This is a genomic window from Bradyrhizobium sp. WSM4874, assembly GCF_055811835.1.
The window spans coordinates 115,071-171,779 of sequence record NZ_JBVVPR010000010.1 but is presented as its reverse complement, the minus strand read 5'-3'; the positions used below and the strand labels follow the sequence as shown (position 1 = coordinate 171,779).

The window sequence follows — 56,709 nt, the reverse complement described above, 5'->3', positions numbered from 1 at the left end:
TATTCCAGAGGCGGCGCTTGAGCCGAGGGGCTGCGGCGTACTGGATGCCCCGGTCGAGCCGGGGCATGACAGTGTGTTTTGCGGCGACGGCTAAGATCATCCGCGATTTCTTAACCCCCCGGTAACCAACCTCGGCGACCAATGGACCGACCTCTGTCCGAAAGCGGCCGCCATGCTCTCCCGTGAAGAACGCACCCCCTTTTCCGAGTGGTGGTGGACCGTCGACAAGCCGCTGATGGGGGCCATCCTGGCGCTGATGCTGACGGGCGTGATCCTGTCGCTGGCGGCGAGCCCGCCGGTTGCGACCCGCATCGGGCTCGATCCCTTCCATTTCTTCAGCCGCCACGTGATGTTCCTGGCGCCGTCCGGCCTGGTGCTGCTCGGGGTGTCCTTCCTGTCGCCGCGGGCGATTCGTCGCTCGGCGCTGATCATCTTCGCGGCCAGCATCGTTCTGATCGTGCTGACGCTCGCGATCGGCCCCGAGGTGAAGGGCTCGCGGCGCTGGATCACGCTGATCGGCGTCAACATCCAGGCCTCGGAAATCGCAAAGCCGTCGTTCGTCGTCATTGCCGCCTGGCTCTTCGCGGAATCGACCAGGCGGCCGGAGATGCCGGCGACCTCGATGGCGCTGGCGCTGCTCTTGATGCTGGTCTCGCTGCTGGTGATGGAGCCCGACTTCGGCCAGACCATGCTGATCCTGATGGTGTGGGGCTCGCTGTTCTTCATCGCGGGCATGCGGATGATCTGGGTGTTCGGGCTCGCCGGCCTCGGCGCCGCCGGGCTGTTCAGCGCCTACCTTTTTGTTCCCCACGTCGCCGGCCGTATCAAGCGCTTCATGAATCCGGCCTCGGGCGACACCTTCCAGGTGGATACAGCCATGGAGGCTTTCTACAACGGCGGCTGGTTCGGGCTCGGACCGGGCGAGGGGATCGCCAAGCGCAGCCTGCCGGACAGCCACACCGACTTCGTGTTCGCGGTTGCCGCCGAAGAGTTCGGCATCATCCTGTGCCTCGCGATGCTGGCACTGTTTGCCTTCGTCGTCATCCGCACGCTGTCGCGCGCCTACGCCAACGAAGACATGTTCTCGCGCTTCGCTGCTTCGGGTCTTGCGATCCTGTTCGGCGTGCAGGCCGCGATCAACATGTCGGTCAATCTCCAGCTCATCCCCGCCAAGGGCATGACGCTGCCCTTCATCTCCTATGGCGGCTCCTCGATCGTGTCGCTGGCCTATGGCGTCGGCATGATGCTGGCGCTGACGCGGCTGCGCCCGCGCACCGAAGTCGAGGCGAGCGGCCACGCCGAGGCGATGCGCAGCTACGCGTAGTTTTTCGTCATTGCGAGCGAAGCGAAGCAATCCAGAATCCCTCCGCGGAGGCAGTCTGGATTGCTTCGCTTCGCTCGCAATGACGGGCAAGACACTGTAAAACTCGTCGCCATGGACACCTCCCCCCTGATTCTTCTCGCCGCGGGCGGCACCGGCGGCCATTTGTTTCCGGCCGAGGCGCTCGGCGTCGAGCTGATCCGGCGCGGATTCCGCGTCCGCCTCGTCACCGACGAGCGCGCGCTGCGCTACAGCGGGCTGTTCACCAAGGACATGATCGACGTCGTCTCGAGCGAGACTGCGCGTGGACGCAATCCGCTGCAACTCGCCTATGCCGGCCTGACGCTGGCGGCCGGCACGCTGTCCGCCTACAGCCTGATCAAGCGACTGAAGCCGGTCGCCGTCGTCGGCTTCGGTGGCTATCCGACGCTGCCGCCGCTGGTCGCCGCAAAATTCGCCGGCGTGCCCGGCATCATCCATGACGCCAATGCCGTGCTCGGCCGAGCCAACCGGTTTCTGTCGAGCCGCGTCCGCGCCATTGCGACGTCATTGCCCGGCGTGCTCGATCGCGATCCGGCGCTATCAGGCAAGACCACGACGGTCGGCACGCCGATGCGTCCGGCGATTCTCGCCGCAGCTGGCGTGCCATATGCTGCGCCTGAAGCGAACGGTCCGCTGCGCCTGCTCGTCGTCGGCGGCAGCCAGGGCGCGCGCATCATGGCCGACATCGTGCCGGGCGCGATCGAGCGCCTCGAGCCTGCACTGTGGAGCCGGCTTGTGCTCACCCAGCAGGTGCGCGACGAGGACATGGCGCGTGTGCGCGCGGTCTACGACAGACTGAAGATCAAGGCCGAGCTCGCGCCGTTTTTCACCGATCTGCCGGCTCGGCTCGCCTCCAACCATCTCGTGGTGTCGCGCTCAGGTGCCGGCACCGTGGCCGAACTCGCCGCGATCGGGCGGCCCTCGATCCTGGTGCCGCTGCCGGGCGCGATCGACCAGGACCAGTTCGCCAATGCCGGCGTGCTGGCCAAGGTCGACGGTGCGATCCGAATTCCGCAGACCGAGTTTTCCTCCGATCGCCTCGCCGCCGAGATCTCCGCCTTCGCCGCCGAGCCCGCGCGTCTTGCCGCCATGGCGCAGGCCGCCCGTGGCGCCGGCCGGCTCGACGCAGCGGAGCGGCTGGCCGATCTGGTAGCCAGAATCGCGGGAATCTGACGCCAAACGTGGAATTTCCATAGTTTTACCGTCATGGCCGGGCTTGTCCCGGCCATCCACGTCTTGCAAGAAAGACGCTAGGATTCGTGGATGCCCGGGACAAGCCCGGGCATGACGAAGGGAACTGCGGGATACGCCATGAGACTGCCGCGCGAGATCGGACCCATCCACTTCGTCGGGATCGGCGGGATCGGCATGAGCGGCATCGCCGAGGTGCTGCTCAATCTCGGCTATACCGTGCAGGGCTCGGACGCCTCCGACAATTACAATCTCGACCGTCTGCGCAAGAACGGCGCGAGCGTCTCGGTCGGCCACAAGGCGGAGAACGTCGACGGCGCCGAGGTCGTCGTGGTCTCCACCGCCATCAAGCGTGACAATCCGGAACTGACGGCGGCGCGCGAACGGCGCATTCCGGTGGTGCGCCGCGCCGAGATGCTGGCCGAGCTGATGCGGCTGAAGAGCTGCGTCGCCATCGCCGGCACCCACGGCAAGACCACCACGACCACGATGGTCGCGACGCTGCTGGATGCCGGCGGCCTCGATCCCACCGTTATCAACGGCGGCATCATCAATGCCTACGGCTCCAACGCGCGGCTTGGTGCGGGCGAGTGGATGGTGGTCGAAGCGGACGAGAGCGACGGCACGTTCCTGAAGCTGCCGACCGAGGTCGCGATCGTCACCAATGTCGATCCCGAGCATCTCGATCACTTCAAGACCTTCGAGGCGGTGCAGGACGCCTTCCGAAACTTCGTCGAGAACCTGCCGTTCTACGGCTTCGCCGTGATGTGTATCGATCACCCCGTGGTGCAAACCCTCGTCGGCAAGATCGAGGATCGGCGCATCATCACCTATGGCGAGAATCCGCAGGCCGATGTGCGCTTCGTCGACCTCACCCCTGGGGGCGGCGGATCAAAATTCAAGGTTGCGTTCCGCGATCGCAAAACGGGCGCCGTGCACGAGATTCCCGATCTGATGCTGCCGATGCCGGGACGGCACAATGCTTCGAATGCGACCGCCGCGATTGCGGTCGCGCGCGAGCTCGGCGTGTCGGACGAGGCGATCCGCAAGGCGATCGCCGGCTTCGGCGGCGTCAAGCGCCGCTTCACCAAGACCGGCGAGTGGAACGGCGTTACCGTCATCGACGATTACGGCCATCATCCGGTCGAGATCGCGGCGGTGCTGAAGGCGGCGCGTGAATCCACCAACGGCAAGGTCGTCGCCGTGGTGCAGCCGCATCGCTACACCCGCCTGCAGTCGCTGTTCGAGGAATTCTGCACCTGTTTCAACGACGCGGATGCGGTGATCGTCGCTGAGGTCTACGCCGCAGGCGAGACGCCGATCGAGGGCATCGACCGCGACCATTTCGCCGCGGGCCTGCGTGCCCACGGCCACCGCGAGGTGATCCCGCTGCCGGCGGCGTCCGATCTCGCCGGCATCGTCAAGGGCGTGGCGATGTCGGGCGATCTCGTCGTGTGCCTTGGCGCCGGCAACATCACGCAATGGGCGTATGCCTTGCCGGGCGAATTGAAGGCGCTGGGATAGGGCAGTGGGCTTCCCCGACATCACACCCTCGCTCAAAGCCGCGATGCCCGACCTTCGCGGCCGGCTGCTGGCGAACCAGTCGCTGGCCGAACTCACCTGGTTTCGCGTCGGCGGTCCGGCGCAGGTGCTGTTCACGCCGGCGGACGAGGACGATCTCGCCTACTTCCTCGCGCATCTCGCAAGCGACATTCCGGTCTATGTCGTCGGCGTCGGCTCCAACCTGATCGTGCGCGACGGCGGCATTGCGGGCGTGGTGGTCCGTCTGGCGCCGCGCGCCTTCGGCGAGGCGAGCGCGAGTGGCGATGTCGTCACCGCGGGCGCGGCCGCGCTCGACAAGCGCGTGGCGGAAGTCGCCGCGTCAGCCAATATCGGCGGGCTCGAATTCTATTTCGGCATTCCCGGCACGGTCGGCGGCGCGCTGCGCATGAATGCAGGCGCCAATGGCGGCGAGACCAAGGACGTGTTGATCGAGGCGCGAGGCGTCGGGCGCGACGGCACGAAGCACGTCTTCTCCAATGCCGACATGAAGTTCGTGTACCGCAACAGCGGCGTCGATCCCTCTATCATCTTCACCTCCGCGCGTTTCCGCGGCGCGATCAGGGATGCCGACGCGATCCGCGCGCGCATGGCGGAGGTGCAGACCCATCGCGAGACCGCGCAGCCGATCCGCGAAAAGACCGGCGGCTCGACCTTCAAGAATCCGCCCGGCCATTCCGCCTGGAAGCTGGTTGATGCCGCCGGCTGCCGTGGTTTGCGCGTCGGCGGCGCCGAGGTGTCCGAGATGCACTGCAATTTCCTGATCAACACGGGCAATGCCACCGCGCACGACATCGAGACGCTGGGCGAGACCGTGCGTGAACGGGTGAAGACGAATTCCGGAATTGAGCTACACTGGGAAATCAAGCGGATCGGAATTCCCGCGTGAGTGTCATTCCGGGGCTCGCGAAGCGAGAGCCCGGAATCTCGAGATTCCGGGTTTGATGCTTCGCATCGCCCCGGAACGACGAACACAGACAGGTGACGGACCAAAGAACATGCGCATCACCATCCTCTTCGGCGGCTCCAACCGCGAACGTCTGGTTTCGGTCGCCTCAGCCCAGGCGCTGCATCAGGCGCTGCCCGAGGCCGATCTCTGGTGGTGGGACGTCGAGGACAAGGTGCATGTCGTGCAGTCCAGACAGCTGCTCGAACATGCCCGCCCGTTCGAGGATGAGTTCAAGCCGGGCACGTCAGGCATTCCGTTGGCGCAGGCGCTCGACCAGGCCAGGGCGGAGAACCGCGTGCTGGTGCTCGGCCTGCATGGCGGGCGTGCCGAGAACGGCGAATTGCAGGTGATGTGCGAGGCGCGTGGCGTGCCTTTCACCGGATCGGGCTCGGCCTCCTCGCATCTCGCGTTCGACAAGATCGCAGCCAAGCATTTCGCTGCGCTTGGCGGCGTGTCGCCGCCGGCCAACGTTGCGCTGGACCAAATCGACGAGGCCTTCGCCGAATACGGCCGGCTGATCGCAAAGCCCGCCAGGGATGGCTCGAGCTACGGCCTGATCTTCGTCAACGCCAGGCAGGATCTCGTCGCCGTCCGCAATGCGGCGAAGTACGAAGAGTATGTCATCGAGCCCTACATCGCCGGCGTCGAGGCGACCTGCGGCGTGCTGGAGCGGCCGGATGGCTCGATCATCTCGCTGCCGCCGATCGAGATCATTCCGGGCGAGGGCAGTTTCGACTACGCGGCAAAATATCTTTTGAAGTCGACTCAGGAGATCTGTCCAGGCCGCTTCACGGCGGAGATCACCGCGGCGCTGAAGCAGCAGGCGATGCTGGCGCACCGGGCGATGTCGTGCACCGGCTATTCCCGTTCGGACTTCATCGTCTCGGACAAGGGGCTGGTCTATCTCGAAACCAACACGCTGCCCGGCTTGACCAAGTCCTCGCTCTACCCCAAGGCGCTGAAGGCCGAGGGCATCGAGTTCGTCGAATTCCTGCGCGGCCTGATCGAGCTCGCCGTGGCCGGTGTGCGAAAATAATTAGGACTGGTTAACGGCCGTATCGGCGAAACGGCCGGTTTTGGAACCCAAAACCGGTAAAATGCCGGATATTGCGGCATAAATGCCTCACAGGCCTGGGCAAAAAGCTCACGTCGTTAACGAACTTTACCTTTTGTTTACCAGGACGTCCGAAGGTTAACGCTGGCGGCGCATATGACGCTTTGGCTGCCGGCGCGTGGACCGTTGCGGGTGTTGTCACCTCCAGCGAACGCTCTGAAGGGGAGAGGTTTTCTTCTGCTGAAGACCAGCACCCGGCCCGGCAAGTCCGAGACGTCATGTTCGCCAGGACCCGCGCGATGTCGCGGGCAAACTGTTGACGAGCTCGTGCAATGGATGGAGCAGGAAGCCTCACTCGGTCGCTTTTCAGATCGCTGAGGCCCCAAGCTGACCTGAAGGCGGCCGCTATCGGAGCGGTCGTGCTTCTGCGCGAGTGGGTGCAGGACAAGCGCCAGGAAAGAGTTCACGGCGCGCGTGCTGCAGCCAAGGAAAAGATCAGGGCCAAAGCCGTCATCGAGCGCGAGCCGCCGCCGCGGCTGGTCGCGCTGGTCGAGCGCTATCTGCCGCGCCGCGTAGGGATAAGCATGACGGTGCTGCTCCTGATCGGAAGCTGCGGCTTCGGTATCGTCAAGGGCGGCCATCTCCAGGATTTCATCACGGCGGTCAACGACACCCGCAACGCGCTGGCCAATTCCGCCGGTTTCCGCATCACCTCCGTCGTGATCAACGGCCGCAAGCAGCTCAGCCAGGACGAGATCCTCGCGATCGGCGGCGTCAGCGGCCGATCCTCACTGCTTTTCCTCGACGCCGACGCCGTGCGCGACAAGCTCAAGGCCAATCCCTGGATCGCGGATGCGACCGTGCTGAAGCTCTATCCGGGCCAGCTCATGATCGAGCTCACCGAGCGCAAGGCGTTCGCGCTGTGGCAGGAGGCCGGCCGCCTCTCAGTCATCGCCGATGACGGCGCCGTGCTCGAGCCCTATGTCTCGCGCCGGTTCCTGTCGCTGCCGCTCGTGGTCGGCAAGGGCGCCGATACCCAGGCCCGCGATTTCCTCGCTTTGCTGGCGCGCTATCCGCAGGTCAATTCGATCACCAAGGCCGCGATCTTCGTCGGTGAGCGGCGCTGGAACCTGAGGCTCAAGGACGGCCTCGACATCCGGCTGCCCGAGCAGGACGTCGGCAACGCGCTTGCGATGCTGTCCAGGCTCGACAAGGAGGACAGGCTGTTCTCCCGCGACATCGTCGCCATCGACCTGCGCCTGCCCAATCGGCTGGTGGTGCAGCTGTCCGAGGACGCCGCCAAGGCGCGCGACGATTTGTTCAAGGACAAGAAGAAGAAAAAGGCCGGGGACGCTGCATGACCGGTCTTGATCGCACCCAGACACCGAAGACACGCCCGATCCCGCACAAGCGCGGCGGCCTCGTCGCCTGCCTCGACATCGGCACCAGCAAGATCGCCTGCATGATCGCGCGGCTGAAGCCATCGGCGCCGAGCGAAGCCCTGCGCGACCGGACCCATGCGGTGGAGCTGATCGGCTACAGCCAGATCCAGTCGCGCGGTATGAAAGCGGGCGCCGTAATCGATCTCGGCGAATGCGAGCAGGCGGTGCGACAGGCCGTCGGGCTTGCAGAGAAAATGGCCAAGGTGCGGGTCGAGTCCGTGCTGCTGTCGGTCTCCGGCGGCCGGCTCTCCGGTCAGCTGGTCGAAGCTGCGGCCGACATCCGCGGCGGCGCCGTGACGCCGGCCGATGTCAGCCGCGTCACCTCCACCGGCATGCGCCACGCCACCGGCGAAGGCCGCACCGTGCTGCACGCGCTCCCGGTCGGCTACACGCTCGACGGCGTCAAGGGCATCCGCGACCCCCGCGGCATGGTCGCGCATCAGTTCGGCATCGACATGAACGTCGTCACCTGCGACGCCACGGTGGCGCGGAACCTGATGCTGGCGGTCGAGCGCTGCCACATCAACGTCGAAGCCATGGCGGCGAGCCCCTATGTGGCAGGCCTGTCGGTGCTGACCGACGACGAGGCCGATCTCGGCGCTGCCGTGGTCGAGATGGGCGCGGGCACCACCACGATCGCGGTCTTTTCGGGCGGCCGCTTCGTGCATGCCGCGGGTTTTGCGGTCGGCGGGCAACACATCACGATGGATCTGGCGCGCGGACTCTCCGCGACCATTGCCGATGCCGAGCGAATCAAGACGTTATACGGGACCGTCATCACCGGCGGATCGGACTCGCGTGAGCTGATGTCTGTACCGACAGCCGGTGACGAGCAGGATCTGCCGCAGATCGTCTCTCGCGCTACCATCGCCAACATCGTCAAGCATCGTGCCGAGGAAGTCTTCGAAATGGTTCGGGACAAGCTGAAGGATTCGCCCTTCGCCTCAGAGCCCAACGGCCGCGTCGTGCTCTCGGGCGGGGCCTCGCAGCTCACCGGTCTCGTTGAGCTCGGAACGCAGATTCTCGGCCGGCCCGTGCGGGTCGGACGTCCGCTCGGTTTCGGCCGGCTGCCCAACGAGGCGAAGAACGCCGCCTTCGCGGTGCCGGCCGGACTGCTCGTCTACCCGCAATATGTTCACCACGAACATGTCGAACCGCGGCATACGCGGCAGCAGGTCAGGACGGGGACCGGCGGGTATTTCGGAAAGGTCGGACGATGGCTACGCGAGGGCTTCTGATGACTCCTTCCCGCAATATTCGATTTTCACCAACTCCCGCGGCCGCCGGCCGGGGCGAACCCACGCGCGCGTGATCGAGAGGCAAACATGACCATCAGCATCAATGTTCCTGATATTCACGAACTGAAGCCCCGCATCACCGTGTTCGGCGTCGGCGGCGCCGGTGGTAACGCCGTCAACAACATGATCACGGCGGGCCTGCAGGGCGTCGACTTCGTGGTCGCCAACACCGACGCGCAGGCGCTGACGATGTCGAAGGCGCAGCGCATCGTCCAGATGGGCACGGCCGCCACGCAAGGGTTGGGCGCAGGTTCGCAGCCGGTCGTCGGCGCCGCCGCGGCCGAAGAGGTGATGGACGAACTGCGCGATCATCTCTCGGGCGCCAACATGGTGTTCGTCACCGCCGGCATGGGCGGCGGCACCGGCACCGGTGCGGCTCCCGTGATCGCCAAGATCGCGCGCGAGATGGGCATCCTCACCGTCGGCGTCGTGACCAAGCCGTTCCACTTCGAGGGCGGCCGCCGCATGCGCACCGCGGAAGCAGGCATCAACGAGCTGCACAAGGTCGTCGACACCCTGCTGATCATCCCGAACCAGAACCTGTTCCGGGTCGCCAACGAAAAGACCACCTTCGCCGACGCCTTCGCGATGGCCGACCAGGTGCTCTATTCCGGCGTTGCCTGCATCACCGACCTGATGGTCAAGGAAGGCCTGATCAATCTCGACTTCGCCGACGTCCGCGCCGTCATGCGCGAGATGGGCAAGGCGATGATGGGCACGGGCGAAGCCTCCGGCGACAAGCGCGCGCTGACCGCCGCCGAAGCCGCGATCGCCAACCCGCTGATCGACGATAGCTCGATGAAGGGCGCCAAGGGCCTCCTGATCTCCATCACCGGCGGCAAGGATCTCACCCTGTTCGAGGTCGACGAAGCTGCGACCCGCATCCGCGAGGAAGTCGACCAGGACGCCAACATCATCGTCGGCGCCACCTTCGACGAAGCCCTCGACGGCCTGATCCGTGTCTCGGTCGTCGCCACCGGCATCGAACAGGCCGCGATCGCGCGCAACAGCCAGGCCACCAGCGCTCCCGTGGCGAATCCTGCTCCGCAGGCGCAGCAGGCTCCCGCTGCTCCGGCCGCGGCTGCCGAGAGCCGTCTTGCCGATCTGACCGCACGGTTGCGCGCCGACAATCAGCGCATGGCCGAGCGCGCCCAGAAGTTCGAAGCGCAGACCCCGGCCTCCGGATCGGGCCAGTTTGCCGCCGCTCCCACGGCTCCGCGTCCGAACGTCGAGCGCGCTGCGCTCGCCGCCATCGCCGCCGCCGTTGCGGACGTCCCGCAGGCTCCCGCGCCGATGCAGACCTATGGCGACGTCACCGTGCGTCCGATCGCGCAGAAGCCCACGCTGTTCCCGGAGCCCGAGCAGGCGCCGATGGCCATGCATGAGCCGATGACGCCGGAAACCTTCATCCCGCCGCAGGCCGAGCGTGCGCCGGTCCGCACACCGCGGATGCCGCGGATCGAGGAACTTCCGATGCCCGCCCAGGCCGAGCTTCGCCAGGCCCGCGGCGAGGTCGAGGAGGAGACTCCGCAGAAGACCCGGCTGTCGCTGCTCCAGCGCCTCGCCAATGTCGGCCTCGGCCGTCGTGACGAGGAGAGCGAGGCGCCGATCGCGGCCCGCACCGCCGGTCCCGCGATGCCGCCGCTGCCCGATCGCCGCCCCCAGAAGACCGTGGCGCAGCAAATCGCGTCCGCCGAGCCGGTGTCCGAGTATGCCCGTCGTCCCGCGCCGCAGGGCCTGGACATGCATGGCCGTCCCGCGCCTGTTGCCCCGGCGCCACAGGGAGACGACCATCTTGATATCCCGGCCTTCCTGCGGCGGCAGGCGACCTGAGGATTGTTACAATAAGGCAGACGAAAAAAGGTCCCGGCGGGAAGCTTGCCGGGACCTTTTCTTTTGCCCCGTGCATATCCGGATTGCGTGGCCAAGCAACTGATTTTAAATCATTAATTACGTATTCGATGGTTCAGTAAAACTGCCGAAAACGGCTCCGAACTCCGGTCCAATTTGGTTAAGCCTTGGCGCGAATACGGCGGGTTTGGGGTAACAATCGGTAAAAAAGCGTGAGTTGGCGCTGTTTGAGGCAGTGACTATGGTTTGCCGTGACTTGGGGATACGGATTCGGAACGAGCGGTCTAGGCCGCTCAGTCGGGTTCAGTATAAGTCGCGATGGTCGTAGTGGGGCGGTTCCTGATGAAATTTAGCCGGCAAACAACGCTTCGTGCGCAAGCCAGTGTGGCAGGCGTCGGCGTTCATTCCGGTCTTCCCGTCACGCTTACGCTTGGACCCGCGCCTGTCGACGCGGGCTTTGTTTTTGTCCGTACCGGGCTTGAGGGAAGCGACCGCGAAGTTCAGGCCACCGCCGAGCAGGTGATCGCGACCGATTTCGCCACCGTCCTCGGCGATCGCAACGGTCCGCTGGTTTCCACCGCCGAGCATGTGCTTGCTGCGCTGCGGGGCATGGGCGTCGACAACGCCATCATCGAGATCGACGGGCCGGAAGTGCCGATCATGGACGGCAGCGCCGCAGCCTTCGTTGCGGCGATCGACCAGGCCGGCATCGTAACCCAGCCGGCACAGCGCCGCTTCATCCAGGTTTTGAAGCCGATCTCGGTCAAGATCGGCGACTCCTTCGGTGAGATCAGGCCCTATGCCGACGGGTTCCGCGCCGAGGTCGAGATCGACTTCACCAATCCTGTCATCGGCCAGCAGAGCTACGCCTTCGACCTCAACCCGGAGCGTTTCCGCCGCGAAGTCGGCCGGGCCCGGACTTTCGGTCTGATGTGCGACGTTGCGCGGCTCTGGAGCGCCGGCTATGCGCTCGGCGCCTCGTTCGACAACACCGTCGTGTTCGACGAGGAGCGGCTGCTCAACACCGAAGGCCTGCGCTACGCCGACGAATGCGCCCGCCACAAGGTGCTGGATGTGATCGGCGACCTCGCGCTGGCCGGTCTGCCGTTGCTCGGCGCCTACCGCTCGGTACGTGGCGGCCACAAGCTCAACCACGCCGTCCTGACCGCGCTGCTCGCCGACCGCACCGCCTGGCGGGTGGTCGAGGGCGAGGCAGCCCGCCGCACCACGCGTCCGGTGGCCGAAACCGGTCGTGGCATCGTCGGTGGCCGGATCGCCGCGGTCTACGGGCCAGACGTTTCCTGAAGACAGACGTTTCCTGAAGCGGGCGTTTCCTAAGAGAGAGACGGGTCCTGAAGAGACCCGTTGCAATAGGCGTTTGGCGGCGGCTTTCCCCGGGAAACTCCTGGTAACGATGATCGGCTAGGATTGCGGCGCGTTCGCCTTAATCCGGGCGGAATGCCTGCCTATCCGGTTGGTTGAAGATCGTTTTTCGGTTACACCGGCGTGGCTGCATGGCAGGCACCACGGCTATATTTCGCGCCCAGGACGGGGTTCATGGGCTGGCGGACACCGCACCACAGGGCGTCAGGGCAATACTCATGTCGGCACAGCGTATGACGCGCGGATATCTTCAAGTCCTGTCTCGAGAAGTCTCGTCTCGAACCCGTGGGCTGATTCAGGCTGTCGCCCTCTTCGTGCTCGCGCTGCCGCTGGCGGGCTGCGGCACCGGTGCGCTTTGGGACAAGTTCACCGCCAAGGACGACACCTTCGTCGAGGAGCCCGCCGACAAGATCTACAATGAGGGCCTGTACCTCATGAACGAGAAGAAGGACATGAAGGCGGCGAACAAGAAGTTCGAAGAGGTCGACCGCCAGCATCCTTATTCCGACTGGGCCCGCAAATCGTTGCTGATGTCGGCCTACGCGTCGTACCAGGGCGGCGATTATGACAATTGCATCGGCGCGGCCACCCGCTACGTCACGCTGCATCCCGGCAGCCCGGATGCGGCCTACGCGCAATATCTGATTGCCGCCTCGCATTACGACCAGATTCCGGACATCAGCCGCGACCAGACCCGCACCGAGAAGGCGATCGCCTCGCTGGAAGAGGTGGTGCGCAAATATCCGACGTCCGAATATGCGACCTCGGCCAAGGCCAAGATCGAAGGTGCGCGCGACCAGCTCGCCGGCAAGGAAATGAACGTCGGCCGCTATTACGCGCAGAAGCGCGACTACACGGCGGCGATCAACCGCTACAAGGCCGTGGTGACGCAGTATCAGACCACCCGCCATGTCGAGGAGGCGCTGTACCGCCTGACCGAGGCCTATATGGCCATCGGCATCGTCGGCGAGGCCCAGACGGCCGCCGCCGTGCTCGGGCACAATTTTCCTGACAGTCGCTGGTACAAGGACGCCTATAATCTTGTAAAATCAGGCGGTCTCGAACCGAGCGAGAATCAGGGGTCCTGGATTAGCAAGACCTTCAAGAAAATGGGTCTCGGCTAGGAAATAGAGTTCCATGCTGGCGCGTCTGTCGATCCGTGACATCGTCCTGATCGAACGGCTCGATATCGAATTCGCAACGGGCCTCGCGGTTTTGACCGGCGAGACCGGTGCGGGCAAATCCATCCTGCTCGATGCCTTTGCACTGGCGCTCGGCGGCCGCGGCGATGCCGGCCTCGTGCGCCACGGCGCGGAGCAGGGGCAGGTCACTGCCGTATTCGACATCCCAAAAAACCATCCCGCGGCCAAAATCCTCGCGGAGAACGGGCTGGAGGATACTGGCGAGATGATTCTCCGCCGGGTCCAGCTCGCCGACGGCCGCACCCGCGCCTTCATCAACGACCAGGCGATCAGCGTGCAGACGCTGAAGGCGGTCGGTGCTGCCCTGGTCGAGATCCACGGCCAGCACGACGAGCGTGCGCTGGTCGATGCCGCCACCCACCGCCGCCTGCTCGACGCCTTCGCCGGTCTCGAAAAGGATGTCTCGGCGGTCGAAGCGCTCTGGGACGCCCGCCGCACCGCCAACACCGCGCTGGAGGAGCATCGCGCCGGCATGGAGCGCGCTGCGCGCGAAGCGGATTACCTCCGCCACGCCTCGGACGAATTGAAGCAGCTCGCTCCCAAGGACGGCGAGGAGACCTCGCTGGCGTCCCGTCGAACCACCATGATGCAGGGCGAGAAGATCGCCTCCGACCTGCGCGAGGCGCAGGAGGCGGTCGGCGGTCACCATTCGCCGGTCGCCTCGCTGTCGGCCGCCGTGCGCCGGCTCGAGCGCCGCGGCGTCAACTCGCCGGCGCTGGTCGAGCCCGCGGTGAGGGCGATCGACACCGCGATCAACGCGCTGGAGGAAGCCGACCAGCATCTGCAGGCGGCGCTTGCCGCGACCGATTTCGACCCCTCAGAGCTCGAACGCATCGAGGAGCGACTGTTCGCGTTGCGCGCCGCCTCGCGCAAATATTCCACACCGGTCGATGGGCTCGCCGCGCTTGCTGCCAGATACGCCGCCGATGTCGTCCTGATCGATGCCGGCGCCTCACGGCTGAAGAAGCTGGAGCAGGCCGCGATCGAGGCCGATGTGCGCTATGCCGCGGCCGCCAAGAAGCTGTCGATGGCGCGGCAGAAATCGGCGGAGAAGCTCAACAAGGCGGTCAATGCCGAGCTCGCGCCGCTCAAACTCGAACGCGCCAAGTTCATGACCCAGGTCCAGACCGACGAGGCCACGCCGGGTCCGCAAGGGTTCGACCGCGTCGAGTTCTGGGTGCAGACCAACCCGGGCACCAAGCCGGGGCCGATGATGAAGGTCGCCTCCGGCGGCGAGCTGTCGCGTTTCCTGCTGGCGCTGAAGGTCGTGCTGTCCGACCGCGGCTCGGCGCCAACCCTGGTCTTCGACGAGATCGACACCGGCGTCGGCGGCGCGGTCGCGGACGCCATCGGCGGACGGCTGGCGCGGCTCGCCGGCAAGGTCCAGGTGATGGCCGTCACCCACGCCCCGCAGGTCGCCGCCCGTGCCGACCAGCATTTGCTGATCTCCAAGGACGCCCTGGACAAGGGCAAGCGCGTCGCCACTCGTGTCAATGCGCTCGCCGCCGACCACCGCCGCGAGGAGATCGCGCGGATGCTCGCCGGCGCCGAGATCACCGCCGAGGCCAGGGCTGCCGCGGACCGGCTGCTCAAGGCAGCGACGGCTTGATTTCGTGTCCCGGACGCGCGTAGCGCGAGCCGGGACCCCAGAATGTCGCCCCCGATGGGCCCCGGCTCTGCAGCGCACCGCTAAAGAAGCGCTGCGCTGAGTCCGGGGCGCGAGACTTCAACCTGCCTTTACCCTCCCGTCCGCTCCGTCGTATTCAAGCACCATGGCCAGAGCAGTAAAATCCAAAGCAACACCGCTTCGCGACGTCGCCGACCTCACCAAGGCGCAGGCCAAGGTCGAGCACATGCGGCTCGCGCTCGAAATCGAAGGGCATAACGAACGCTACTATCAGGAGGACGCGCCCACCGTCACGGATGCCGAGTATGACGCGCTGCGCCAGCGCTTTAACGCGATCGAGAAGCGCTTTCCGGAATTCGTCAGCGCGGACTCGCCGTCGCAGAAAGTCGGCGCTGCGCCATCGGGCCGCTTCAAGAAGGTGCGGCATTCGGTCCCCATGCTGTCGCTCGACAACGCCTTTGCGGAAGAGGATTTGCGCGACTTCGTCGGCCGCATCGTGCGCTTCTTGAAGCTCGAGGACGACAGGATCGATTTCTCCGCCGAGCCGAAGATCGACGGCCTCTCGATGTCGCTGCGCTATGAGGGTGGCGAGCTCGTCACCGCCGCGACGCGCGGCGACGGCGCTGAAGGCGAGGACGTCACCGCCAACATCCGCACGCTCGAAGACGTGCCGCAAAAGCTTAGGGGACGCAACGTCCCCGATATCTGCGAGGTGCGCGGCGAGGTCTACATGACCAAGAAGGCCTTCCTCGCGCTCAACGAGCGGCAGAAGGCGGAAGGCAGCACCATCTTCGCCAATCCGCGCAACTCGGCCGCGGGCTCGCTCCGGCAGAAGGATCCGACCATCACCGCCTCGCGCCCCCTCGGCTTCTTCGCCTATGCCTGGGGCGAGATGAGCGCGATGCCCGAGGGTACGCAGAGCGGCATGATCGGCTGGTTCGAGCGCTGCGGCTTCAAGACCAATCCACTGACCCAACTCTGTCACTCCGTCGAGGAACTGCTGGCGTTTCATCGTTCGATCGAGGAGCAGCGCGCAAAGCTCGACTACGACATCGACGGCGTCGTCTACAAGGTCGACCGCATCGACTGGCAGGAACGGCTCGGCTTCGTCTCGCGCACGCCGCGCTGGGGCATCGCCCACAAATTCCCCGCCGAACGCGCCATGACGGTGTTGCGCGACATCGAGATCCAGGTCGGCCGCACCGGCTCGTTCACGCCGGTGGGCAAGCTCGAGCCGGTCGGCGTTGGCGGCGTGATCGTGCAGAACGTCACGCTGCACAACGAGGACTACATCAAGGGCATCGGCAACAAGGGCGAGGTGCTGCGCGAGGGCCGCGACATCAGGATCGGCGACACCGTCGTGATCCAGCGCGCCGGCGACGTCATCCCGCAGGTGGTCGACGTCGTCCTCGATAAGCGGCCGAAGGCTGCCAAGGAATTCCAGTTTCCGAAGAAGTGCCCGTGCCCGCTGCACACCGATGTCACGCGCGAGGAAACGGCGGCGGGAGAGGAGGGCTCACGCGCCCGCTGCACCGGCGAGTTCGCCTGCCCCTATCAGAAGATCGAACATCTGAAGCTGTTCGTGTCGCGGCGCGCCTTCGACATCGACGGCCTTGGCGAGAAGCAGCTCCAGTATTTCTTCGACGAGGGTTTTGTGAAGGAGCCAGCGGACATCTTCACGCTGGAAAAGCGCAATTCGAAACTCAAGCTCGAGGACATCGAGGGTTACGGCGCAACGTCGGTGCGCAATTTGTTCAGCGCGATCGAGAGCCGTCGCAAGATTGCACTGGAGCGCTTTATCTACGCGCTCGGCATGCGCCATATCGGCGAGACCACGGGGCTGGCACTGGCACGCGGCTATGGCTCCTGGGACGCCTTCCACGACGCCAGCCTCAAGGTCGCCAGGGGCGACGAGGAGGCGATGGCCGAGATGGATGCGCTCGACCAGATCGGCGAGACCGTGATCAAGAGCATCGCCGATTATTTCGGCGAGAGTCACAATCGCGGCATCGTCGAGCGGCTGACCAAGGAGGTCGAGATCATCGACGCCGAGAAGCCGAAGAGCAATTCCGCCGTCGCCGGCAAGACCGTGGTGTTCACGGGCTCGCTGGAGAAGATGACGCGTGACGAGGCCAAGGCCACCGCTGAGCGGTTAGGCGCAAAAGTGTCCGGATCGGTGTCCAAGAAAACCGATCTCGTCGTCGCCGGCCCCGGCGCGGGTTCGAAGCTCGCGGAAGCCAACAAGCATGGCGTCAAGGTGCTGACCGAGGACGAGTGGCTGGCGCTGATCGGGGAGTGAGGAGGGCGCGCTGGCGCGTCTCGCTCCGCTGTCATTCCCCGCGAAGGCGGGGAATCCAGTATTCCAGAGACAGTGCGAGGATACGGAAAAGCCGCGGCGTACTGGATCCCCCGCTTTCGCGGGGGATGACACCGAGGTCGTGGCGATCGCCATCCCTTACATCATCCCGCTCTCTTCCTCTTCCGCCTGCCCGATCAGCGTCTCGCTCACCATGATCTCGCGGCGGGGGACGACGAAGATCATCGTGCAGGCGCAGAGCAGGGAGATCGCCAGCACCGCGGCGGTAAGCGGCAGCGTGGTCGCGGAATGGCCGCCGAGATAGGCGCCGAATTGCGACATCAGCGCGCCGATGCCTTGCTGGAGGAAGCCCATCGCACCTGACGCCGTGCCGGCGGCCTCGGGACGGATGCTGATCGCGCCGGCGGCCGAGTTCGCCATTACGAAGGCATTGCCGACCATCACGATCATCTGCGTGCCGAACAGCCAGGCGGGTGCCTCGTTCCAGCCGGCGAAGCTCCAGAGCAGGTTCAACAGGCTGCCGCAAAGCTGGAGCGCGAGGCCGAACCAGATCAACTTCTCCAGCGAGTGCCTGGGCGCAAAGCGCACACAAAGCAGATTGCCGACGAGATACGCAAAACCCGTCGTCGCGAACCACGCGCCGTATTCGGCGCTGGTCCTGCCCATCTGCGTCACCACGATATAGGGTCCGCCGCCGGCGAAGGTGAAGATGATCTGCGAGGCCAGCACCTGGCACATCACGTAGCCGACGAAGGCGCGGTTGCGGATCAGGATGCCGACGTCGCCGCAAAAGCCGCTGCCGGCGGCGCGGTCTCGGCGGGTCTCGGGCAGCGCGATCGCGATGCCGACGGCGACGATGATCGCGGCGACGGTGATGGCGTAGAAGATCGCGCGCCAGCCGAATGCGGTCTCGATCAGGCCGCCGGTGAGCGGGGAGACCATCTGCCCGATCATCAGCGCCGCGACGACGAGGCTGATCATCGAGGCGACGCGGTCGCGCTCGTAGATGTCGCGGATGATGGCGCGGCTCACCACCATGCCGGCGGCGCCGCCCAATGCCTGGAAGAAGCGCGCGGCGATCAGCTGCGGCAGCGTTTCCGCGAAGATGCAGGCGACGCTGGCGACGACCATCAGCGCCAGTCCTCCGAGCAGCACCGGGCGTCGCCCGAAACGGTCCGATAGCGGGCCCATGATGAGTTGCGACAGCGCGATGCCGACCATGTACAGCGACACCGTCATCTGCGCGACCGAGATGTCGCTGCCAAATGTCGTCGCCAGCACCGGCAGCGCCGGAACCAGCATGTAAAGCGAGATCGGCGCGATCCCGGTCATGACGACGAGCAGCAGCAACACCACGCGCGGGGTCGCGAGGTTCTTCGCCGTTTCCGGCGGTTTGCTCATCATGCCGTGCATGCGTGTCCGTCTGGTAGAAATTCGAACCGGACTGTAGCGTGCTGGCACATGACGCATATCGGCGTTTCGGAATGCGGCTATACGGATTCCGGGACGGTTACGATGGCGGTGAAATGATGATGAATTGGGCGCGGTTTGCGTGCCCCGTGACAGGTGTCATTCCCCGCGAAGGCGGGGAATCCAGTATTCCAGAGGCTGCAATTCTATACGGAGAGGCCGCGGCGTACTGGATGCCCCGCTTTCGCGGAGCATGACAGCTGTGGTGGAGAAGCAGCCTTGCGCAAATCGCGTGGTGCTATGCGTCGAGCCCGTGAACGGCGAACTTACGCCTTCAACTCCGCCGTGGCCTGGTCGAGCCAGGCCTTTGTCGTCGCGTCCAGCGCCGGCCGCACCTCGGCCCTGACGCGCGCGTGGTAGGCGTTGAGCCAGTCGAGCTCGTCATTGCTGAGCATGCCGACATCGATCAGCCGGCGGTCGATCGGCGCCAGGGTCAGCGTCTCGAACGCGTTCATCGATTTTTCCGCGCCCTTGATGTCGGCTTCGACCACCAGTTCGAGGTTCTCGATGCGGATGCCGAAACCGTCGGTCTTGTAGTAGCCGGGCTCGTTGGACAGGATCATGCCGCGCTTCAGCGGCGTGGTGCCGAGCTTCGATATCCGCGCCGGTCCTTCGTGCACCGAGAGATAGCTGCCGACGCCGTGGCCGGTGCCATGCTCGAAATCGACGCCGGCGGCCCAGAGATATTGCCGTGCGAGTGTGTCGAGCTGCGCGCCGGTGGCGCCGTCGGGAAAGACCGCCCGCGCGATCGCGATGTGGCCGCGCAGCACACGCGTGAAGCGGTCGCGCATCTCGTCGGTCGGCTCGCCCACGGCCATGGTGCGGGTGACGTCGGTGGTGCCGTCTTCATATTGTGCACCTGAATCGATCAGCAGCAGATCGCCGGGCACGATCCGCCGGTTGCTCTTGCGGGTGACGCGGTAGTGCACGATCGCGCCATTCGGGCCGGTGCCCGATATGGTCGGGAACGACACGTCCTTGAGCGCGCCGGTGTCGCGGCGGAACGTCTCCAGTGCCTCGACCGCGTCGATCTCGGTGAGCTTGCCGCTTGCCGCCTCGCGGTCGATGAAGGCGAGGAAGCGTGCCAGCGCCACGGCGTCGCGCCGGTGCGCCGTTTGCGTGCCCTTGATCTCGGTCGTGTTCTTGACCGCCTTGAGCAGCGCGATCGGATCGCTGCCGCGCACCGGCTTGCCGCCGGCACCCGTGATCAGCCGGCTGAGGGCGTCGGCCGCGGTCGCATTGTCGAGCGCAATCGATCCACCGCTCTTGGCGAGCGCCATCAGCGTCGGCGCCATCGCATCGGGCTCGCGCACGTCGGCGGACTGCTCGAGATGGTCGCGAGTCAGATTTGAGAGCTTGCGGTGATCGATGAAGATGGTGGGGCGGCCGTCCTTCGGCACCAGCGCATATGACAGCGGCAGCGGCGTATGCGCGACGTCGGCGCCGCGGATGTTGAAGGTCCAGGCCACGGCATGGCTGTCCGACAGCACCAAGGCATCGACCCCGAGCTTGCCGATCTCGCTCCTGATCTGCGTCAGCTTCTCGGCTTCAGTCACGCCGGCATGTTGCATCCCGTGCACCGTGACCGGCGCAATCGGCGGCTGTGGCCGGTCCTGCCAGATCGCATCGACCGGATTGCTGTCGACCGCGACCAACTCGGCACCGGCCTTGGTGCAGGCGGCGGCCAAACGCTCGGCTGCCGAAAAAGTGTGCAACCACGGATCAAATCCGAGGCGGTCGCCGGCCTTCAGGTGTGCCGATATCCAGCTTTCCGGCGGGGGATCGATCAGAGATTCCACGGCCCAGGCCCTTGAATCGACCTGCTTGGCCGCCTGGATCGTGTAGCGTCCATCGACGAAGACCGCAGCCTCGTGCGTCAGCACCACCGCTAGCCCCGCCGAGCCGGTAAAACCGGTTAGCCAGGCCAGACGCTCTTCCGACGGCGGCACATACTCATTCTGCTGCTGATCGGCGCGTGGAATCACGAAACCGGTCAGCTTGCGGCGGGCGAGTTCTTCACGGAGCGCGGCCAGCCGGGCGATCAGTGCGACGCCGGCCTCGGGCTCCTCGAATGTCTGGAAGTGCGCTTCGAACATGGTGGATCACTTTAGGATCATGCGGATCAGTCCGCAATGTAGACGCATTTGAGGTCGCATCTGGCATGGACTGTGCTTGAACAAGTTCCATTCGAATTGAATGGAGTACAGGATGCGGCAGTTGCGCTTCGTCCGGATAACAGGGAAATTCGAGCAAGTTGTTCATCTCAACGACGAGGGGACACTCGATGCCAGCGTTCACGTTTGAGAAGATTACGCCGCCGGTGCGCCGCGTTCCGGCTGCGGCGACAACACCGAAGAAACCGCGCGGCCTCATCAGCCAGATGATCGACCGTTTCGCCGAACGCCGTGCGAGGCGCGCCTCGCAGGCCGAGCGCGCGATGCGCCGGGACGAGAAGGCCGCAAAGTAGCGGCATCTACTGCAGCACCCGTACTCACCCCATCTTCCGCAGCAGCAGGCTGCTCCACCCTTCGATCCGCAGGTGCTTCAGAGGCACGAGGCAGCGCGCGCGGTAGGCGGCGATCACGGCGGGGACCTGGGGCGTCAACAGGCCGGAGAGGATGACGCGCCCGCCAGGGGCGAGGTGCCGCGTCAACGGGCCCGCCAATTGCCGTAACGGATTGGCAAGGATGTTGGCCAGCACCAGGTCGAACGGGCCGCATCTGCCGAAATCAGCCGCAGCGAAGCCGGTGGCGCGGATCACTCGCACATGGTGACCGACCTCGTTCAACAAGGCGTTCTCGGCTGCCACCTTGACCGAGGCCGGGTCGATGTCGGAGGCCAGCACCGCGTGATGCAGCGCCTTCGCCGCCGCTATCCCGAGCACGCCGGTCCCGGTGCCGAGGTCGAGCACGCGGCCGGGCCGGGTGCTTTTCAGGACATGGTCAAGCAGGAGTAAACAGCCGCGTGTGGTGCCGTGATGGCCGGTGCCGAAGGCGAGAGCGGCCTCGATCTCGATGGCGAGCTTGTTTGGCGGCACGCGGTCGCGGTCATGGCTGCCGTGGACGACGAAGCGCCCGGCCGGCACCGGGATGAGATCTTCCAGGCTTGATTTGACCCAGTCCCTGGCTTCGACGGTGTCGAAGGCCAGCGTGTCCGCGATCTCATTTCCTGCTGAGGTTGCAACAAGTTCGCGAAGCCACGCCCGGTCCGGCGCGTTCGCGAAATGCAGCGCGACGTCCCACTGTCCGTTAGGCTGCTCGAAGGCGGCGACCGCCGCATCGTCCTCGAAGAACATTTCGGTGAGGACGTCGACAATGCGCCTGGCGGCGATCTCGCTGCCGATCGAAAAACTGGCGCGATGGGTGGAGGGCTGCATTCTCAGGGTTCCGTCCGGTTCAATTTTTGGAACTTTTGTTCCCAATTTTTCGCATAACTTGCATTCTTGAGATTAACCCGACCGCAGGTTGTAGGACGTAAATTTGCGGATGTTGGGCAAACCACACAGCTCGAAATGGAATAGGAGGCGAGACTTGAAGCGCATGATTTTGAAGTTCTGGACCGACGATTCAGGTGCAACCGCAATCGAATACGGCCTGATCGCAGCAGGTATCGCGCTGGCGATCATCACCGTGGTGAACGGCCTGGGCACCACGATGAACGAGAAGTTCACCTCGATTAGCACCTCCTTGAAGTAATTTCCGCCTCCCTTTTCCGGCGGGGCCATTTCTCCATACGACTGCTTTCGACCAGCGCCCGCCGGGGGGAATTGCCCCCTGGCGGGCGACGTCGTTTTTGGGGGGCTTTCACAGAATGCCCACAGGCTATCCGCTCGCTTGTCCGGACATTGGCCACAGATTGTCCCGCCGCTCATCCCCGGATTTTCCACCAACTTGTACCAGGCATGGACGAGCGTAACCCACAGCTCTTCCACAGCTCTGCCAACAACCTGTCCACAGCTTATCCCCGGGCTTATCCACGCCTTCCGAACAGCGACCTGTGATCTCTCAGGATCGCCTGCGCGGCGTTGTGGCCGGGGGCGCCGGTGACGCCGCCGCCGGGGTGGGCGCCGGAGCCGCAGTGATAGAGGCCCCTCACGGGTCCGCGATAATCGGCGTGGCCCAGCATCGGCCGCGCCGAGAACAGCTGGTTCAGCGTCAGCGCGCCGTGGAAGATGTCGCCGCCGAGCAGGCCGAATTGCCGTTCGAGATCGAGCGGTGACAGGATCTGGCGGCCGAGCACGCTTGCCGCAAAACCCGGCGCGTATTTGTCCACCGTCGCGATCATGAGGTCGGCGACCTCGTCGCGATGGTCGTCCCACGACTTTCCATCGGGAAGCTCCGGCGCGACATGCTGGCAGAACAGGCTCGCGACATGTTGTCCTGCGGGCGCGAGGGTATCGTCGAGCGTCGAGGGGATCAGCATTTCCACGACCGGCTCTCGACTCCAGCCGTGCGCGCGGGCATCGAGAAAAGCGCGGTCCATGTAGCCGAGATCAGGGGCCAGGATGATGCCGGAGGTGAGATGATCGCCGTCGCCCGGCAGCGCCGTGAAGGAGGGCAGGCGGTCCAGCGCCACGTTCATGCGGAAGGTGCCGGAGCCGTTCTTCCAGTGCCGGATGCGGGCGAGGAAGTCGGCCGGCAGCGCATCGGCGGCGACCAGCCGCGTATAGAGCAGCTTCGGATTGACGTTGGCCGCGACATATTTCGCGCGGATGGTTGTGCCGTCCTCCAGCGCCACGCCGACCGCGCGGTCGCGCTCGACGATGACCTCGCGCACGCCCGCATCGGTGTCGATCACAACGCCGCGGTCGCGTGCGGCGCGCGCCATGGCTTGCGTGATCGCGCCCATGCCGCCGATGGCGTGCCCCCAGACGCCCTTCTTGCCGTTCACCTCGCCGAAGGCGTGATGCAGCATCACATAGGCCGAGCCCGCGGCGTAAGGGCTGGCATAATTGCCGACGATGGCATCGAAGCCGAACAGCGCCTTGACCAGATCATGCTCGAAACGTTCATCCAGCATCTCGCCGGCCGAGCGGGTGAAGAGATCGAGCAGGCTGCGGTTCTGCTCCAGCGATAGCCCACGAAGGATGTTGGCGCTCTGGAACGCGTTCACGGCTTCGCGGATCGAGGCCGTGCCGAAACCGTCGAGCAGGTTTGGCGGCGCGCGCAGCACGAACTGCCGGAGCACGTCGGCGATCTCTTCGAGCTCGCGCGAAAACCCATCGAGCGCGTTTGCATCATGCGCGCTCAGCCGTGCGACGGACGCCTGCGTCCGCCCCTGGCCGGTGAGGAGATAGCTGCCGTCGGGCGCGGGCAGAAAATTCTGCGCGCGCCGTTCGACGATCCGCAGGCCCTGCTCGGCCAGCTTGAGGTCCCGGATCACCTGCGGATTGAGCAGGCTCACGGTGTAGGCCGCGACCGAATTGCGGAAGCCGGGATGAAACTCCTCTGTGACCGCGGCCCCGCCGACCACCTTGCGGCGCTCGACCACGCGCACGCGCAAGCCGGCCATCGCGAGATAGGCCGCGCAGGTGAGGCCGTTATGGCCAGCGCCGATGATGACGACGTCGGTTTCGATCATGCGTCCCTGGTGGTGTCATTCCGGCGTGCGCGAAGCGCGAACTGTGGTGCGGGCTCCGCACCGGAGAATGTGGAGGTTCCGGGTTCGATGCTCCGGGCCGCGCTTCGCGGTCCCGTCGCATCGCCCCGGAACGACCGTCTTATATCAAGCATTCCCCGCTGCAACATCACGAGACCCTTTATTGCTCGTTCAGGCGCCTTGTGCTCCATTGCGCGCGCCCGGCGCCCGCCGGGATTATGCCGGAGCTTCCATGGATTCGATCGTGCAACCCGCCGCCACGGAGCAGCCGTCCTCGTCGCGCAACCGGCTGCTGCTGACGGTCTACACCGCCGCGATCTTCGTCAGCGCGCTGTTGCTGTTCTCGGTGCAGCCGCTGTTCACGAAGATGGTCCTGCCGCGGCTCGGCGGCTCGCCGGCGGTGTGGTCGGTGGCGATGGTGTTCTTCCAGTCGCTGCTGCTGGCGGGCTACGCCTATGCGCATGTGTTGATGCAGGTGAGGAACCGCATCGTTCCGGTGGTGGTGCATCTCCTGCTGCTGATCGCAGCCTTCGTCACGTTGCCGCTCGGCATCGCCTCGGCCTATGGCGAGCCGCCCGGCTCGGGCTACGCGATCTGGCTGCTCGGCCTGTTCGTGATCTCGATCGGGCTGCCGTTTTTCGCGCTCGCCGCCAACAATCCGTTGCTGCAGGCCTGGTTCGTCCGCACCGGGCATCCTGCCGGACATGATCCCTATTTCCTCTATGCGTCCTCCAACGTCGGCAGCTTTCTCGCCCTGCTGTCCTATCCGTTCCTGCTGGAGCCGATGTTCACGCTGCACACGCAGAACCGGCTCTGGACCGGCGGTTACGGCATTCTGATCCTCCTGATCGCGGCATGTGGCGTGCTGCTGTTGCGCTCGCCGAAGCTGGCCATGGTCGATGCGCGCACCGAGGATATCAACGCGCCGGCGCCCGGTTTCATGACGCGGCTGCGCTGGATATTCCTCGCCGGGGTGCCGTCCGGCCTGCTCATCGCCGTCACCGCGCACATCTCGACCGACGTTGCGGCCGCGCCGCTGCTGTGGGTGCTGCCGCTGTCGCTGTACCTCTTGACCTGGGTGGTGGTGTTCCAGTCGCGGCCGCTGCTGCCGCACAAATGGATGCTGATGCTCCAGCCGGTCGCGATTGCGGGCGTCGTCTTCCTGCTGGCGTTCGGCGGCGAGCAGAACCTGCTGCTGACGCTCGGTGGCCATCAATTGTGCTTCTTCGTCATCGCCATGGCCTGCCACGGCGAATTGGCGCGGACCCGGCCTGCCGCCAAATATCTCACCGGTTTCTATGTCGCGCTGTCGTTCGGCGGCATGGTCGGCGGCCTGTTCGCAGGGCTCGTCGCGCCGTTCACATTCTCCTGGATCGCCGAATACCCGATCCTGGTTGCGCTTGCCGCGCTGTGCCGTCCGCCCGCGAACGAGCGGCTGGCGGGCATCGTCAAATGGTACTGGCTGGCGCTTGCCGCGCTCGCCGTGGTGCTCGTTGCGCCGTCCATCATGACGGGCGGGCTGTCGACCTGGTTCGAGGATCACCGGGTCTGGGCGGCTGGCGGCGTCGGCGTCCTCGCCGCGCTGCTGGCACTGGCGGTCAACGCCGACCGCTGGAAGATTTTCGCCACCGTCGTGCTCGCGCTGGCGTTGATCCGGGTTTATCCGGCGGACGAAGGCCGCGTCACCACGGTGCGCAGCTTCTTCGGCGTGCACAAGATCGTGGTGACGCCCGGCGGCTATTTCCACGTGCTGATGCACGGCACCACGATCCACGGCGCCGAGCGTTTCCTCAACAATGACGGCACGCCCGTCACCGGCCGGCCCGAGCCGATCACCTACTATCACAGGGATGGCGGCATCGGTCAGGCCGTCACCGCGATCCGCGAGCGCAAGGGCGCGCCGCTGAAGGTTGCCGCAATCGGCGTCGGATCGGGCACGCTCGCCTGCGCTGCCGAGCCCGGCGAAAGCTGGACCTTCTTCGAGATCGACCAGTCGATGGTCGACGCGGCAAGCGATCCGAAGAATTTCCGCTACATTTCGAGCTGCATGCCGGGCCTGAAGCCGGTGATCGGCGATGCCCGCCTCACCTTCGCGAAGGAGCCGGACGGCGCCTATGATCTCATCATCGTCGACGCCTATTCGTCGGATGCGATCCCGATCCATCTTGCCACCGAAGAGGCGATGAAGATCTACAAGGACAAGCTCGCTCCGCACGGTGCCGTGGTGATGCACGTCTCCAACCGCCACCTCGATCTCGAGACTGTCGTGGTCGGCATCGCCGATGCCAACGATCTCAAGAGCTGGGTCTACAACGAGGATTCGGGGCGCGATGGCGACTACATCTTCTCGACCGACGTCGTCATCTCCGCCCGCGAGGATGCCGACGTCGGCAGGCTCGCATCGTCGAAATCATGGGAGCAGACCGAAGCCGACGACAGGGTGCGGGTCTGGACCGACGATTACTCCAACATTTTGGGCGCGCTGTACCGGCGCTTGCGGGACGGGGAGTAGGCTTCGCGCCACTCATGGTCTCGTGCCCCCGACGCTGCGCAGCACGAAGTGATGCGCAGCAGAGCCGGGGCCCATCGCAACTTCTGGGTCCCCGGCTCTGCGGAGCAGCGTTGCACGCTGCACCGCGTCCGGGACACGAGCCCTGGTCTTAAGGCTCCACCGCTGTCCCCGCCGGCAACGCAATTCCCTTCTCCCCCGCGACCTGTCGCAGCAAATCGGGCCTGTCGGAGATGATGCCGTCGACGCCGATCTCGATCATGCGCGCCATGTCTTCGGGTTTGTTGACCGTCCAGACCACGACACGCAGCCCGAGCGCATGGGCCTCGGCGATCAGTGCCGCGGTCACATCGCCGAAATAGGGCGACCAGACCGCGCCGCCCGCAGCCTTGATGGTTCGGGGAAGCGACCCGCCATGGTCGGCCGGGCTGAATCCCGCCGTCCAATTGGTCGCCTTGTCCAGCGCCACCGTCTGGCCCGAGCCGCGCTGGAGCGTCAGGTACACCGTCGGCATCTTCGGTGCCCGCTGCTGGACCAGCAGCAGGGTTCGCCAGTCGAACGACTGGATCATGACGCGGTCGGAGAATTTTGCGGCTTCGACCACGCCGAGCAGCCTGGTAACGAAAGCTTGCGGATCGAGCGTCTCGTTCGGATGGTTGGGATCGATCTTGGTCTCGATGTTGAAGCGCACGCGCGTGTTGCCGGATTTGCGCACCAGCGCGAACAGCTCGCTCAGGGTCGGAATGCGGGTCCCGGGCATGGCGCGCTGGTCGGGGAATTGTTTCGCGTAAGGGCTGTCTGGCCGGATCTCGCCGACGTCATAGGTCCTGACGTCGGCGAGCCGCAGTTTCACGAACGGCGTGCCGGGAGGCGCGATGTAGGCGCCGCTCGCATCCCGCGCGAGATCAGGATTGAGCCCGCGCTCATGCGAGACGACGACTTCGCCGTCGGCGGTGATGCCGACGTCGAGCTCCAGCGTGTCCACGCCCATCGACAGCGCGTTGGCGAAGGCCGGAAGCGTGTTTTCCGGCAGCAGTGCCCGCCCGCCGCGATGGGCCTCGATGTCGAAGGCCGAATCAGATCCCGAATCGAATCCCATGGCCGGTCCCGCAATGAGAAGTGACAGTACGGTCAAGATCGTCGCAGCACGTGACGGCATGGCGGCTCGAGGGGCAAGCGGAAAGGGTGATATTTCAACGCATTTGGGCGTGTCCGGCCCATAGTATAGGCTTTCGTGGCTGTTGAAAGCTTGGGCGGTGGCTTGGGTTGCGGCCGCCGCAGGGGTATGTACTCATAGTCGGCGCCCTGGAAATCCGCCCGTGCAGCAGCAACGCGATCATCGAATTATCCGCAGCCGGCATTTTCGCCGGATGCAGCGGCGGCATTTCATCATCTTCGACGTTTTGCCCTTCCTCGGCACGCTGCTGGCACTGGCCCTTCTGCTCTATCGCCCGATCGGCGCGATGGAGCTTGGCCTGTTCGTTGGCTTCTGGCTGGTCACCGGCATCGGCCTTACCGTCGGTTATCACCGGCTCTTCACCCACCGCGCCTTCGCGACTTCCACGGCGATGAGTGCGATCCTGGTCGTGATGGGATCGATGGCCGGCCGCGGTCCCATGCTGTCCTGGGCGGCAATGCACCGCCGGCACCACGAATTGTCCGATCACGACGGCGATCTGCATTCGCCGCGGCTGCACGGCGAGGGCGCATTCGGCCGCCTGCGCGGCTTCCTGCACGCGCATTTGACCTGGATGATCGAGCACGATTATCCCAACGTTGCGCACTATGTCCCGGATCTGATGGCGGATCGCAGGCTCGTTGCCGTCAACAGCTACTATTACACTTGGGTCGGTCTCGGCCTGGTGCTGCCGGCCGCGATCGGCGGCCTCGCCACCATGAGCCTGTGGGGCGCACTGACCGGCTTACTGTGGGGCGGCGTGGTGCGCATGTTCGTGGTCGAACAGACCATGTCGGCCATCAACTCCGTGATGCACAGCTTTGGCGCGCAGCCCTTCGTCACCCGCGACGACAACAGCCGCAATCTCGGCGTGATGGCCTGGCTTGCCTGGGGCGAGGGCTGGCACAACAACCACCACGCCTTTCCCTATTCCGCGGCGTTCGGCCTGCGCTGGTTCGAGTTCGATCCCGGCTTCATCTTCATCCGGGCTCTGGAAGCGCTCGGACTGGCCTGGGACGTCAAGGTGCCCAGCGAGGAGAAGATTGCGCGACGCATGCTGCGGCAGCCGGGCGACGCCGCGCCCGACCTCGAAACGGGCTGAGCATCATCCGCCGGCTCACGCCGGCGATGGCGCGGCTTTGAACCGATGCTGTTCAACGACTATCCCTTTCTCCTGGTGTTCCTGCCCGCGGCGCTGCTGATCTATCGCCTGACCGATCCTCATCCGCAGTGGCGCATCGGCGTTCAGGTCGCGCTGTCGCTCGCCTTCTACGCCTGGGGCAGCCCGTCATTCATCCTGCTCCTGATCGGCTCGATTGCGATCAACTGGCTCGCCTCGGTCGCCTATGGGCGCGTGAAGTGGCCGGCGGTGCTGACGCTGGTAATCGTGCTCGATCTCGCGCTGCTGGCGCTGTTCAAATACGCCAACTTCCTTCTCGCCAATCTCGGCCTCGTCCTCGGTACGACGCTGCCGGTGCTCGACATTGGTCTGCCGCTCGGCATCTCCTTCTTCACCTTCCACCACATCATGTACCTGGTCGATCTGAAGCGCGGCAGGGCGCCGCTCTATGCGCTCGACCGCTACGCGCTCTACATCGTCTTCTTCCCGCAGGCGATCGCCGGCCCCCTGGCGCGCTGGTCGGAGGTGATGCATCAGTTCGGCAGGCAGGTCTATGTTCCGGGCTGGCAGCGCCAGTTCTGCGTCGCGACCTGCTTCATTGCGATCGGCCTGTTCGAGAAAATCGTGATCGCCGACGGCCTCGCGCATCTGCTCGATCCCATCTACGCGCAGGCAGCGAATGGGCCGTTGCCCAGCGGCGATGCGTGGCTCGCCTTCTGCTTCTCTTTCCAGATCCTGTTCGATTTCTCCGGCTATTCCGACATCGCGATCGGCCTCGGTCTGCTGTTCGGCGTGCAGCTGCCGTACAATTTCAATGCGCCGCTGCGCTCGACCAATATCCAGGATTTCTGGCAGCGCTGGCACATCACATTGATGCTGTTCCTGCGCGACTACGTGTTCTATCCGCTGGTCAATCTGCGTCTTTTGCCGCGGAGCTGGCTGCCCGTGCAGTTTTTCGGCGCGATGATGATCACGATGGCGCTGTGCGGCCTCTGGCACGGCGCGAGCTGGACCTTCGTACTGTGGGGCGTGCTGCACGGGCTTGCGCTGGTCGCCTCCACGCTGTGGCGTCGCTATGGCCCGAATTTCCCGTCATGGCTCGGCTGGGCGCTCACCGTGTTGTTCGTGCTCGCGACCGGCGTGATTTTTCGCGCGGGATCGGTGGAGGCGGCATGGCATGTCTTCGCCGGATTGGTTTCGCCGCTGCCGCTCGAGCGCGGAAAGCATTTGTGGCCGCTGATCGCAGCGCCGCTGTTCGCCTTCCTGCTGCCGGCGAGCCAGGACATCGTGGCGGTGCTCACGCGCCGTCCCAATCCGTGGCTCGCAGGTCTGCTCGGTCTTGGGCTGTTCGCATTGCTGCTTCACATGGGTGGTCGGGATCTCCATGAGTTCGTCTACTTCAAGTTCTGAGACCGACCCCGGCTGGGGCCGGAGCTTGCTCGCGTGTCTGGGCACGCTGATCGGGGCTGCGCTGCTGGTGCTCGCATTGATGGTGGCGGTCGATCCCTATGACAGCGGCAAGCTCGGCCTGCTTGGCATCGACGGTGTCGATAATCGTCTGACCCAGATCACGGCCGCGAGCCGCGCGCGGAATCCGGATTTCAATGCCGCCATCCTGGGTAATTCGACGGCGCAGATGGTCGAGCCGACGGAATTGTCGCGCGCAACCGGCCTGCGCTTCGTGCAGCTCTACATGACCGGTGCGTTTCCCCGCCAGGAACTCGCGGTGCTGGACTTCTTCCTCCGGAATCACCGGGAGGTCGGCGCACTGGTGATCGTGACGGACCCCGGCTGGTGCGCGCATGCTCGGTCCAAGGAGGAGGGCGGCGTCCCGTTTCCCGACTGGCTCTATGACAGAAGCGTCGTCACCTACGCCGCACGGCTGATCACCTGGCAGGCAATCGAGCACGCCTTTCAACGCATCAGTATCGGCCTTGGCCGGCGACCACGGATGAATCCTGACGGCTTTGTCAGCTACGAGGACATCTGGCCGCCGGGCCAATTCAAGGAAGTCGGCTGGCCCAGGGATCCGGCGCCGTCCTTGTCCGCCGAGATGCGGGCGACATTCCCCGAGATCGCTGCGCTGGCAGATATTGTCAGGGCATTGCCGGCCGATGTGCCCGTCGTCATCATCGTGCCGCCGACCTTCGCGACCACCGTGCCGAAGCCCGGCACGGAAGCGGCCCTGGAGCGCAGCGCCTGCGACGCCGCGCTGAAGAAAGTGGTCGCGGGCCGGCCGCGCAGCAATTTCATCAACTATCGCGTTGACAACGATCTCACGCGCGACCGCGCCAATTTTGCCGACTTCATCCACTATCGCCCAATCCTCGCGCGCAAGATCGAGCAGGGGATCGCCGCGAGCCTGCGCGATGGGGAGAGCGCGAAGATCGACTTCTGAATCGTCTCAGCCGAGCTGGTCGAAACCGCCATCGAGCCAGAGCTTGCGCGCCAGCTTGCGCTGGATCTTGCCGCTGGTGGTCTTCGGCAGGGTGCCGGGCCGGATCAGCGCGATGTGGCGCGCGGAGAGTTCGTGGTTGTCGGTGACGGCCTCGCGAATCCGGCCCTTGATCGCTTCGGTGTCGATCGAGTGGCGCGCGGTGCGCTCGATTTCCTGGACGATGACGAGCGCCTCGTCGCCGGTCTCGTCCGGCACCGAGAACGCCGCGCCGCAGTTTTCGCGCAAAGCTTGGTCGAGGGACTGCACCGTGCGCTCGACGTCCTGGGGATAATGGTTGATGCCGCGGACGACGATGAGGTCCTTGATCCGTCCCGTGACGAACAATTCGCCTGTGACGTCGATGAAGCCGAGGTCGCCGGTGCGCAGCCACGCCCCGTCTTCGCCGGCAAGCTGCGCATTGAGCCCCTCGCGCGTCGCCTCGTCGTTGCGCCAATAGGCGCGTGCGACATTGGCCCCGTTCACCCATATCTCGCCGACGCGGCCCGCGGGCAGGCGCGTCCGATTGTCCACGATCGCGATCTGTTCGCCGGTGAGCGCGCGCCCGCAGCCGACGACGATCTGCGTGTCTTCGGCGCTGGAAGGCGCTTCCGCCGCGTGCGCCTGAAGCGCCGTGCGGCTCAGGCTGCGTGTGACATGACCGCCGCCGCGGCGTCCGCCGGAAATCAGGAGCGTCGCTTCCGCCATTCCGTAGGCGGGATAGATCGCGCGCGGGTCGAAGCCGTGCGGCGCAAATGTCTGGGCGAACCGTTCGATGGTTTCCGCATGCACCGGCTCTGCGCCGTTCAGCGCGATCCTGAGCGAGGACAGATCGATGCCTTCCATCTGGTCGGCGCGATAGCGGCTGACGCAGAGGTCGAAGCCGAAATTCGGGCTGCACGCCACTTCCGCGCGATAATGCGAGATCGCGCGCAGCCAGCCGAGCGGCCGCTGCATGAACGCGTTCGGCGCCATCAACACGCAGGTCGCCCCGACATAGAGCGCCTGCAGCGCGTTCAGGATCAGCCCCATGTCGTGATAGAGCGGCACCCAATTGACGTAAGTCGATTGCCGGGTGTTGCCGAGCCCGAGCCGGATCATCTCGAGATTGGCAAGCAGATTGGCGTGGCTCACCATCACGCCCTTGGGCGCGGACGTCGAGCCGGAGGTGTATTGCAGGAAGGCGATGTCGTCCCGCGCCGGCTCGGGTAGTTCGATCGTCTCGCCGTCGGCCGCGGCGAGATCGACCTCGATCCATCGAATGTTCTCCTGCGTGAAGCGTGCCCGCAGATCCCCACGGAGCGCGATGGCCGAATTGGTGAGTGCCAGCGTCGGCGTGCAATTGGCGAGTATCGTGGCGCTGGCGTCGCGCGCGCTGTTTCGCCGCGGCATCATCATCGGCACGGCGATGATGCCGGCCATCAGACAGCCGAAGAACGCCACCATGAATTCGATGCCGGGCGGAAACACCAGGATGGCGCGGTCGCCCGGACGCGCAGCCGCAGTCAGTCGCGACGCGAGCGCGGATGCGGAGTGATGCAGTTGGCGGAAGGTGAGGACAGCTTCCTCCGCCCCGCGATCAGAGACGAAGACATAGGCGCGGTCGTCGGCCTGCTCCTCTGCACGCCGGGCCAGCAGTGCCACGAGCGAGCGGAAGGTTTCCATGGGTTGCGCCGGCTTCAGCCGCCCTCAGGCGGCGGGGCGGATTGCGCGCTTGTCGGCGAGAAATCGCGACAGCGCCTCAACGGTCGGATGGTCGTAGAAGTCGTCGGTCGATAGTTCGAGGTCGAGCTTCTCCTCGAGCTCCATCATCAGGTAGACCAGCATCGCCGAATCGAGCCCGAGGCGGCTGAACTTCGTGCCGATGTCGACGCGGTCCTTCGAAATGCGCAGGATATTTGCCAGGGCGGTAACGCAGAAATCCGAAATCTGCTCGCGTGTCATGTCATGCCCCAGAAACAATGGGAACGACAATACGGGCGCCCCCCTGGTTGTCAATTTGGTCGGAACGCCGCTGCGTTGAAGGTTGTGGACTGTTGCTTCCTTGCGTCGGCCGGTGCCCAATCCGTGTACCGGCTGGCGCTATTTCCTGCGCTCCACTGCGGCAAGCGCCCGTCGCCGCAGCGGCTTTCTGATTCGCTGGCGCGGCAACGCCGCGTCCCAGATAGGGTCAGTTCTGGTAGTAATAGCCACGCGGCTGGTAAACCTGCCGGGGCTGCGGCTGATAGTAGGTGCCGTTGCCCTGATTGTAATATTGCTGCGGCTGCTGCTGATAGACCTGCGCGTCATAGATCGGGCGGCTCCCGCGCGGGGCGGGGTAGCGCGCGCCGGTGTCGCTGCCGTCGGCTGGATAGATGTAGTTGTCGTCCTGCGGCATGTAGCGGCGGGCAGGCGCGGCCTGAGGCGCCAGGTTCACGGGATCGCCTGATGTGGCGTATTGCTCTTCGGCGGGCTGCGGCGCGCGGGCCACTGCGGTGGGGTTGCGGCCACGCGGATTGCGCGCCAGCGCCACCTGCGCCGAGCCGGTCAGCGTTACCGTGGTGTTGAGCACGCCCTGCTGCTGCACCAGCGCGTAGAGCGTCGTGGCATTCTGGCGCGACAGTCGCACGCAGCCATGCGAGGCGGGGGTGCCGAGCCGGCCGACCGAGTCGGTGCCATGGATGGCGTGCCCGACCTTGGTAAAGAAGATCGCGTGCGGCATCGGCGCGTCGTCGAATTCCTTGGAGTAGTGATCCTCTTCCATGCGGAAGGTGCGGAACGCGCCGTTCGGCGTCTCCCGCGAGGGGATGCCTGTCGACACCGGCCAGTGGTAGCGCGCGACGCCGTCGACGGCGACGGTCATCTGCTGATTGTCCTTGTCGACGGTGATCTCGACCTTGGCCTGCGCGGTGCCCGCGCTCAAAAGCATCAGGGAGGTGAAAGCAATAAAAAACGAACGCATCTGACTTCTGGCCTCCGGCCTGTTCACACTAGGCGCCGCGGCTCTCCGTTCCCCGGCGTGCACTATGCCTGCAATCCGGCTTTCGTTCCAGCGGCCTGCCAGCCCATCGTTAACGGGACGCCCGGCGTAAGCAAGGCCGCTTTGTGCCGCAAAGCCAGCGGCGGTGCTGACATTTTCGCGAGCGGGAGATGCGTTCACAACGCCGACAATTGGTCACATTGGCGCAACCATTTGGCTGCATCGGCGTTGCGATTGACCTGCCTTGGCTGGCGACCTCCGCCGCTGGTTTTACCTTTGGGAATGAAGATGAACAGAGTTTGTGCCGCCGCCGCTTCACGGCCGGCTGGTCTGCCTTTCCGCCTGCTCTTCGCTGGCGCCGCCGTTCTGGCCGCGCTGTCCTGCATCCCACAGCCTGGCCATGCCCAAGGCATCGTTCGGGGCGCCCAGGAGGGTTCTTATGAAGGCAACCGGATCGCCGGCCCCGTGGGCGGCGTGGTGGGTGGCGCGGTCGGCGCCGGTGTCGGCGGTGCCGTCGGCGCGGTCGAGGGGGTGTTCGGCATTCCCCATCGCGGCCACCGTCGCTGCCGCGGCTATTACGACGGGTACAACCGCTTCCACTGTTATCGGTAACCCTTCGGCGATTCCGGGGCGCACCAGTGCCCCCGGAATGACGGCCAGGATCAGTTCTTCAACCGATACCCCGTGCGGAAAATCCACCAGATCGCGACCAGACAGATCACCAGGAACGCCGTGGTCATGCCGATGCTGACGGCCATGCTGACGTCCGCGATCTCGTAGAAGCTCCAGCGGAAGCCGGAGATCAGATAGACGACCGGATTGAGCAGCGCCACCGTGCGCCAGGCGGGCGGCAGCATGTCGATGGAATAGAAGCTGCCGCCGAGGAAGGTCAGCGGCGTCACCACCAGCATCGGGATCATCTGCAGCTTTTCGAACCCGTCGGCCCAGATGCCGATGATAAAGCCGAACAGGCTGAACGTTACCGCCGTCAGCACCAGGAAGGCCAGCATCCAGACCGGATGATGGATGTGCAGCGGCACGAACAGGCCGGCCGTGGCGAGGATGATCAGGCCGAGGATGATCGATTTGGTCGCGGCCGCGCCGACATAGCCGAGCACGATTTCGAAATAGGAGATCGGCGCCGACAGGATCTCGTAGATCGTGCCGGTGAATTTCGGGAAGTAGATGCCGAACGAGGCGTTTGCGATGCTCTGCGTCAGCACCGAGAGCATGATCAGGCCCGGCACGATGAAGGTGCCATAGCTGACGCCCTCGACCTGGCTGATGCGCGAGCCGATCGCGGCGCCGAACACCACGAAATACAACGAGGTCGAGACCACCGGCGAGACGATGCTTTGCAGCAGCGTGCGCCAAGTGCGCGCCATTTCGAACAGGTAGATGGCGCGGACAGCCCGGTAGTTCATGACGCCCTCACGAGATCGACGAAGATGTCCTCGAGCGACGATTGCGTCGTGTCGAGATCGTTGAAACGGATGCCGGCGGTGCGAAGGTCGCCGAGCAGGCTGGTGATGCCGGTGCGCTCGCCCTTGGTGTCGTAGTCGTAGACCAGCGTCGCGCCGCCGTCACAGAGGTCGAGCTCGTAATGGCCAAGACTCTCCGGCAGCGCATCGAGCTTGCCTTGCAGATGCAGCGTCAGCCGCTTCTTGCCCAGCTTCTGCATCAAGGTGGCCTTGTCCTCGACCAGCACGATCTCGCCCTTGTTGATGACGCCGATGCGGTCGGCCATCTCCTCGGCTTCCTCGATGTAATGCGTGGTCAGGATGATGGTGACACCGGATTGCTGAAGCGTGCGCACCACCTCCCACATGCCCTTGCGCAACTCGACATCGACGCCGGCGGTCGGCTCGTCCAGGAACAGGATCTGCGGCTCGTGCGACAGCGCTTTGGCGATCATCACGCGGCGCTTCATGCCGCCGGAGAGCGTGATGATCTTGCTGTCCTTCTTGTCCCACAGCGAGAGGTCCTTCAGCACCTTCTCGATATGATCGGGGTTCTTCGGCTTGCCGAACAGCCCGCGGGAGAAGCTCACGGTCGCCCACACGCTCTCGAAGGCATCGGTGTGCAATTCCTGCGGCACCAGCCCGATCAGCGAGCGCGCCTTGCGATAGGAGGTCTGGATGTTCTCGCCGCCGACGAGGACCTTGCCTTCGCTCGGATTGGCGATGCCGCAGATGATCGAGATCAGCGTGGTCTTGCCGGCGCCGTTGGGGCCGAGCAACGCGAAGATTTCGCCGCGCTTGATGTCGAGATTGACGTTCTTGAGCGCCTTGAAGCCGGACCCATAGGTCTTCGACAAATTGGCGACGGAAATGATGGAGGACATGATGGCCGCAAGTCTGAGGGGCAAAGGCTGGGGAGGGAGGCTGGAACCAGCCGGGAGGGGCGGGTCAGCGGAGCCCTGAGATAGGAAGGCCCTTGCGCGGCTGCAATCAGCGGGAGAAAAATGGCCTCAAAACGGACCCTTCGGTGGCAGGTTTCGGGCAAGTGTTGCGCGATGGTCACGGCTCGCCGCTAAGATCGTCGTTCACGCGGCTCTTTGTTGCGTCTGCGAGCAGGCCATGGCTACGATTCCGATCGAAGCATACTCCCAGGGAAAAGATCGATGAGACCGAACGGCCGTCATACCGCCGGCGCCAGCCAGTTGTCCGCCCTCCGTGCGTGGGCGATGGGCCTGCTTCTGCTGTCAGCTGTTGCCATCAGCCCGACCGCCGCCAAGGCGGCGCCGAGCCAGGCTGCGGTCGCGACCACGCATGTCTACCTGCTCCGCGGCGTGCTCAACATCTTCTCGCTCGGGCTCGACACGATCGGCGCCCGCCTCCAGGCGCAGGGCATCCCGGTGACCGTCGCGAATTTCGTGTCCTGGTCCTCGCTCGCGGACGAGGCGGCTGCCGCCTACAAGGCCGGCCGGCTCAAGACCATCGTGCTAGTCGGGCACTCCTCCGGCGCGACCGCGCTGCCGGACATGATCGCCAAGCTCAACCGTCTTGGCGTTCCCGTGAAACTCGCGGTCGGGCTCGACTCCGTGTTCAAGACCAAGCTGTCGACCGGCGCTGAACGCTACATCAACATCTATATCGGCGACGGCCCCGGCGAGCCGGTGAAGCGCGCGGACGGGTTTCGCGGCAAGCTCGACAATGTCGACGTCCGCGGCTCCGGCGTCGGCCACATCTCGATCGACAAGAACGAGGCGATCCAGCGCCGCGTGATTGCCGAGATCGACGCCGCAATCATGCGCTCGCGCGCACCGGCTCCGGTTGCCGAACCCGGCGCGCCCAGGCCGGCGCGTTCGGCGGCGGCAACGGCTCCCCGGAATTAAGCCCTTCGCCGCAAGGCGCTGAATTGACAATGCCGCCGTCATGCCGACGGCGGCATTGTCGTATCTGCGCCAGCCAGACTTCTGCACAAGACAACGCTTGAGCACCTGCCGGTCGGAGGAAGGGAACTCGGCACCCGATCTGGTGTTGTCACACCATGACAAGAAAACGAAACGTCGGCCCCATGGCGGTTCAGCCCGAGCGGGCGTGGGCCGGTCGACCTGTTTCCGAAAATGTCCTTGAGAAAAAGCCGCAGCCGCAATCGAGCCAGTTGAGCGCGACGCGAGCCGGCCTGTTGAGGCAGCACGCGCTCCGAACGCAGCGTGCGCTGCTCGCCGGCAACAGCGACGGTCGCAAGAGTTAAGAGTTCCTCGAATTGACAGGCCGGTTTTCCGGTGTGCCGTCTGTCTGGGGCCAGTCCACGTGAAGTTTTTTCAGTGCCCGTCATGCCGCCATCCTGTCTCGTTCGAGCACGTCGCGTGCGCGAATTGCAGCACCGAGCTGGCGTTCGATTCCTCGCGCATCGAGATGACGAAACTTGCATCCCATCAAGCTTGCCGGAATCGCGAGATCATCGGCTGCAACTGGTGTGTCGAGGGCGCGGACTGGTATTGCGGCTCGTGCCGCCTCACGCGCACGATTCCAAACCTCGGCAGCACCAGAAACATCATGCTCTGGCGCCGCATGGAGGAAGCCAAGCGCCGCCTTCTCTATGATCTCGGTCGCCTCAGGCTTCCTCTCGCATCGCGCACCGGCGAACAATTGGCGTTCGACATTCTCTCGGACGAGGTCAGACCGATCCTGACCGGGCATCTCTCGGGCCTGATCACGCTCAACCTTGCGGAGGCCGACGATGTCGAGCGAGAATCTCGCCGTGTCGCATTCCGGGAGCCGTACCGCACGTTGCTCGGGCATTTCCGGCACGAGATCGGTCACTTCTATTGGGACCTGCTCGTTGACGGCACGACATTCCAGGCTCCGTTCAAGCTGATCTTCGGTGACCAGGCGCAGGACTACCAGGCCGCGATCAACACCTATTACAGCCGCGCCGATCGTTCATACGACCGAAGCGGCTTCATCAGCGAATACGCCACGTCCCATCCCTGGGAAGATTGGGCGGAAACGTTCGCGCATTTCCTGCATATCGTGTCGACGCTCGACTCGCTGGCAGGTTTGCCGTTGTCGCTGGACGAGCGCGCCCGCCAGACCCTGACAGATCCCTATCTCGAGAGCGACTTCGAGGCGCTCCTGGCCCTGTGGATGCCGCTTGCTCGTAGCATCAACGAACTCAACCGCTCGCTCGGGATGAGCGACGCATACCCGTTCGACATATCGCCGGCGGTCAAAGGCAAGCTGCATCTCGTCCACATGGCCATCAGCGCATTCCGCGATCAGCAGAGCCTGGCGGCGTAAACGTCGCGGCGGACAGCCCCCCGCTACGTCAGGAAGGCGCGAATGGAATCCGCGATCTCCTTCGCGTGCGTCTCCAGCGCGAAATGACCGGTGTCAAAGAACTGCACCTGGGCGTTCGGATTGTCGCGCTTGAATGCCTTGGCGCCGGGCGGAATGAAGAATGGATCGTTCTTGCCCCAGACCGCGAGGAACGGCGGCTTGTGCTTGCGGAAATACTCCTGGAAGGCGGGATAGAGCGCGACGTTGCTCTTGTAGTCGCCCATAAGATCGAGCTGCACGTCGTCCGCGCCCGGGCGCGCAAGGTAGAAATTGTCGAGATTTTGCCCGTCCGGTGACACGGTCGTCGGATCGGGGACCCCATGCGTGTACTGCCAGCGCGTCGCTTCCGGCGTGAGGAAGGCGCGCAGCGCATCGCGATTGGCGGGCGACGGATCCTGCCAATAGGCCCTGATCGGTGTCCAGCCCTCACTCAGGCCATCCACATAGGCGTTGCCGTTCTGCGAGATGATCGCCGTGATCCGCTCGGGGTGACTGAGCGCAAGCCGGAAACCTGTCGGCGCGCCGTAGTCGAAGACGTAGACCGCGAACCGGTCGAAGCCGATCACTTCGGTGAAGCGTTCGATCACGCGTGCGAAATTGTCGAACGTGTAACGGAAGCTTTCGCGCGAAGGCATGTCGGATTGGCCGAAGCCCGGAAGGTCGGGCGCTACGATATGGAACCTGTCCGCAAGCAACGGAATGAGGTCACGAAACATGTGGCCTGCGCTCGGGAAGCCGTGCAGCAGCAGGAGTTTTGGCGCGCCGACAGTGCCGGCCTCGCGATAGGCCACCTTGAATCCGTCGACATCCGCGCTGCTGTAAGTGATTGAAGCCATGACATTCTCCATTGGACGTAACCTCATAAAAGCTGTTTAAGAGGTTACCTGCAGCTATCGTAACTTGTCAATGGCGTTTTAACTGGTTATCTACGTCCATGTTCTCCCGACCGGCCAAGGACCGCTCATGGACCGCCCGCCTGCCATGTTCATCGCCGACTCGCTCGGCCTAGACTTCCTCAATTCGGTGGCGACGCCGGTCGATACGCCAATGGACTGGATCGACGATGGCGATGGCCTGATCGACTGGCTGGCGCAGGCGAAGCTGGTGCCGACAGATGATCTGCACACGCTGACGGCGCGCGCCACGCCCGACGAGCTGGACAAGGTCGCGGATGAAGCGCGCGCCTTGCGCGAATGGTTCAGGGGGTTCGTGCGCAAGCATGCAGGCCGGCCGCTCACGGCAGATGCATTGCGCGAGCTCGGTCCATTGAACAGCCTGCTGGAGCGCGACGAAGCGTTCAGCCGGATCGAGCCCGGGCATGACGATGGCGGCGCTTTGGGACTGCGAATGAAGCGGCGCTGGCGATCGCCGGAAGCGCTATTGCTGCCGGTTGGCGAAGCCATGGCGAAGTTCGTTTGCGACGAGGACTTTTCGAACGTCAAGGCATGCGAGGGGCACAACTGCACCATGCTGTTCGCCGACCACACGCGCAGGCGCGCGCGGCGATGGTGCATCATGGCGGTCTGCGGCAACCGTGCGAAACAGGCCGCGCACCGCAGCAGGCTCAAGAGCATGCAGTGATTGGGCCTCAAGATGCTGGAATGAGCCCGGATCGAGCCCCGGTTCCGTGCCCCAAATTCCACCCAATCGGCCGTCACTAAGCGCCTTTGGGGGAGGCTGCAGCCTCCCGGAGTGGGACTGCTGGACTGATGATCGATTTGAGGCGACTCCTCGCGCTGGCAGCCGTTGCGCTGCTCGCCTTGGGCACGGGGACGGCCGTTGCCTCACCTGCCAAGACGAAGCCCACGGCGGCCGCACCCGCAGCGCCACCGCCCCCACCGTTCGAGCCATTGCCGCCGCCGAAAATCTACCTGTTCCGTGGCGCCATGGGGCCGTTCTTCTCCACCGGTATGGACCGGCTCGAAGAGAAGCTGACGCAGGCCGGCTTTTCGGCCAACGTCTATGAATTCACCATCTGCCGATGGATCGGCGACCGCGCCATCTCCAGCTACAAGGAAACGCCGGCGCCGATCGTGCTGATCGGGCATTCGATGGGCGGGCTGTGCTCGATCGTCATCTCCGAGATGGCGGCCAAGGAGAACGTTCCGATCAGCCTCGTCATCACCATCGATCCCGCGCATGCGACCGGCGACGTGCCGCTCAATGTCGAGCGCTTCATCAACATCTACCTCTCCGACAGCGTGCTCGGCGGCGGCAACGTGGTCGCGGTGCCAGGCTATCGCGGTCACTATGCGAGCTACGACCTGAAGGAGAACGCGCGGGTCAGCCACATCAACATCGAGAAGTCCGACGACATCCACCGTCAGATCGTCGACATGGTCACGCAGCTGCCGCGCATCCCGCCCCAGACGCAGGTCGATGCCGTGCCGCTGCGCTATCTCGTGCCGGCGAATACGCTCGTCGAATTGTGGGACAGTGGCGTGCGGCTACAGGTGCGCCGCGGCGATACCATGGAGAGCATCGCGGCAGCCAATCGCGTGCCGCTGTGGTCGCTGGCGCAGAGCAATTCGCTGCCGGAGAACGCAACGCTCACCCCCGGCCAGTCCATCATCGTCCCGCGCCACCTGACACCGCCGGAGCCGACAGCCGCCATGGCAACCCCACCGCCCGCACGGCGGTAAGCGGCCGGCAACGGAGATGGCCGGGATGGAGCTTGGCTGCTGCCAGGCACCATCCCTCGCGGCAGCTGTCATTCACGCATCTTGTGCCGCGGCACCCATCCTGATGCGGGTGCCGCCAATGAGGAGCGAGCCGTGGCGGAAGCCTGGCCCGCCGGGCGATAGGGCGCGGCGAGAAGCATCAGAAACAACGCCCTTTCAGCCGCATATTTAGCGGCAGGTCGGCCATTTTCGTAGCCGTGCATGACCAGGCGTCCTTCCGTCGTGCAGACACGCCACCGCCATGTCCTTCGACCGCATTTCTTCAGGAACACTTCGAAGGTCGGGAGCTGTTCGGGCATGTCGATCACCCGTGGCTGCTTGGCGTCAGGCGCGTGGTTGCGTTTCCCATCGCCCGGTTCGGAGCCTGAAAGGTGAGCGGAAAGGCGGAGACGGCGAGCTTCTCGATCGCCGAGCGCTCCTCCGACACACGTCTCTCGATGAACCGCCGTTCGAATTCGGTCAGCTCGGTCTTGAGCAACCGCTGATAGCGGCTGATGTTGCTGCGGTGGCCGCGCAACAAGGCCAGCTCTTCATCGACCATCATCGCAATCCCCGTTGAGCTGTGTTTGCCTAGGCTGCGAGGCCGGTTCGCTCGACGGATCGCGTGCGGACCGGCTTGCCGCCCGGAGGTCCCTTCGGATGGTGGTCGAGGCTCGCGAGCGCTTCCAGAATTTCGTCGATCGTGACGGCCTTGCCCGAGCCGGGCAGCTCCCGCAATGTCGGACTCGAGGCGACACTGGCTGCGTCCGAAGCCCAGGACGCGAGGATCGCGCGCTTCTCGCCGATCGACAGAGTTAGGTCGGCTAGGACGTCGCGGGGATGATCATAGACAGAGCCAGGGTGCAGTATTGCGTTCAGATCGATGATGTTGTCGACATGATCGAGCATGAGAGGTCCTCCTCCTTTCTCTAAACCTCTGACTTGCATTCGGGTACGCGGTCGAAGGCCATGGTCGATCCCGCCCGACGTTCGGACGGGATCACGCAGGTCTCCGACAGACCGAATTCAGGCGGCTTTGCCTTCGAGTTGATGCACGTTGCCGGACGGCGCGGCATTGATGGCAATTCGCCGCGGCTTCATGGCTTCAGGGATTTCCCGGACCAGTTCGATCTTGAGCAGACCGTTCTCGAACGAGGCGCTGTGCACCTGAACATAATCGGCCAGGTTAAACTGCCGCTTGAACGGCCGCGCGGAAATGCCCCGGTAGAGATATTCGCGTTCGGTTCGGTCCGGCTTGTTTCCCTCGACGGTCACCGCGTTCTGCTCGGCAGTCACCGTGACCTCGTTGGGTGCAAAGCCCGCAATCGCCAGCGAAATCTGGTAGCGATCCTCGCCGACGCGCTCGATGTTGTAGGGGGGATAGTTGTCCTCGCCGGCACGCTGTGCCGTTTCAACGAGGTCGAAAAGGCGGTCGAAGCCAACGGTCGAACGCCACAAGGGGGAGAAGTCGTAAGTGCGCATAGCCAGATCCTCCAAGGAGCAAAATGGATACGAACGACACCGGACACGACCGGTGCCCGTCTCAGCTTCCCGACCCACCAGGCGTCGGGAACGCCACCTCTCGGCGGCAGCGGAAAAATAAAAAAAGCCTGTTTTGGTTTCAAGAGGGGTCCAAAATTTTTTGGAATCCCTGGCGCTTCCCGCGCCAACCCTCTCCCGCAGAGCGGGGGAGGGAGGAGACGCACCTCGACTAGACGTTCGATCCGTGGATCGCCTCGATCACGGCATCCGTCACGTCCTTCGTCGTCGCCGTGCCGCCGACATCGGGCGTCAGCACGCCGGCTGCGCAGACGCGCTCCACCGCCGCCATCAACCGCACCGCCGCGTCTTTCTCGCCGAGATGCTCCAGCATCTGTGCGCCGGTCCAGAACGTCGCGACGGGGTTCGCAATGCCCTTGCCGGTGATGTCGAAGGCCGAGCCGTGGATCGGCTCGAACATCGAGGGGAAGCGGCGCTGCGGATCGATATTGGCGGTCGGCGCGACGCCGAGGCTTCCCGCCAGCGCGCCCGCGAGGTCGGAGAGGATGTCGGCGTGCAAATTGGTCGCGACAATGGTGTCGAGGCTCTTCGGATGCAGCGTCATGCGCACCGTCATGGCGTCGACCAGCATCTTGTCCCAGGTCACATCGGGGAATTCGGCCGCGACCTCGGCGGCGATCTCGTCCCACATCACCATGCCATGGCGCTGCGCGTTCGACTTGGTCACCACGGTCAGGAACTTGCGCGGGCGCGACTGCGCGAGCTCGAATGCATAGCGCATGATCCGCGTGACGCCAACGCGGGTGAACACTGCGACCTCGGTGCCGACCTCTTCCGGGAGACCCCTGTGGGCGCGGCCACCCATGCCGGCATACTCGCCCTCGGAATTCTCGCGCACGATCACCCAGTCGAGGTCGCCGACGCCGACATTGCGCAGCGGCGAGGCGACGCCCGGCAAGATCTTGGTCGGCCGCACATTGGCGTATTGGTCAAAGCCCTGGCAGATCGGCAGCCGCAGGCCCCACAGGGTGATGTGGTCGGGCACGTCGGGCGCACCGACCGCGCCGAAATAGATCGCGTCGAATTTCTTGAGCTCAGCAAGGCCGTCGGCTGGCATCATGACGCCGTGCTTCTTGTAGTAGTCCGAGCCCCAGTCGAACGTCTTGATGTTGAAGGCAAGGTCGCCGCTGCGTTTGGCCAGCGCCTCCAGCACGCGAATGCCGGCGGAGATCACCTCGGGGCCGATGCCGTCGGCGGGGATCGCTGCAATCGAGTGGGTGCGCATGAGGATGCTCCGTCCAGATGTCGGTGGGACTGCGTGACGCTAGCGAGCTTAGGCGGCAGCGGGGGAGGCACTCAATAGGCGGTGGTTTATACAAAAAAATGATATAATCCCGTTACAGGATCAGAGGACCGCGAATGGAATTGCATCAGTTGCGATGCTTCGTGGCGGCTGCCGAGCAGTTGCATTTCGGCCGCGCGGCGCAGCATCTCCAGATGCTGCCCTCCGCACTCGGCCGCCAGATCAAGCTGCTGGAGCAGGATCTGGACACGCGGCTGTTCGCGCGGACGACGCGTGCGGTATCGCTGACGGAAGATGGCGCGACGCTGCTGCGCGATGCCCGTGCCATCCTCGCCCGCGTCGAGGCGGTCGAGAGCAATCTGCGCAATCGCTCGCGCGCGGGGGCTGCTCGAAAACTCCGGGTCGGCGCCATCGACAGTGCTGCGGCGGGAATGTTGCCGGCCTTGCTACGCGACTTCCGCGCAATGCATCCTGAGATCGCGGTGCAGCTTCTGGAGGAGAAGACCGTCCGGCTGCTGCCAAAGATACTGACCGGCGCGCTCGATCTTGCCTTCGTGCGTCCACCGGCTCAGCGGGACAAGCGGCTCGACTTCCGCGATCTGCTGCAGGAGACAGCCATCGTGGCCTTCCCGCAGCGCCACGCGCTGGCCAAACGCATGTCGATCACGCTGGCGGAGATCGCCGAGGAGGCGATGCTGGTGCCGGACCGCCGCTCGCGGCCGCACAGCCACGACCTCACGATGAGACTTTTCGAGCAGGCGGGCCTCACGCCGCGTATCGTGCAGGTCGCCGACGAGAAGCAGACCATCATCAATCTCGTCGCAACCAGGCTCGGGGTCGCGATCGTGCCGCGCTGGTCCACGCGGATGGCGGCATCAGGCGTGCGCTTCGTGCCGCTGCGGCCCAGGCAGATCGGGCCCGTCGGCCGGCTGCCGCTCGCTGCCGCATGGCTGCGCGGCTCGCGTGATCCGGCCCGTGACGCAATGCTGTCCGTGCTCGAGACGCGTCTGCGCAGCTATGCGCGCGACGCCTGAGGCGCTATGACATCGGCTGGGCGAGAGGAGTGATGCGATGATTGAACCGAGAGCTTCGAACCAATTGCGGGTTGCCATCGCGGGGCTCGGCTCGATCGGCACCAAAATCGCCACGGCGCTCGATCAGGGCATCGAGGGATTGACGCTCTCTGCCGTGGCGGTGCGCGATCCCGCAAAGCATCAGAAATTGCTCGCCAGCCTGCGTCGTCCGCCATCCGTACTGCCGCTCGACCAGCTCGGCGACGCCGCCGACATCGTGGTCGAATGCGCGCCGAGCAGCCAACTGCGCGCGATCGTCGAGCCCGCGGTGAAACGCGGCAAGGCCGCGGTCGTCGTCAGCGTCGGCGGGCTGCTCGACAATTTCGATCTTGTCGATCTCGCCCGCGCCAATGGCGGCCGCATCCTCGTGCCGACCGGCGCGCTGATCGGGCTCGACGCCGTCAACGCCGCCGCGATCGGCACAATTCACTCGGTGAAGATGGTCACGCGCAAGCCGATCGACGGCTTGAAGGGCGCGCCGTTCATCGTCCAGAACAACATCGATATCGACAATCTGCGCGAGCCGCTCAAGCTGTTCGAAGGCACCGCGCGGGAGGCTGCGAAAGGCTTTCCGGCCAATCTCAACGTCGCGGTCGCGCTGTCGCTCGCGGGCGTCGGGCCGGATCGCACCCAGGTGCAGATCTGGGCCGACCCGACCGTGACGCGCAATGTTCATCGCATCGAGGTCGAGGCGGATTCCGCGCGCTTCTCGATGTCGATCGAGAATATCCCGTCCGAAAATCCCAAGACCGGATTGATCACGGCGCTCTCCGTGATCGCTCTGCTCCGCAAGCAGCGCGCCACGCTCAGTATTGGAACGTGACCGTTACGCGCCCGTCACGCGCCAGATCACGTTGCCGACGTCGTCGGCCATCAACAGCGACTTCTTGTCGGGACCGATCGCGACGCCGACCGGACGGCCGTAGGATTCCTTTTCGTCCGGCGCCAGGAAACCCGACAGGATGTCGCGACCCGGACCCGAGGGCTTGCCGTTCTCGAACGGGATGAACACCAGTTTGTAGCCGGACAGCTTGCTGCGATTCCACGAGCCGTGCTGGCCGATCGCCATGCCGTCCGGGAAGCCCGGCAGCGTGCCCGCGGGCATCCAGCACAGACCGAGCGAGGCGGTATGGCCGCCGAGCGCATAGTCCGGCGTGAGCGCCTTGGCGACCATCGCCGGATCCTGCGGCACGCGGTCGTCCACGGTCTTGCCCCAGTAGCAATAGGGCCAGCCGTAGAAGCCGCCATCGCGCACCGAGGTCAGATAGTCCGGCGGCGTTTCGTCGCCGAGGCCGTCGCGCTCGTTGACGACCGTCCAGAGCACGTTGGTGTTCGGCTCCCAGGCGAGACCGACCGGGTTGCGCAGGCCGGCGCCGAAGATGCGGTGCGTGCCGGCGACGAGGTCGAGCTCGTAGACCGCGGCGCGGCCTTCCTCGACCTCCATGCCCATCTCGGCGATGTTGCTGAGCGAGCCGACGCCGGCATAGAGCTTTTTGCCGTCGGGGCTTGCGAGCAGGCTGCGGGTCCAGTGGCCGCTCGGCTTGAAATTGGTGAGGCGCTTGCCCGGCGCGGTGATGCAATCGGCATTCGCCACGTACGGGAAGGCCATCACACCGTCGGTGTTGCCGACATAGAAGGTGTCGCCGACCAGCGCCATGCCGAACGGCTGGCTGAGATTTTCCATGAACGCGCCGCGATACTCCGCGACGCCATCGCCATCCTTGTCGCGCAGAAGCGTGACGCGGTTGGCGCTGACGCCGAGCGCGGCTGCGCGCCGCATCGTCGCCTGCATCGCGTAATGAAACACCGACCTCGGGGCCCCCGCGATCTGCGTTGCCTCCGCGATCAGCACGTCGCCATTGGGCAGTACCTCGATCCAGCGCGGATGGTCGAGGCCGGTCGCGAACGCATTGACCTTGAGCCCGGGTGCGACCGTCGGCTTCTGTCCTTCGCTCCAGCCCCGCGCCGTCGGCATCTTCAGTGTCGGGATGGCGCCCTGCGGCTTTGCTTCGGGAATCGCGGGCGATTGGCCCCAGGCCGGCGCAGGCACGGTGCCCGACAGCTTTCGCCATTGCAGCGCGATGCCGCCGAGAAGCGCAACGAACTGCGCAAAGATGCTGGAAAAAGTCATGAGAGGCCCCTGTTTGCGCGCGCATCCAACGGGCTGACGGGGCCGACGTCAACCTGTGCGACGGGCCGCGGGGCTCTATTCCCGTGGAATGGCAGCCGTTCGAATTTGCATGGGACGAATGCCGACAGGCTAGGCCCGGAGATCAGCGGCCGATCTGCCGCTCCGCCCGGCGCGCTGCGCGAAAGTCATCCAGCTGGTGGATGTTCGGCGCCAGCGCCGCCTCTCTGGAGAGGAGATGATAGACTCGCGCGACCGTGCGCTGCTTCTGCTTCGGCCGCCCGGGCGGCAGCGCCCGCGCCTTGCGGACGGCGGCGATCGCGTGCTCGCGGAAATAATCGTAGGCGTCGGACATGGCTCGATGCTCTGCGGTGTGTGGCAGGTATCGAGGGCTAACGGGCTGGAGGGAGGGCAGTTCCTCTGGCTGTCGTCCCGGCCTAGTGCGCAACTGCGCACGGGGGCCGGGACCCATACCGCGGAATCCATCGTTTGCAGATGGCAGAAGTACCGAAGCGACGAGTCTTCGCCAAACCGCAGCCTGTGGTTATGGGTCCCGGCCTCCGCCGGGACGACATCGAATGTGGGGCGCGTTCCCCGCGCCCTCAGCGCGGCGACAGGAACGGAATGATCATCGGCACGCGGCGGCAATAGGCGCCGTAGGCGTCTTCGCCGAGCTCCTTGGACAGGAACACTTCTTCCATCCGGCCCTTCTGCCACATCCCGAGCGAGATCAGGATCGCGCCGAGCATCGCAGTCACGGTGCCGACCGCGATGCCGGTCACCAGCATGCCGAGGATCAGGCCGGTGTAGATCGGATGACGCACGATGCCGTACGGACCCGTGTCGATGACGCGGTGGTCTTGCTTGTGAGTGATGGTGTTGGACCAGAACTGTCCGAGATGCAGCCGACCCCACCAGGTGAAGGAGATGCCGGCCAGCACGATCAGCGCCACGACATAGACGGCTGTATTGCTGAACACCCAGAGCGGCTTCTCGCCGAGCACCTCGGCGGTCCAGGGCGTGAACAGGATGCCGCCGACCAGGATCGGGATGCGATAGCGGCCGGACTCCAGCGTCATCACCTGCTTCTGGGTGCGGCCCTGCCAGAACGAGGCGCCGACCCAGCTTGCGAGCCAGGCGAGCCAGATCAGGGCGAGCAGTTGCGTCGGCCAGGTCGTGGTCCAACCACCCCAGGCGACAGAGAGAAGCTTGCTGAAATCGAAGGACATGCGGAAAGGTTCTTTGGGTTGGGCGGCAGCTCAGCTGGCGCGCGAGGAGAGCGCGTGATGCTCGATGGCGCCGGAGGCAAGCGCGCCGCCGCGGGCGAGAAGATGGGTGATGGTTTCGCGCAGGACCGGCTCGATCGGGCGCGGCGCGTAGCCGAGTTCGGTGCGCGCCTTGCCGATCGAGAGGTCGCTCGCGGCGAGCGCGATGCGCACGCCCTCGGCGGTGCCGTTGGGCGGCCTGCGCGTGACGTGATCGGATAGATATTCGAGCATGATGCCCGACAACTCGGCCATCTTGCCGGGAACGACGACCGGGAATTGCCGGCGGCCGCTCATCGCGGACATCATCCGCAGAATCTGGCCGAGCCTGACGCAGTCGCCGCCGAGGATGTAGCGCTGGCCGTTACGCCCGCGTTCCATGGTCAGCACGAGGCCCATGGCAACGTCGCGGACGTCGACGAGATTGACCGGGAAGTCGAGATGCGGCTGCACCTTCTTCTGCAGGAAGTACCACAGCATCGCGGTCGGCGGCGTCAGATTATGATCGGCCGCACCGATCGGCATCGTCGGTGTGCCGATCACCAGCGGAAAACCTTCAGCCGCGGCCTTCGCGGCGCAATGCTCGGCCAGCGATTTCGACCGCGTGTAAGCGCCCGGCATCGCATCGGCCGGCTGGAGCGCCTCTTCGGCGGGAACACCGTTGAGGTCGGAATAGGGGAACAGGATCGATTCTGTCGAGCAGTGCAGGAAGCGCGAGATGCCGCGCTTCATCGCGGCCGCGAGCACGATCTCGGTGCCGCGGCAATTGACGTCGTGAAAGGCTTGCTTGTCGGCGACCCACATGCCGGGCAGGCCGGCGAGGTGATAGACCTGATCGACACCCGCGATCGCGGCATCGACCGCGGCGCCGTCCAGCACCGAGCCATGGGCATATTCAACGTCGGCATACGGCGTGGCCGGCGCACGGACATCGAGCACACGCACCCGCTGCCCACGGGCGCGGAGCGCTTCTACGAGATGATGTCCGATGAAGCCGCTGCCACCGGTAACCAGTACGAGAGCCATGCAGAAGGTTTGCTGTTTCGCGTCTAGAGCTATCGGGTTGAAAGGGAATTGGTCGGAACAGGCGCCAGAATCGCGGCAAGGTCGCGACGGAAGCCCAATGCAATGAATAATTTTGCCATGACAAACATCGGTCCAAGCAGAAAATGCGTGGGGTGGTCGACCATCGACGGCTGCCGCTCCTCGAAAACCTTGTGGCCGACGATCTGCGAAGCGACGCCAAGTCCGATCAGCACCGCAAAAATCGACCACATCATGACGATCGAGACCTGATTGCCGATCGCGGTTGCGACCGAAAGCAGCACGATCATCGAGGCGAGGATGCCGAGCCCGATCCCGGCGTCCAGCATCAGCCAGTAGACCAGCACCGGCAGGGCAAGAATCACGGCCAGGCTCACCTCGATCCCGAACAGCGGGAAATGCACCAGCGTCAGCGGCAGCACGGCGCCGGTGAAGAGCAGGAGAATGCCGACCACGTGCATCGCGCAGTTCCAGGGATCGCGATGATATTCGACGTAGTCGGCCAGCTGGCGTTGAAAATAACTGGCCATCTCGGTCTCGTGCAGCATGGGGTCGGGAAGGGCGAAAAAAGCCTATAGCACCTGATAGGGCGGTGCACAAACCGGCGCGATTGTCGCGCGAAACCGCGCTGTTGCGCTGTGAGACAAGTCACAAAACGATCGGGACTTCAAAGGGTTCCGTCGGGCGCCGCGGCGCGTCCGCTCAGCGCTTCTTGGCGGGCTTTTTCGCCGCAGGCGCAGGTGTCGCAGCCGGATGCGCAGGCGCTTCCTCCGGTACCTTGGCGTAGGTCGCGATTTGCAACTGGCCGTTGACGGCCGAGCTTGGCCTGGCCCGATCGAGAAACTGCTCCTCGCCGAGGCCGATCGGATGCAACCGCTTGGTCGAGATCTTGAACGTGTTCACCAGCACGTCGCGAATCGCGTCCGCCCGGCGCTGGCTCAGGATGGCGTTGGCCTCGCGCGTCTTCGCGTTGGATTCGACATGGCCGACGATCAGGAACGTGTAGGGCAGCAGTGAAGCATGGACCAGCGCGTCGGCGAGGCGGCCGACGGTCTGGTAGGACGCCGGCTGGATGATCGGCGTGTCGGCGTCGAACTGAATCTGCGCGGTGAAGGTCGGCAAATTGACCAGATCGGGCGCGATCAGCGGCCGGTTCACCGGACCCGGATCGTTCTTGATCCTGGCCTTGGCCCGCTCCATCACCTGCAGCTTCAGCGCGGGAAGATCGATCTCGGCGGGCTGTTCGAAATGGTTGAGCTTGCCGACGATGTCGTCGCGGGTCGGCGGCGCCGTCTGCGCTTGGGCTGCGCCCGCGAGCAAAGCGAGGCCGAGCGCGATGGATATTCCGGCGGTGAAAAGCCTGTTCGCCGGCATCACCGATACCCCGCGTCGTCGACGGCCTTCAGGCAGTTGTTGCTGATGCCTTTGGGCGTCGAGACCAGGCAGGGGACCGCCTTGCTGGTCTCCTTGGTCGAGCCGCCGCAGACCTTGACGATCTCGCGCTGGCAGGCGTTCGCCACCGTGACCCGGGCGGCGACGCGCTTCTGGATGGCATCGAAGGCGCCGAGATAGTCGCTCTGGCACTGCTGTGAGAGCACGTCGCGGTTGCGCGACAGGCACTCCTTCAGGCGGGTCGAATCCGGGTTGACGCCGCGGCAATTGGCGACGATTTCCGCACCGCAACTTTTCGCCAGCATCCCGATCGAATCGCCAAAGCTCACGGTCTCCGCCGCTGCAAGCGACGGCATGACCAATGCCAGTACGATCAGTGTGATGGAGCCCCGGACCATGGCCGCATCTGATACGGGGAAGTTCGCGGTGGTCAAGGGGCGTAGAAGGAAGAAACGGCAGCGTAACGCCACCGCCACACAGGGCAGGGGCCTCACGTCCGCTGCACAAAACTGTCCACGACCTTCTTTTCCCCCGCCTTGTCGAAGGCGATGGTGAGCTTGTTGCCGTCGATCTTGGTGACGCGGCCATAGCCGAATTTCTGGTGGAAGACCCGGTCGGAGAGGGAGAACTCCGAGGTCGTGCCGGTGGATTTGGCCACCAGCTCGCCCTCGATCGTCAGGGGCCCGCGGCGGCGCGAGGAGAAGCTGCCGAAATCGGGCGAGGACGACTGGGACGAAAACGACGAGGCCTGTTCCTCGAAGCTGCCGCGGCCGCCATTGCCGCCGCCGCCCCCGCCGCGATTGCGATTGGCCTGGGCGCGCTGCCAGCCGGGGGTCGAATAGGTGGAGCCGAACGCTTCCATGTCGTCGAAGCGGGAGGCCCCGTAGCCGCCGGTGCCGCCCCAGGCCGAGCCGCCCTTGGATTCCGTGATCTCGACATTGGCCGCCGGCAGTTCGTCGAGGAAGCGCGACGGGATCGTGGTCGACCAGGTGCCATGGATCCGGCGGTTGGTGGCAAAATAGATTTTGGCGCGGCGGCGGGCGCGGGTTAGGCCGACATGGCCGAGCCGGCGCTCTTCCTCGAGGCCGGCGCGGCCCTGTTCGTCCAGCGTGCGCTGGCTCGGAAACAGGCCTTCCTCCCAGCCGGGCAGGAACACGTTGTCGAATTCCAGCCCCTTGGCCGAATGCAGCGTCATCAGCGACACCGCGTCCTCATCGGCGCCGCTGTCGCGGTCCATCACCAGCGAGATGTGCTCCAAAAACCCTTGCAGATTCTCGAACTCCTCCATCGAGCGCACCAGCTCCTTGAGGTTTTCGAGCCGACCCGCGGCGTCCGCCGAGCGGTCCTTCTGCCACATCTCGGTGTAGCCGCTCTCGTCGAGCACGATCTGGGCCAGATCAGTGTGCGACGTGACCTCGCGCTGGGCGCGCCAGCGGTCGAACTGGGCGACGACGTCGCGCAAGGAGCCGCGCGCCTTCGGCTTCAGCTCATCGGTCTCGACCACCGCGCGCGCCGCCTCGAACAGCGGAATGCGGCGCTTGCGGGCGTGATCGTGCAGCATCTGCACGGTGGCATCGCCCAGGCCGCGCTTGGGCGTGTTGACGATGCGCTCGAAGGCGAGATCGTCGGCCGGTGAATTGATGACGCGCAGATAAGCCAGCGCATCGCGGATTTCGGCGCGCTCGTAGAAGCGCGGGCCGCCGATGACGCGATAGGGCAGGCCGAGCGTGACGAAACGGTCCTCGAACTCGCGCATCTGGTAGGAGGCGCGCACCAGGATCGCGATCTCGTTGAGCTTGTCGCCCTGGCGCTGGATCTGCTCGATCTCCTCGCCGATGCCGCGGGCTTCCTCTTCCGAATCCCAGGAGCCTGTGACCGTGACCTTCTCGCCGTCATGGTCCTCGGTGCGCAGCGTCTTGCCGAGCCGGCCCTCGTTGTGCGCGATCAGGTGCGAGGCGGCGGCGAGGATGTGGCCGGTCGAGCGGTAGTTGCGCTCGAGGCGGATGACCTTGGCGCCGGGGAAATCATGGTCGAAGCGCAGGATGTTGTCGACCTCCGCGCCGCGCCAGCCATAGATCGACTGGTCGTCATCGCCGACGCAGCAGATGTTTTTGGTGGGGCCTACAGGGACAGCCGTCATTCCGGGATGCGCCGAAGGCGCCCCGGAATCTGGAGCCGAGGACTCATCTCCGGATTCCGGGTTCGGCTCTTCGAGCCGCCCCGGAATGACAGTGGGCGAGGTTGGCTTCGACGGCGCCTGCGACAGCAGCCGCAGCCACAGATACTGCGCGACGTTGGTGTCTTGGTACTCATCGACCAGAATGAATTTGAAGCGCTGCTGGTACTGCCGCAGGATATCCGGGTGCTCGCGGAAGATGCGGATATCCTCGAGCAGCAGATCGCCGAAATCGGCGGCGTTCAGGATCTTCAGCCGCTCCTGATAGCTCGCATAGAGCTTGCCGCCCTTGCCGTTGGCGAAGACGGCGGCTTCGCCCGAGGGCACCTGCGACGGCGTCAGGCCGCGGTTCTTCCAGCCGTCGATCAGGCCGGCCAGCATGCGCGCGGGCCAGCGCTTGTCGTCGATGTTGTCGGCTTGCAGGAGCTGCTTCAGGAGCCGCACCTGATCGTCGACGTCGAGCACGGTGAAATTCGACTTGAGCTGCGCCAGCTCGGCATGGGTGCGCAGGATGCGTCCGCCGATGGAGTGGAAGGTGCCGAGCCACGGCATGCCTTCGACCGCATGGCCGAGCATCTGGCCGAGCCGGTGCTTCATCTCGCGCGCGGCCTTGTTGGTGAAGGTCACCGACAGGATCTCGGAGGGGCGGGCGCGGCCCTGGCTCAGGATATGGGCGATGCGCGTGGTCAGCACGCGGGTCTTCCCGGTGCCGGCGCCGGCCAGCACCAGAACCGGGCCGTCCAGCGTCTCCACAGCCTCGCGCTGCTCCGGATTGAGCCCGGACAGGTATTGCGGGCCTACCGAGGCCCGCGCACGCGCGGCGATGCCGCCGGCTGCGGGTTGGTGGTCGGGGACGCTTTGGGACGTGATCTTGCTCGGCTCGGTCATGCGAATCATTTGCCCCACGTTGGCACCGCGGGGTGGTGAAAGGGGAGCCTTCTTAACAGGGATTGATCCCTATATGGGGCCGCGGTCGGGGGTTTTCCACGTGCGCGGAAAGCCAATTTGTTCCTGCGGGTCAGGCGAATTTCCGGCTCCAGCGGGCCGGAACCATTGTTCCCAGTTGGCGATTGGTTCTGCAAGTGAGGCGCGTCAGTCGCCGATCGCAGACAAACATCGAAACAGAGGTTCGGATCATGCTTAGCTGGGTAGTGACGTTTCTGGTTATCGCCCTGATCGCCGGTATCCTGGGCTTTGGCGGCCTCGCCGGCGCGTCGATCGAAATCGCCAAGATCATCTTCTTCATCGCGGTCGTGCTGTTCCTGGTCTCGGCCGTTGTTGGATTGGCCCGCGGCCGTAACAGGGTCTAGCGCGCTTACCGCTTCGAGGGCATCGCCACGTTGCGGCCGATGCCCTCGGGCCGCTGCACGGCGATGTGGGCCTTGACCACCGCTGCAATGCGCTCACGGATGTCTGGTGGAAAAGCCGCCACCTTTCGTGAGCCCATGTCGATGTGAAGCGACATGTTTTCCGACGTGGCGGACAGCCAACCCTCGGTCGCGTGTCGCAGCTCCTGGAAGGTGTGCAGCCGCTTGTCGTCGGCTTCCAGCAGCCAGACCGAGACCTGCACGGGATCGCCGAGGTGGATTTCGCGCAAATACCGCACGTGGCATTCGGCGGTGAAGGTCGAGCCGCTGCGCTCCTTCATGTAGCCCGGACCGATCCCGAGCGTCAGCCACATCTGGTCGATCGCGCGGTCGAACATCACGTTGTAATAGGCCATGTTGAGGTGGCCGTTGTAGTCGATCCATTGCGGCTCGATCTGCATGATCGAGGCGCGGAACGGCACGGTGTTGGTCGCTGTGGCGGCAGTCTCCGGCATATTTCCTTCCCCAGCTATGCGGCCGGTCGCTTGACTTGACCGGTGAGATGTCCTTTGCCACGGTTCGTCTCGTCGGGAGGAACGTCCGTGGGTACGACCATCACCAATAATCCGCCGCGGCCGGCGCCGAAAGCCCTCGCGAGCGCGCTGGAGCAGCTTGCCGCACGGTTCGGCAACCGCCTCATCACGTCGCAAGCCGTTCGCGAGCAGCACGGCCATACCACCACATGGATCGTGAACCAGCCGCCGGACGGCGTGGTTATGGCGCAGGAGACCGCCGACATCCAGGACGTGGTGCGGATCTGCGCGAAAAACGGCGTGCCCGTCATCGCCTTCGGCACCGGCACCTCGCTCGAGGGCCAGGTCAACGCACCCGCCGGCGGCATCTGCATCGACCTGCGCGACATGAGCAAGGTGCTCGCGGTGCATGCCGAGGACCTCGACTGCGTGATCCAGCCCGGGGTCACCCGCAAGGCGCTCAACGAGCATCTGCGTGACCAGGGCCTGTTCTTCCCGATCGACCCCGGCGCCGACGCCTCGCTCGGCGGCATGGCCTCGACCCGCGCCTCCGGCACCAACGCGGTGCGCTACGGCACCATGCGCGACAGTGTGCTGGCGCTGAAGGTGGTGCGCGGCGACGGCGAGATCATCACGACCGGCACGCGTGCGAAGAAATCATCCGCCGGCTACGACCTGACGCATCTGTTCGTTGGCGCCGAGGGTACGCTCGGCATCATCTCGGAACTGACCATCCGCCTGCGCGGCATCCCCGATACGATCGCGGCCGGCGCGGTGTCGTTCGAGACGGTGCATGGGGCGTGTCAGGCCGTGATCCTGGCGATCCAGACCGGCATTCCCGTGGCGCGTATCGAGTTGCTCAACGCCGCGCAGGTGCGGGCCTGCAACGCCTATTCGAAGTTGACCCTGCCGGAAACGCCGCTGCTGCTGATGGAATTCCACGGCAGTGAGATCGAGGTCGCCGAGCAGTCCAAGGCCTTTGCCGAGATCGCCGGGGAGTACGGCGGCGGCGATTTCTCCTGGACCACCAAGCCGGA

General features: G+C 65.0%; 52 protein-coding genes (1 of these 52 cut by a window edge). 27 read left to right on the top strand and 25 right to left on the bottom strand.

The annotated features are described in order from the left end of the window. Positions 1-172 precede the first annotated feature (172 nt). The 12 genes from AC0L3P_RS13495 to ligA all read left to right on the top strand — a co-directional run bounded on the left by AC0L3P_RS13495 (position 173) and on the right by ligA (position 17,219). Entirely contained in the window at positions 173-1,324 is a 1,152-nt protein-coding gene (locus tag AC0L3P_RS13495; RefSeq protein ID WP_275173882.1) for an FtsW/RodA/SpoVE family cell cycle protein, read from the top strand. Positions 1,325-1,435: 111 nt separating this feature from the next. Then, positions 1,436-2,536 carry an undecaprenyldiphospho-muramoylpentapeptide beta-N-acetylglucosaminyltransferase gene (murG, locus tag AC0L3P_RS13490; protein WP_473302211.1) on the top strand — a complete coding sequence of 367 codons (1,101 nt, stop codon included), beginning with the start codon at positions 1,436-1,438 and terminating at the stop codon, positions 2,534-2,536. 138 nt (positions 2,537-2,674) lie between these two features. Then, positions 2,675-4,078, top strand: a complete 1,404-nt coding sequence (murC, locus tag AC0L3P_RS13485) for a UDP-N-acetylmuramate--L-alanine ligase (protein WP_473302210.1) — start codon at positions 2,675-2,677, stop codon at positions 4,076-4,078. Between the two features lie 4 nt (positions 4,079-4,082). After that, positions 4,083-5,003 carry a UDP-N-acetylmuramate dehydrogenase gene (murB, locus tag AC0L3P_RS13480; RefSeq protein WP_473302209.1) on the top strand — a complete coding sequence of 307 codons (921 nt, stop codon included), beginning with the start codon at positions 4,083-4,085 and terminating at the stop codon, positions 5,001-5,003. Positions 5,004-5,112: 109 nt separating this feature from the next. Then, a complete protein-coding gene (locus AC0L3P_RS13475; protein WP_473302208.1) occupies positions 5,113-6,099 on the top strand; it encodes a D-alanine--D-alanine ligase family protein in 987 nt (328 codons plus the stop codon). Between the two features lie 350 nt (positions 6,100-6,449). Continuing rightward, a complete protein-coding gene (locus AC0L3P_RS13470) occupies positions 6,450-7,478 on the top strand; it encodes a cell division protein FtsQ/DivIB (RefSeq protein WP_473302207.1) in 1,029 nt (342 codons plus the stop codon). After that, positions 7,475-8,797, top strand: coding sequence for a cell division protein FtsA (gene ftsA, locus AC0L3P_RS13465; protein ID WP_275173872.1), 1,323 nt, complete (start codon positions 7,475-7,477; stop codon positions 8,795-8,797). The genes AC0L3P_RS13470 and ftsA overlap by 4 nt, the downstream gene beginning before the upstream one ends. Before the next feature lie 87 nt (positions 8,798-8,884). Beyond that, complete coding sequence (ftsZ, locus tag AC0L3P_RS13460; protein WP_473302206.1) at positions 8,885-10,690, top strand: cell division protein FtsZ; 1,806 nt, start codon at positions 8,885-8,887, stop codon at positions 10,688-10,690. Positions 10,691-11,050: 360 nt separating this feature from the next. Then, the gene (gene lpxC / locus AC0L3P_RS13455; RefSeq protein WP_275173869.1) at positions 11,051-12,013 is read left to right on the top strand and encodes a UDP-3-O-acyl-N-acetylglucosamine deacetylase; all 963 of its coding nucleotides are present in this window, start codon (positions 11,051-11,053) and stop codon (positions 12,011-12,013) included. A gap of 296 nt (positions 12,014-12,309) precedes the next feature. Then, the gene (locus tag AC0L3P_RS13450) at positions 12,310-13,215 is read left to right on the top strand and encodes an outer membrane protein assembly factor BamD (RefSeq protein ID WP_354060524.1); all 906 of its coding nucleotides are present in this window, start codon (positions 12,310-12,312) and stop codon (positions 13,213-13,215) included. Positions 13,216-13,228: 13 nt separating this feature from the next. Further along, positions 13,229-14,902, top strand: coding sequence for a DNA repair protein RecN (gene recN / locus AC0L3P_RS13445; protein ID WP_473302205.1), 1,674 nt, complete (start codon positions 13,229-13,231; stop codon positions 14,900-14,902). 163 nt (positions 14,903-15,065) lie between these two features. Continuing rightward, on the top strand, positions 15,066-17,219 hold the full coding sequence (gene ligA / locus AC0L3P_RS13440; RefSeq protein WP_473302204.1) for an NAD-dependent DNA ligase LigA: 2,154 nt from the start codon (positions 15,066-15,068) through the stop codon (positions 17,217-17,219). Between the two features lie 156 nt (positions 17,220-17,375). Here ligA and AC0L3P_RS13435 read toward each other — a convergent pair whose 3' ends face one another. Continuing rightward, a complete protein-coding gene (locus AC0L3P_RS13435; RefSeq protein WP_473302203.1) occupies positions 17,376-18,650 on the bottom strand; it encodes a multidrug effflux MFS transporter in 1,275 nt (424 codons plus the stop codon). A 323-nt stretch (positions 18,651-18,973) separates the two neighbouring features. Continuing rightward, complete coding sequence (locus AC0L3P_RS13430; RefSeq protein ID WP_473302202.1) at positions 18,974-20,803, bottom strand: aminopeptidase P family protein; 1,830 nt, start codon at positions 20,801-20,803, stop codon at positions 18,974-18,976. Between the two features lie 188 nt (positions 20,804-20,991). On the opposite strand from AC0L3P_RS13430, the gene AC0L3P_RS13425 reads away from it, so the two are divergent. Further along, positions 20,992-21,174, top strand: coding sequence for a hypothetical protein (locus AC0L3P_RS13425; RefSeq protein ID WP_275173861.1), 183 nt, complete (start codon positions 20,992-20,994; stop codon positions 21,172-21,174). A 24-nt stretch (positions 21,175-21,198) separates the two neighbouring features. On the opposite strand, the gene AC0L3P_RS13420 is transcribed toward AC0L3P_RS13425, so the two are convergent. After that, positions 21,199-22,083 carry a 50S ribosomal protein L11 methyltransferase gene (locus AC0L3P_RS13420; RefSeq protein ID WP_473302201.1) on the bottom strand — a complete coding sequence of 295 codons (885 nt, stop codon included), beginning with the start codon at positions 22,081-22,083 and terminating at the stop codon, positions 21,199-21,201. A 163-nt stretch (positions 22,084-22,246) separates the two neighbouring features. Between AC0L3P_RS13420 and AC0L3P_RS13415 the strand changes: the two genes are divergently transcribed. After that, on the top strand, positions 22,247-22,402 hold the full coding sequence (locus tag AC0L3P_RS13415; RefSeq protein WP_456769831.1) for a Flp family type IVb pilin: 156 nt from the start codon (positions 22,247-22,249) through the stop codon (positions 22,400-22,402). A gap of 274 nt (positions 22,403-22,676) precedes the next feature. Here AC0L3P_RS13415 and AC0L3P_RS13410 read toward each other — a convergent pair whose 3' ends face one another. Next, on the bottom strand, positions 22,677-24,287 hold the full coding sequence (locus AC0L3P_RS13410) for a phytoene desaturase family protein (protein ID WP_473302200.1): 1,611 nt from the start codon (positions 24,285-24,287) through the stop codon (positions 22,677-22,679). A gap of 250 nt (positions 24,288-24,537) precedes the next feature. Here AC0L3P_RS13410 and AC0L3P_RS13405 point away from each other — a divergent pair, with 250 nt between their 5' ends. Further along, positions 24,538-26,817 (top strand): spermidine synthase, encoded by a 2,280-nt coding sequence (locus AC0L3P_RS13405; RefSeq protein ID WP_473302199.1) that lies wholly within the window; start codon positions 24,538-24,540, stop codon positions 26,815-26,817. A 148-nt stretch (positions 26,818-26,965) separates the two neighbouring features. Here the strand turns inward: AC0L3P_RS13405 and AC0L3P_RS13400 are convergent, their stop codons facing one another. Further along, entirely contained in the window at positions 26,966-27,973 is a 1,008-nt protein-coding gene (locus AC0L3P_RS13400; RefSeq protein ID WP_473302198.1) for a glycerophosphodiester phosphodiesterase, read from the bottom strand. A 160-nt stretch (positions 27,974-28,133) separates the two neighbouring features. Here AC0L3P_RS13400 and AC0L3P_RS13395 point away from each other — a divergent pair, with 160 nt between their 5' ends. The 3 genes from AC0L3P_RS13395 to AC0L3P_RS13385 are packed head-to-tail and all read left to right on the top strand — an operon-like array spanning position 28,134 to position 31,509. Next, positions 28,134-29,093: an acyl-CoA desaturase gene (locus tag AC0L3P_RS13395; RefSeq protein ID WP_473302197.1), complete on the top strand. Its 960-nt coding sequence runs from the start codon at positions 28,134-28,136 to the stop codon at positions 29,091-29,093. A gap of 45 nt (positions 29,094-29,138) precedes the next feature. Next, on the top strand, positions 29,139-30,521 hold the full coding sequence (locus tag AC0L3P_RS13390; RefSeq protein WP_473302196.1) for an MBOAT family O-acyltransferase: 1,383 nt from the start codon (positions 29,139-29,141) through the stop codon (positions 30,519-30,521). A gap of 25 nt (positions 30,522-30,546) precedes the next feature. Beyond that, positions 30,547-31,509: a hypothetical protein gene (locus AC0L3P_RS13385; protein WP_473302195.1), complete on the top strand. Its 963-nt coding sequence runs from the start codon at positions 30,547-30,549 to the stop codon at positions 31,507-31,509. Between the two features lie 6 nt (positions 31,510-31,515). Here the strand turns inward: AC0L3P_RS13385 and AC0L3P_RS13380 are convergent, their stop codons facing one another. From AC0L3P_RS13380 to AC0L3P_RS13370, 3 genes are all read right to left on the bottom strand, one after another. Further along, the gene (locus AC0L3P_RS13380) at positions 31,516-33,210 is read right to left on the bottom strand and encodes a fatty acyl-AMP ligase (protein WP_473302194.1); all 1,695 of its coding nucleotides are present in this window, start codon (positions 33,208-33,210) and stop codon (positions 31,516-31,518) included. 24 nt (positions 33,211-33,234) lie between these two features. After that, positions 33,235-33,489, bottom strand: coding sequence for an acyl carrier protein (locus tag AC0L3P_RS13375; RefSeq protein WP_354060554.1), 255 nt, complete (start codon positions 33,487-33,489; stop codon positions 33,235-33,237). Between the two features lie 226 nt (positions 33,490-33,715). Then, entirely contained in the window at positions 33,716-34,486 is a 771-nt protein-coding gene (locus AC0L3P_RS13370; RefSeq protein WP_354205354.1) for a L,D-transpeptidase, read from the bottom strand. Positions 34,487-34,792: 306 nt separating this feature from the next. On the opposite strand from AC0L3P_RS13370, the gene AC0L3P_RS13365 reads away from it, so the two are divergent. Next, complete coding sequence (locus AC0L3P_RS13365) at positions 34,793-35,116, top strand: hypothetical protein (protein ID WP_473302193.1); 324 nt, start codon at positions 34,793-34,795, stop codon at positions 35,114-35,116. 50 nt (positions 35,117-35,166) lie between these two features. Here the strand turns inward: AC0L3P_RS13365 and AC0L3P_RS13360 are convergent, their stop codons facing one another. Then, complete coding sequence (locus AC0L3P_RS13360; RefSeq protein WP_354060558.1) at positions 35,167-35,928, bottom strand: ABC transporter permease; 762 nt, start codon at positions 35,926-35,928, stop codon at positions 35,167-35,169. Continuing rightward, positions 35,925-36,848 (bottom strand): ABC transporter ATP-binding protein, encoded by a 924-nt coding sequence (locus AC0L3P_RS13355; RefSeq protein WP_007600889.1) that lies wholly within the window; start codon positions 36,846-36,848, stop codon positions 35,925-35,927. The genes AC0L3P_RS13360 and AC0L3P_RS13355 overlap by 4 nt, the downstream gene beginning before the upstream one ends. 279 nt (positions 36,849-37,127) lie before the next feature. Between AC0L3P_RS13355 and AC0L3P_RS13350 the strand changes: the two genes are divergently transcribed. After that, positions 37,128-37,841: a hypothetical protein gene (locus AC0L3P_RS13350; protein WP_354060560.1), complete on the top strand. Its 714-nt coding sequence runs from the start codon at positions 37,128-37,130 to the stop codon at positions 37,839-37,841. Positions 37,842-38,262: 421 nt separating this feature from the next. Continuing rightward, positions 38,263-39,252 (top strand): zinc-binding metallopeptidase family protein, encoded by a 990-nt coding sequence (locus AC0L3P_RS13345; protein WP_473302192.1) that lies wholly within the window; start codon positions 38,263-38,265, stop codon positions 39,250-39,252. A 23-nt stretch (positions 39,253-39,275) separates the two neighbouring features. On the opposite strand, the gene AC0L3P_RS13340 is transcribed toward AC0L3P_RS13345, so the two are convergent. Beyond that, entirely contained in the window at positions 39,276-40,127 is an 852-nt protein-coding gene (locus tag AC0L3P_RS13340; RefSeq protein WP_473302191.1) for an alpha/beta fold hydrolase, read from the bottom strand. Positions 40,128-40,254: 127 nt separating this feature from the next. Between AC0L3P_RS13340 and AC0L3P_RS13335 the strand changes: the two genes are divergently transcribed. Both AC0L3P_RS13335 and AC0L3P_RS13330 read left to right on the top strand, forming a co-directional pair. Then, a complete protein-coding gene (locus AC0L3P_RS13335; RefSeq protein WP_473302190.1) occupies positions 40,255-40,872 on the top strand; it encodes a CGNR zinc finger domain-containing protein in 618 nt (205 codons plus the stop codon). Between the two features lie 128 nt (positions 40,873-41,000). After that, entirely contained in the window at positions 41,001-41,933 is a 933-nt protein-coding gene (locus AC0L3P_RS13330) for a LysM peptidoglycan-binding domain-containing protein (RefSeq protein WP_473302189.1), read from the top strand. A 68-nt stretch (positions 41,934-42,001) separates the two neighbouring features. Here the strand turns inward: AC0L3P_RS13330 and AC0L3P_RS13325 are convergent, their stop codons facing one another. The 5 genes from AC0L3P_RS13325 to AC0L3P_RS13305 all read right to left on the bottom strand — a co-directional run bounded on the left by AC0L3P_RS13325 (position 42,002) and on the right by AC0L3P_RS13305 (position 44,736). Further along, positions 42,002-42,271: a hypothetical protein gene (locus tag AC0L3P_RS13325; RefSeq protein ID WP_473302188.1), complete on the bottom strand. Its 270-nt coding sequence runs from the start codon at positions 42,269-42,271 to the stop codon at positions 42,002-42,004. Positions 42,272-42,276: 5 nt separating this feature from the next. Next, the gene (locus tag AC0L3P_RS13320; protein WP_473302187.1) at positions 42,277-42,516 is read right to left on the bottom strand and encodes a hypothetical protein; all 240 of its coding nucleotides are present in this window, start codon (positions 42,514-42,516) and stop codon (positions 42,277-42,279) included. A 26-nt stretch (positions 42,517-42,542) separates the two neighbouring features. Continuing rightward, a complete protein-coding gene (locus AC0L3P_RS13315; RefSeq protein ID WP_473302186.1) occupies positions 42,543-42,860 on the bottom strand; it encodes a hypothetical protein in 318 nt (105 codons plus the stop codon). A gap of 117 nt (positions 42,861-42,977) precedes the next feature. Continuing rightward, complete coding sequence (gene hspD / locus AC0L3P_RS13310) at positions 42,978-43,433, bottom strand: small heat shock protein HspD (protein ID WP_007613480.1); 456 nt, start codon at positions 43,431-43,433, stop codon at positions 42,978-42,980. 229 nt (positions 43,434-43,662) lie between these two features. Continuing rightward, on the bottom strand, positions 43,663-44,736 hold the full coding sequence (locus AC0L3P_RS13305) for a tartrate dehydrogenase (protein ID WP_473302185.1): 1,074 nt from the start codon (positions 44,734-44,736) through the stop codon (positions 43,663-43,665). A gap of 134 nt (positions 44,737-44,870) precedes the next feature. Here AC0L3P_RS13305 and AC0L3P_RS13300 point away from each other — a divergent pair, with 134 nt between their 5' ends. Together AC0L3P_RS13300 and AC0L3P_RS13295 are read left to right on the top strand one after the other, a co-directional pair. Then, the gene (locus AC0L3P_RS13300) at positions 44,871-45,788 is read left to right on the top strand and encodes a LysR substrate-binding domain-containing protein (RefSeq protein WP_473302184.1); all 918 of its coding nucleotides are present in this window, start codon (positions 44,871-44,873) and stop codon (positions 45,786-45,788) included. A 37-nt stretch (positions 45,789-45,825) separates the two neighbouring features. Continuing rightward, positions 45,826-46,650 carry an aspartate dehydrogenase gene (locus AC0L3P_RS13295; protein WP_354205376.1) on the top strand — a complete coding sequence of 275 codons (825 nt, stop codon included), beginning with the start codon at positions 45,826-45,828 and terminating at the stop codon, positions 46,648-46,650. A 3-nt stretch (positions 46,651-46,653) separates the two neighbouring features. On the opposite strand, the gene AC0L3P_RS13290 is transcribed toward AC0L3P_RS13295, so the two are convergent. From AC0L3P_RS13290 to AC0L3P_RS13255, 8 genes are all read right to left on the bottom strand, one after another. Then, the gene (locus AC0L3P_RS13290; RefSeq protein ID WP_354205378.1) at positions 46,654-47,958 is read right to left on the bottom strand and encodes a PQQ-dependent sugar dehydrogenase; all 1,305 of its coding nucleotides are present in this window, start codon (positions 47,956-47,958) and stop codon (positions 46,654-46,656) included. A 142-nt stretch (positions 47,959-48,100) separates the two neighbouring features. Further along, positions 48,101-48,310 (bottom strand): hypothetical protein, encoded by a 210-nt coding sequence (locus AC0L3P_RS13285; RefSeq protein ID WP_275173407.1) that lies wholly within the window; start codon positions 48,308-48,310, stop codon positions 48,101-48,103. A 247-nt stretch (positions 48,311-48,557) separates the two neighbouring features. Next, on the bottom strand, positions 48,558-49,184 hold the full coding sequence (locus AC0L3P_RS13280; protein ID WP_007600907.1) for a methyltransferase family protein: 627 nt from the start codon (positions 49,182-49,184) through the stop codon (positions 48,558-48,560). A gap of 30 nt (positions 49,185-49,214) precedes the next feature. Then, positions 49,215-50,246: an NAD-dependent epimerase/dehydratase family protein gene (locus AC0L3P_RS13275; protein ID WP_354257684.1), complete on the bottom strand. Its 1,032-nt coding sequence runs from the start codon at positions 50,244-50,246 to the stop codon at positions 49,215-49,217. A gap of 29 nt (positions 50,247-50,275) precedes the next feature. After that, positions 50,276-50,812 (bottom strand): Mpo1 family 2-hydroxy fatty acid dioxygenase, encoded by a 537-nt coding sequence (locus AC0L3P_RS13270; protein ID WP_354060588.1) that lies wholly within the window; start codon positions 50,810-50,812, stop codon positions 50,276-50,278. A gap of 154 nt (positions 50,813-50,966) precedes the next feature. Continuing rightward, a complete protein-coding gene (locus AC0L3P_RS13265; protein WP_275173413.1) occupies positions 50,967-51,638 on the bottom strand; it encodes an OmpA family protein in 672 nt (223 codons plus the stop codon). After that, positions 51,638-52,054 (bottom strand): hypothetical protein, encoded by a 417-nt coding sequence (locus AC0L3P_RS13260; RefSeq protein ID WP_473302183.1) that lies wholly within the window; start codon positions 52,052-52,054, stop codon positions 51,638-51,640. Before AC0L3P_RS13260 ends, AC0L3P_RS13265 begins: the two co-directional genes overlap by 1 nt. 92 nt (positions 52,055-52,146) lie before the next feature. Beyond that, positions 52,147-54,729 (bottom strand): ATP-dependent helicase, encoded by a 2,583-nt coding sequence (locus AC0L3P_RS13255; RefSeq protein ID WP_473302182.1) that lies wholly within the window; start codon positions 54,727-54,729, stop codon positions 52,147-52,149. Positions 54,730-54,968: 239 nt separating this feature from the next. Here AC0L3P_RS13255 and AC0L3P_RS13250 point away from each other — a divergent pair, with 239 nt between their 5' ends. Continuing rightward, positions 54,969-55,142 (top strand): DUF1328 domain-containing protein, encoded by a 174-nt coding sequence (locus AC0L3P_RS13250; RefSeq protein WP_007600914.1) that lies wholly within the window; start codon positions 54,969-54,971, stop codon positions 55,140-55,142. A gap of 5 nt (positions 55,143-55,147) precedes the next feature. On the opposite strand, the gene AC0L3P_RS13245 is transcribed toward AC0L3P_RS13250, so the two are convergent. Then, positions 55,148-55,654: a thioesterase family protein gene (locus tag AC0L3P_RS13245; protein ID WP_275173419.1), complete on the bottom strand. Its 507-nt coding sequence runs from the start codon at positions 55,652-55,654 to the stop codon at positions 55,148-55,150. 87 nt (positions 55,655-55,741) lie between these two features. Here AC0L3P_RS13245 and AC0L3P_RS13240 point away from each other — a divergent pair, with 87 nt between their 5' ends. After that, positions 55,742-56,709, top strand: partial view of an FAD-binding oxidoreductase gene (locus AC0L3P_RS13240; protein WP_473302181.1) — the 5' portion only. It continues 457 nt past the right edge of the window; only the first 968 of its 1,425 coding nucleotides appear in the window; the start codon lies at positions 55,742-55,744; the stop codon falls past the right edge of the window.

Coding starts and splice junctions, on each gene's coding strand:
- AC0L3P_RS13290 (WP_354205378.1), bottom strand. CDS start 47,958: ATGACTTTTTCCAGCATCTTTGCGCAGTTCGTTGCGCTTCTCGGCGGC.
- ftsZ (WP_473302206.1), top strand. CDS start 8,885: ATGACCATCAGCATCAATGTTCCTGATATTCACGAACTGAAGCCCCGC.
- AC0L3P_RS13495 (WP_275173882.1), top strand. CDS start 173: ATGCTCTCCCGTGAAGAACGCACCCCCTTTTCCGAGTGGTGGTGGACC.
- AC0L3P_RS13300 (WP_473302184.1), top strand. CDS start 44,871: ATGGAATTGCATCAGTTGCGATGCTTCGTGGCGGCTGCCGAGCAGTTG.
- murC (WP_473302210.1), top strand. CDS start 2,675: ATGAGACTGCCGCGCGAGATCGGACCCATCCACTTCGTCGGGATCGGC.
- AC0L3P_RS13475 (WP_473302208.1), top strand. CDS start 5,113: ATGCGCATCACCATCCTCTTCGGCGGCTCCAACCGCGAACGTCTGGTT.
- AC0L3P_RS13315 (WP_473302186.1), bottom strand. CDS start 42,860: ATGCTCGATCATGTCGACAACATCATCGATCTGAACGCAATACTGCAC.
- AC0L3P_RS13425 (WP_275173861.1), top strand. CDS start 20,992: ATGCCAGCGTTCACGTTTGAGAAGATTACGCCGCCGGTGCGCCGCGTT.
- recN (WP_473302205.1), top strand. CDS start 13,229: ATGCTGGCGCGTCTGTCGATCCGTGACATCGTCCTGATCGAACGGCTC.
- AC0L3P_RS13365 (WP_473302193.1), top strand. CDS start 34,793: ATGAACAGAGTTTGTGCCGCCGCCGCTTCACGGCCGGCTGGTCTGCCT.
- AC0L3P_RS13375 (WP_354060554.1), bottom strand. CDS start 33,489: ATGACACGCGAGCAGATTTCGGATTTCTGCGTTACCGCCCTGGCAAAT.
- AC0L3P_RS13295 (WP_354205376.1), top strand. CDS start 45,826: ATGATTGAACCGAGAGCTTCGAACCAATTGCGGGTTGCCATCGCGGGG.
- AC0L3P_RS13410 (WP_473302200.1), bottom strand. CDS start 24,287: ATGATCGAAACCGACGTCGTCATCATCGGCGCTGGCCATAACGGCCTC.
- AC0L3P_RS13380 (WP_473302194.1), bottom strand. CDS start 33,210: ATGGAAACCTTCCGCTCGCTCGTGGCACTGCTGGCCCGGCGTGCAGAG.
- murG (WP_473302211.1), top strand. CDS start 1,436: ATGGACACCTCCCCCCTGATTCTTCTCGCCGCGGGCGGCACCGGCGGC.
- AC0L3P_RS13275 (WP_354257684.1), bottom strand. CDS start 50,246: ATGGCTCTCGTACTGGTTACCGGTGGCAGCGGCTTCATCGGACATCAT.
- ligA (WP_473302204.1), top strand. CDS start 15,066: ATGGCCAGAGCAGTAAAATCCAAAGCAACACCGCTTCGCGACGTCGCC.
- AC0L3P_RS13430 (WP_473302202.1), bottom strand. CDS start 20,803: ATGTTCGAAGCGCACTTCCAGACATTCGAGGAGCCCGAGGCCGGCGTC.
- lpxC (WP_275173869.1), top strand. CDS start 11,051: ATGAAATTTAGCCGGCAAACAACGCTTCGTGCGCAAGCCAGTGTGGCA.
- AC0L3P_RS13250 (WP_007600914.1), top strand. CDS start 54,969: ATGCTTAGCTGGGTAGTGACGTTTCTGGTTATCGCCCTGATCGCCGGT.
- AC0L3P_RS13265 (WP_275173413.1), bottom strand. CDS start 51,638: ATGCCGGCGAACAGGCTTTTCACCGCCGGAATATCCATCGCGCTCGGC.
- AC0L3P_RS13360 (WP_354060558.1), bottom strand. CDS start 35,928: ATGAACTACCGGGCTGTCCGCGCCATCTACCTGTTCGAAATGGCGCGC.
- AC0L3P_RS13330 (WP_473302189.1), top strand. CDS start 41,001: ATGATCGATTTGAGGCGACTCCTCGCGCTGGCAGCCGTTGCGCTGCTC.
- AC0L3P_RS13285 (WP_275173407.1), bottom strand. CDS start 48,310: ATGTCCGACGCCTACGATTATTTCCGCGAGCACGCGATCGCCGCCGTC.
- AC0L3P_RS13325 (WP_473302188.1), bottom strand. CDS start 42,271: ATGCCCGAACAGCTCCCGACCTTCGAAGTGTTCCTGAAGAAATGCGGT.
- AC0L3P_RS13270 (WP_354060588.1), bottom strand. CDS start 50,812: ATGCTGCACGAGACCGAGATGGCCAGTTATTTTCAACGCCAGCTGGCC.
- AC0L3P_RS13390 (WP_473302196.1), top strand. CDS start 29,139: ATGCTGTTCAACGACTATCCCTTTCTCCTGGTGTTCCTGCCCGCGGCG.
- AC0L3P_RS13405 (WP_473302199.1), top strand. CDS start 24,538: ATGGATTCGATCGTGCAACCCGCCGCCACGGAGCAGCCGTCCTCGTCG.
- AC0L3P_RS13470 (WP_473302207.1), top strand. CDS start 6,450: ATGGATGGAGCAGGAAGCCTCACTCGGTCGCTTTTCAGATCGCTGAGG.
- AC0L3P_RS13420 (WP_473302201.1), bottom strand. CDS start 22,083: ATGCAGCCCTCCACCCATCGCGCCAGTTTTTCGATCGGCAGCGAGATC.
- AC0L3P_RS13245 (WP_275173419.1), bottom strand. CDS start 55,654: ATGCCGGAGACTGCCGCCACAGCGACCAACACCGTGCCGTTCCGCGCC.
- AC0L3P_RS13260 (WP_473302183.1), bottom strand. CDS start 52,054: ATGGTCCGGGGCTCCATCACACTGATCGTACTGGCATTGGTCATGCCG.
- AC0L3P_RS13415 (WP_456769831.1), top strand. CDS start 22,247: ATGATTTTGAAGTTCTGGACCGACGATTCAGGTGCAACCGCAATCGAA.
- AC0L3P_RS13350 (WP_354060560.1), top strand. CDS start 37,128: ATGAGACCGAACGGCCGTCATACCGCCGGCGCCAGCCAGTTGTCCGCC.
- AC0L3P_RS13450 (WP_354060524.1), top strand. CDS start 12,310: ATGTCGGCACAGCGTATGACGCGCGGATATCTTCAAGTCCTGTCTCGA.
- AC0L3P_RS13400 (WP_473302198.1), bottom strand. CDS start 27,973: ATGCCGTCACGTGCTGCGACGATCTTGACCGTACTGTCACTTCTCATT.
- AC0L3P_RS13355 (WP_007600889.1), bottom strand. CDS start 36,848: ATGTCCTCCATCATTTCCGTCGCCAATTTGTCGAAGACCTATGGGTCC.
- AC0L3P_RS13255 (WP_473302182.1), bottom strand. CDS start 54,729: ATGATTCGCATGACCGAGCCGAGCAAGATCACGTCCCAAAGCGTCCCC.
- AC0L3P_RS13340 (WP_473302191.1), bottom strand. CDS start 40,127: ATGGCTTCAATCACTTACAGCAGCGCGGATGTCGACGGATTCAAGGTG.
- AC0L3P_RS13370 (WP_354205354.1), bottom strand. CDS start 34,486: ATGCGTTCGTTTTTTATTGCTTTCACCTCCCTGATGCTTTTGAGCGCG.
- AC0L3P_RS13320 (WP_473302187.1), bottom strand. CDS start 42,516: ATGATGGTCGATGAAGAGCTGGCCTTGTTGCGCGGCCACCGCAGCAAC.
- AC0L3P_RS13280 (WP_007600907.1), bottom strand. CDS start 49,184: ATGTCCTTCGATTTCAGCAAGCTTCTCTCTGTCGCCTGGGGTGGTTGG.
- hspD (WP_007613480.1), bottom strand. CDS start 43,433: ATGCGCACTTACGACTTCTCCCCCTTGTGGCGTTCGACCGTTGGCTTC.
- AC0L3P_RS13305 (WP_473302185.1), bottom strand. CDS start 44,736: ATGCGCACCCACTCGATTGCAGCGATCCCCGCCGACGGCATCGGCCCC.
- ftsA (WP_275173872.1), top strand. CDS start 7,475: ATGACCGGTCTTGATCGCACCCAGACACCGAAGACACGCCCGATCCCG.
- AC0L3P_RS13435 (WP_473302203.1), bottom strand. CDS start 18,650: ATGCACGGCATGATGAGCAAACCGCCGGAAACGGCGAAGAACCTCGCG.
- AC0L3P_RS13335 (WP_473302190.1), top strand. CDS start 40,255: ATGGACCGCCCGCCTGCCATGTTCATCGCCGACTCGCTCGGCCTAGAC.